Genomic DNA, 57,671 nt, shown 5'->3' with positions numbered 1-57,671 from the left:
ATCCCTTAGATAGGAGTAATATTTTTCGACTTTCTCTATATTTCTTTTAACAAAAGAAATGTCTTTTGTATTTTTATAGATCTCAAGAAGAGAAATTCCAATCACAGGAGGTTGAATTTCGGCAGAAAAGAAGATGGTTTCTTTCCTGTTTACTTCTTCTAGCCACCATCTTTTTAAATGGTCTTTAAATCTTAATTTCCAGAAAATAATATGAGGCAAGAAACCATCTTCTTTTTGAACAGAGAGTAAGGTTTCAAATTCTTTCTTTGCCAATTCTGGTTCTAACTTTGAAGTGACTATTGTATGAAAACAGGAGTCCCAAAACCATTGGTGGAAGTGGATTTTGTCTGGAGAGATGTAAAAGTACTCTCTATTTAGATTCTTGCTGTAACCTTTATTTATGTTATTTTTGAGAAGAAAAAGGGCTTTTCCCTTTAATTTTTCCATTTTTATAAAAATAAGATAAAATTTTTTAAATACAAGTTCAAAATACCCCTTGCAAATTTTTGAGAAAAGCACATCTTCTTTATTGAAAATGGAAAAAAGGATTCATCCACTTCTTGATGAAAGGCTTCAGGAGAAAGCAAAGGCATACGAAAAAGAGAGGAGAAAAATCTCTTTATGGGGGAGTATAATTTCTTCTTTCTTTAATTTGTTTTTTTATTTCTCAGGTTTATCTGGGAAAATTGCTCATTCAAAGGTATTTTCTTCTGTTTTCATCTTATTTGTTATTTACCTTCTTATTTATGGAATAACTCAAGATTTAATAACATTTCCTCTTTCCTATATTTCAGGATTTATTATTGAAAAGAAATTTGGTTTTTTGAAACAGAGTAAAAAGGAATGGTTAAAGGATCACCTGAAAAGTTTTTTGATTTCTCTAATTTTTAGTATTCTTATCTTTGGTGCACTTCTTATTATCTTTGAAAAGTTTGAGTCACTTTGGTGGTTAGTGGCTTCCAGCTTTATGCTCCTTTTTTCTATTGCTGTTTCGATCGTCTTTCCTATTTGGATTATGCCTATTTTCCATAAATATGAGCTTATAGAAGATGAAGAATTAAAAAAATCTCTAAAAGAAATTCTTGAAAAAGGTGGGTTAAAATTTAGAGGTTTTTTTAAAGAAGATACGAGTAGAAAAACGACAAAAGAGAATGCAATGCTCGCAGGATTAGGGAAGACAAAGAGGGTTATTTTAACAGACAATTTAATTAATAATATGAAGATAGATGAAATAAAAGCGGTTCTTGCCCATGAGGTGGGTCATTATAAAAGAGCCCATATTCCAAAGATAATCTTTACAGGTCTTTTCTTTAATCTATTCTCTTTTTATATTTTACATTTAACTTTTAGTTATTTTTTTCCTACTTTCTTAAAAGGCTTTAGAGATAATATTGCATTACTTCCTATGTTTTTGTTGTTTCTTAGTCTTATAGATCTTGTTTTCTTAAAAATCCTTCAAAATTTTCTTTTGCGTCTTTTTGAGATCCAAGCAGATAAGGAAGCTCTTAATCTTACTGAGGATCCAGAAGCATTTAAAAGAGCAATGGCCGGACTTGCTAACAGGAATCTTTCCAACGCGTACCCAGGTTTTTTGGTTAAGTTAATTTATTACACTCATCCTCCAATAGGAGAAAGATTGGAAATGGCTGAGGAATTCCAAAAAGGGAGGTAAAATGAAGATAATGAAGATAGTTTTAATTTTGTTTGGCTCTATTGTTTTATTGGCTGGTGTGGTTTTTGGGATTTATTTATTATGCAATATTCAAGATGTTGCCAAACCTTTTGAGTTAGGAAGCCAAGAAGCAGAAACAAAGATTCTTATTGCTTCTCAAGGAAGTGAATATAAGAATCTCTTGGTGGATACTCTTACTACAAGGCTTAGAAATAAGAATTTTTATGTTAAAGTGATAGATATTTCTTCTTTAAAAGAGATACATCAAGAGGAATGGGATTTTGAGATTTTGATTCATACGACAGAGGCTTGGAGAGTTCCTGAACCAGTTAGAGAATTTCTTGGTAGAGTGAAAAATCCTAATGAGGTAATTCTTGTGATTACATCTGGAGTTGGTTCATGGAAGCCGGAAGGATTTAATGTAGAAATGATCACTTCTGCCTCGAAAACTTTTGATATTCCAGAAATTTCAAATAAAATTATGGATCGGATTAATTCTCTTTTGAACAAATAAGTTTTATCTTGACTTTTTGTATTTTTCTTTATACTATTTAAAAAGGAGGAAGAAGATGTTTGGACCAATTGGATGGCCTGAAATAATTCTCATTTTACTCATAGCGCTTCTTTTATTTGGAGCAAAGAGACTACCAGAAATAGGTAAGTCTATGGGCAAAGCAATAAGAGAATTTAAAAAATCTTTAAGAGAAACTTCTAATGAACTGGACGAAGAGGAAGGGAACGAAGCTTCCGAAGAAAAAGATAAGTAGGTTTTCGCTTAATGATATGTGATTCTCATTGCCATCTCCAGGATAAGAGATTTAGAGGTGAAATAGAAAAACTCATCCAGGAGGCAAAAAAAGTAGGAGTAGAGAAAATAATCATTCCTGGTTGGGATTTACTTTCAAGTAAAGAGGCAGTTGAACTTGCTTGGAAATTTGAAAATGTTTATGCAGCTTGTGGAGTGCATCCTCACGATGCAAAATTTTATGACGATGTTGTTGAAGAAGAAATAAGGAAACTTGTAAAAAACAAGAAAGTTGTTGCAATTGGAGAGATTGGGCTTGATTATTACAGGAACATTTCACCAAAAGAGATTCAAATAGATGTTTTTAAAAGGCAACTTAAAATTGCAGAGGAGAATAACCTTCCTGTAATTATTCATACAAGAGATTCAATTGAAGATGTGATTAAAATAGTTAAAGAATTTTCTTGTAAAGGAGTATTTCATGCTTTTAACGGTTCAGAGGATGTAGCTGAGAGGGTTATTGAGATGAGTTTTTATCTCGGTGTGGGAGGTGTTATTACATATCCGAATGCTAAAATTGCTAAGGTCTTGAAAGAAATTTCTCTTGATAATGTTCTGGTAGAAACAGATGCTCCTTATCTTACTCCGCATCCAAAAAGAGGGAAAAGAAATGAACCTGCTTACACAATTTATGTGGTAAAAAAAATCACAGAGATAAAGAATAAAAGTTTTGAGGAAGTTTCAAATAGAATATATGATAATACAGTAAATTTGTTTGGAATAAATAATTCCACTAAAGGGGGCTCTAATGGAAAAGATTAAAGTTCCTATTTCTAAGGCAAATAGATTAATAAATTCGGGGAATTTAATACTTGTTACATCCAGTTATAAAGGTAAATCCAATATTATTACAGTTGCTTGGCATATGCCAGTTTCTATTAAACCACCTATAATTGGTGTTTCTATTGGAACGTCTAGGTATTCTGCAGAATTAATAAAAAAAGGAAAAGAATTTATAGTAAATATTCCCACTTGGAATCTATTAGATAAAGTCTTATATTGTGGAACCCATTCTGGTAGAGATGTTGACAAATTTGAGAAGGCGAAGCTTACACAACAGAAACCTTTAAGATTATCAAATACACCGAAAATTGGAGAATGTATTGGTGCTATTGAGTGCACCTTAATAGATTATAAGGAGCTTGGAGATCATATTGTATTTTTTGGCGAAGTTCTATATGTAGAAGCTGTGAAGGTTCTATTCAAGAATGAGATATGGGATCCTTTGAAAGCGGAACTTATTTATCATCTTGGTGGTGATGTTTTTATGTGTTCTACTGGGAGGGTTGACAAGGGAGAAATAAAAAATTAAAATTTAAATCAAATGAAAGGTGAATTAAGCGAAAGAGAGGGATTAACTTTAATAGTTCACGAGATAAAGAATTCTCTTTCTGGACTTAAAATGGGGCTTGGGATGCTTTCCGAATCAAAGGATAAAGAGGTTAAAGAAATTAGCGAGGCACTTTTAGAAGAATTAGAATATCTTCGAGATATTACATTAGATTTTCTTAGCTTAAGTGGACAATTTGACCTAAAACTTGAAGAGGTTGATATTGAGAAGTTAGCAAGAGAAAGCGCAAGAATAGTAATAGGAAATAATAATCATGTTTTTTTTAATTTTAGTGAGGATTTTCCTCAGGTTCTTTGTGATAAGAATCTTATTAAATCTGTTTTGATAAATCTTATAAATAATGCCTATGAAGAAGTAGGAGAAGAAGGAAAAATTGAAGTAGGAGGAAGGAAGAAGGAAGGGAATATGGTTGAGTTTTGGGTAAAAGATAATGGGAAGGGAATTAAAGGAGATGTAAACTCAATTTTTAAGAAGTTTAAATCAAGGAAAAAGGGAGGAATTGGGATAGGTTTGTATTTGGTGAGAAAGATAGTTTATGAGCATTTTGGAAAGATTAACGTGGAAAGTATTTATGGAAAAGGGACGAAGTTCATTATAGAAATGCCCAGAGATTTTCACTTTGTTGATAGACGTTCAGGTAAAGAGAGGCGTCAAATTAAAGGTAGAAGGAAGGAGGATGGATGATTTTAGTTGTGGAGGATAATAAAGCATTACGAATGATTTTGAAAAAGGCACTCCAGAGGGCTGGTTATGAGGTCAGAGTTGCTGAGAATGGAGAGGAGGGATTAAAAGTGTTGAATGAAGAGACTCCCGAATTGATAATTTCAGATGTGGTGATGCCTGAGATGGATGGATTTGAGTTTATAAAAAAAGTGAGAGAAAAATTTCCAATTATCCCGTTTATCTTCTTAACAGTAAAGTCAGAGATTGATGAATATTCAAAGGGATATGAACTTGGAGCAACAGATTATATAACCAAGCCTTTTAATGGTGCTCTTTTGGTAAAGAAAGTAAAAAAGAGACTTGAGGCGAGTAGATTGATGAAGGAGATTGTTGATAGGAAAAGGAGTGAGGTTGAAATTGATAAAATTTTTATTGTGGAGTTCATTAATACCTTAAAAGAACAGAAAGTTGATTGCAGACTTTTAATTAGTTCGCCTTTTGGTGATGGTATTGTTGAGATTAAAGGAGGAAAGATAAAAAAGAGTAAGATTGCTGATTTGGAGGGAGAAAAAGCACTTTCTAAAATAGCTTCCTTAAATAAAGGTGAAATAAAAATTGAGTTTTAATTAACAATTTTGTTGAAGAGGAGTCTATTTTCCAATATGATTAGAATAGATAAAGTAAAAAAACGTTCAATTGCAGATAAAATAGGATTGAAAAAAGGGATGCATCTAATTTCTATAGATGATAAAGAAATAAATGACCCTCTTGATTTAAAATTTTTTGAAATTGGGGAATCAATAAGAATTAAAATCTTAGACAAAAAGGAAACTCATATTTATGATATTAAAAAGGGGGAGGAGGAACCCATAGGTATTGAATCTAAGGAATTTGAGATAAGGTTATGTGAAAATAATTGTATTTTTTGTTTTGTTGACCAAAATCCCCCTCTTGCAAGAGAATCTTTGCTCATAAAAGACGATGATTATAGGATGTCTTTCCTTTATGGTAATTACCTCTCTCTTACAAATTTCAAAGAAGAGGATTTCAAAAGAATAATAGAAATGAAGCTTAGCCCTCTTTATATCTCAGTTCATACAACCAATCCAAGAAAAAGGATTGAAATGATGAGAAATAAAAAAGCAGGGGAGATAATGGCACAGCTAAAAAGGCTTTGTGATGGTGGAATAAAACTTCATACTCAGATTGTTCTTCTCCCTGGGGTAAATGATGGAGAAATCTTGAATGAAACCTTAGAGGATCTTTTATCTTTAGATTTGTTAGAATCTATAGGTATTGTTCCTGTAGGGTTGACAAGCTTTCGCAGTAATCTTCCGGAGATTAAAAATCCTACTCCGAAATGGATGGAGGGAGTTATAAGATTAGTGGAGCCTTATCAAGAAGAATTAGTAAGGAAAAAGAAAAAAAGGATTATATATTTAGCAGATGAGTTTTATATAAAAACGAATAATCCTATACCTCCTCTTTCCTTTTATGATGATTTTCCTCAATTGGAAAATGGAATCGGGTTAACAAGAAAATTTTTGGATGGTTTAGAGTTATTAGATGTTCCTCTTTTTGATGGGGAAGTTTTACTTGTTACAGGGATTCTTGCTTATGAGAGTGTTCAAAAACTTGAGTTTAGATTTAAGGAAGCTGGGGTGAAGGCAGAGGTAGTTTCTTTTAAAAATAGATATTTTGGAGAGACTGTGGAGGTAGCTCCTTTACTTGGAGGATGGGACCTCCTTGGACTTCTTTATAACTATCAAGCTGAATTTGTAATTTTACCACCAGATATAGTGAATGATGAAGGATTATTTATAGATGGGTGTTCTCTTTCAATTTTAGAGAATAATCTCAAAAAGAAAATAATTGTAGCTCCTTATGATGTTGTGCAACTTGGAAATTTGAGATGAATACTATCGCTATTATTGGAAAACCAAATGTTGGCAAGTCTACCCTTTTTAATCGTCTTTTAAATGAGAAACGTTCAATAGTGGATGAACAGCCTGGTGTTACTAGAGATAGAGTTTATGGAGTGGTAGAAAAAGAGGGGAAACCTTTAATTTTAATTGATACAGGAGGTCTTCAGTTTTCTTCTGATCCTCTTGAGGCTCAAGTGAGAGAGCAAGTGAATTTTGCTTTGGAAGAGGCAGATATCATTCTTTTATTAGTGGATGCAAAAGAAGGAATTTCATTCCTTGATAGAGAAATTGCAGGTTATGTGAGAAAATTTCCTGGTAAGAAGGCTCTTGTTGTTAACAAAATAGATAAAGGGGAAGGGCTTAATGTGATTCCCGAATTTGGAGAGTTGGTTCTTGATGAAACTTTTAGGATTTCTGCTTTAAATGGTAAAGGAGTTGATGAGCTTTTAAGATGGGTTCTTTTGAATTGTGAGGAAGGAGAGGTAATTCGGGGGACAACAATAGGTATTATAGGAAAACCGAACACGGGAAAGTCAACTTATGTAAACGCGATAATGGGATACCAGAAGGTGATTACAGCTGAAGAGCCAGGAACAACGAGAGATAGTATAAATTCTTACTTGGAATATAAAGGTAGACCCATAGTTCTTGTAGATACCGCTGGATTAAAGAAAAAGTCAAAGTTGAAAGGGATAGAATATTATTCTTTTCTTAGAGCTATTAGGGCAATAGAAGAATCTGATGTTGTCCTTATTCTGATAGATTCTACTTCTAAAGTTTCAAAACAGGATAAAAATATAATAAAGTGGGCTATTGAGAGAGAGAGACCCATTGTGATCCTTCTTTCCAAATTTGATCTTGTCCCAATGGAGAAAAGAAAAGAAGTTATTCTTTATTATGAAAAGGAGCTTTCAGTATTTAATTGGATTCCAAAAGTTTGTATTTCTTCTATAACAATGGAAGGAGTGGATAAGTCTTTATCATTGGCCCTTTCTATTACTGATAAGCTAAAAAAGAAACATCCGGAACTAAAGAGGGTTATCGAAGAAGCCATTAGTTATTATCCTCCACCAAATATTTTTAAGAAAATTAAGTTATATTCTGTGAAAGAGAAGGGTGGGAATATTGTTTTGGAAACGAATTATAAGGGTGATTTTGATGATCAATACAAAAAGTATCTTATAAATAGAATAAGAAAAGAAATTGACTTTGAAGGAATACCAATTTCAATAAAACTTAAAAGGAGGTAATATGTGGAAAATTTTTGCTTTTTTTTCTTCTTATTTTCTTGGAAGTATTCCTTTTGGTTATATTGTGGGAAGGGTTAAGGGGTATGATTTAAGGAAAGTTGGTAGTGGAAACATAGGTTCTACCAATGTTTTTAGAGTTGTAGGAAAAAAAGAAGGGATTTTTGTTTTTGTTCTTGATTTTTTAAAAGGTTTTATACCTGTGGTTTATTTTTCAAATATTTCTATTTTTTTAGGTCTTCTTGCCCTTCTCGGTTCAATTCTTGGCCATATGACCACACCTTTTCTTCGTTTTAAAGGAGGAAAAGGAGTTGCTACAGGATTTGGCGGTGTTGTTGCTCTTATGCCTATTCCTGCTCTTTTGGCTTTTGGAGTTTGGATTTTGCTTCTTGTTTTCTCAAGGAGAGTTTCTGTTGGTTCTCTTGGTTCTGCATTTTGCTTTCCATTTTTTTATTTCTTTTTTGCAAGCCCTTTCCATCTTTCTCTTTTTTTTGTCTCTATTTTTATTACCATCTTGGTTTTTTTTACACACAGGGAGAACATTTTAAGGCTTATTAAAGGTAAAGAGAAGCCAATTTTTTAAAAACAAAATTTTCTTAATTAATCTCTTTTTTCGACAAAAAGAGTGAGAATAAAACAGAGTAGAGCAAAAACCAGAAATAAAAAAGAGCCATTTGTAAGATTGCTTATTCCAAAGATGGATTTGATTTCTTCGTCTTTGAGAGTTTCAATTTTGGATTCAGAAGGATGGGTGTTTACCGCTATTAATCCTTTTGTCATGAAACCATCGCTCAACTTATAAATTCCACATATTTTTGTTTCTTTAAAAATGTAAATGTTCTCACTTTTTTGAAGCATTCTATATCTTTTCCCGTCAGGAGTTACAATTTCCAGGGGGAAGGAGCTTTTTATTAAAATTGGTTCATCCAAAAAGATATTTTTATAAAAAACTTCATCAGAAAGTGAACCAATTAGGTTAAAAAGAAAAGGAATAAATACTGGATGTAACGATAGGTCATTTTCCTCTAAAGAAAAAGGAAGAATTAAATGATTTTTTAACTTGGTTATGAAGGGATCTCCGTTTTTGAAATAAAATAAAGGTTCCCCAGCTTTAATGAAACAATTATATTTAATTGGAATTTCATCTAAAAATTTTATTTTTGGAATTTCTCCAAAAGGAGTTTCTGCGATAGTTGAGATTCTCCAGGGAATTTTATTAGAGATTACAGTGTTTTTTTCTCCACTTAAGGAAATAATTCCAGGAGTTGGATTAAGAAGTAAAGAAGATAAATCTTCTTCTGAATAAGAAGAAGCAATAAAAAAGTCTTCTTTTATTTCCGAAGTTTTTTTTATCCATTTCGTTTCAAAATAGGGGAAAGAAAGAGCTGCTATTAGTCTTTCAGGATAGTTAAGAGAAACAATAGAAATTTTCTTTTTACTTTGTGTTCTTAGAGCAAGATAATACTTATTGTCAAATTTCAGTCCTTCTTCGTCTTCTATTTCAAGAACTAATTCGTGGAGACCTCTTTTTGTGGAGAAAGTTAATAGGAATTCGTTTTCTCCCCTTTTTAAAAATTTATGTTCTTCTTTTATTAACTTTCCATCCAATTTTAATAAAACTTTTGTTTTCCTTTCATCTTTATATTCGTTAAGTATTTTAAAGAATATAGGGGTTTCTTCCTCTTCAAAACTTGCCCCAGTCTTGGCTTCTATTATTCCAAGATTTCCTTCTGGTAAAGGAATCTTTTTTATTTTTATTCCTGGATATTTAGTTCTTTCTTGTAATATTTTTGTAAATCCATTTCTCTGAGCATCAGTTATTAAAACACCAAATGGGTATTTTTTAAAGTATTCTTGAAAAAGAGGAATCCCTAAATTTGTAGGAATAATTATTGAATTTTTCTTCGGTGAAGTGAACCTTTCCATAGAAGGTGATTTATCTATGAGAAATATTTCTCCTGGACCAAAAATAGAAAAAGGTATCTTAACTCCTCCTGCAGATAAGATAATAAATACGAGGATAATTATCCGTAGAAAAAGTAAAAGAAGATTTTTTAATTGAATCCACCTAATAAGTTTTACCTCACTTTTTATAATAAAGAGTAAAGTTGGAAAATCTATTCTCTTTAATTTTTTTCTCCCTAAAAGGTGAATTATTATTGGGATTGCTATTATAGGGAGTAGAATAAGAAAATTAGGGAAAATCATAGTAATCTCTTCCTTTTCTTGAGATATGTAACAAGAGCATAATCATAAGGAGTGTCAGTTGTAATCTGAGAATAATCAATTTTTTTGGGCGCAAAGCCTGATTTGTAAGCTTCAAGGAATTTTTTAAATCTGTCTTTATACATCAAGTTTATGCTTTTGGGATCAGTGGATAAAGTTTTAAGATCCTCCATATCCCTAAAGATGGCTTCTTTTCTAAATGGGAACTCCAATTCTTTTCTGTCAAGAATATGGAAAATAATAATTTCGTGTTTTTTCGCTCTCATTATATTGATAGTTTTTGTTACGTTTGAAGGAGTTTCTAAAAGGTCAGAAAATATAATGAAGAGAGCTCTTTTTTTTACCAAAGATAAAAGCTCAAAAATTACATCACAAAGAGAAGTTTTCCCAGAAGGTTCGTTTCTACTTAAAGAAGAGAGTAAATGTGTAAGATGATTCATCTGGCTTCTTGGAGGAATAAAAGATTCTATTTTTGCACTAAATAAGACAAGACCAACGGAGTCGTTTTGTCGAAGCAAAAGATAAGCAAGAGAAGCGGCAAGAGTTCTTGTATATTGAAATTTGGAAATCTCTTCCCCGAAATTCATTGAGTTGCTCTTATCTACTAAGAGAAAGGCAGATAGGTTTGTTTCTGCTTCATATTTCTTCAGAAAAAATCTTTCTGTTCTTCCATATAATTTCCAATCAATTTTGTTTATAGGATCTCCCTTGTAATAGGGTCTATGTTCTTTAAATTCTAAGGAAAAACCGTGGTATGGGCTTTCATGTAAACCAGAAAGAAATCCTTTTACAATTATTTTTGCTCTTAAGTCAAGAGCTTTTATTTTTTCTAAGATTTCAGGTCTTAAAAGTTCCAAAGATTTTTAAGAATTATTCGGTAAGGACAAAGACTCTGACTTTTTCTCCTTCCTTTATAGTAAGAGGTTTTCCTTCCGAATCAAAACCTATTATTCCGTATCCTAGAGGAAGAGAATCGGTTTGAACCGGAGGGAAATAGAAGCCAATTCCTATGCCACCAGGTTTACCTCTTTGTTCTGCATGAAAGCTATTTGTATCTACTTCTTCTATTTGAGATATGGAAATATAAGTAAATTTATTAAAATCAGATAAACTCAAATTTTGATTCGTATAGGGATTTGTTGGGATCCCAAATGTTTTCATATTTTCATAAATATCTTCTATTCTTGAAGGTATAACCCCGCTATGGAAAGCTCTATATCTTTCAATGGCTGCCTTTACTACGAACATATTTGACTGTAGTTTCCTCTTTTTTGTTGTTATTTTTGCGTTTTGATACTGCGGTTCAATTAAGATATATAGTAAAACAAAAAAAGAGACAATAATTAAAATATCCAGAATTCTTAGTATAGTTCTATTCATTTAATCCAGCCTCCTTTTCCCTTAAGAATAATTAATAAATTAATTATGTCAAGAGGGATAAGATAATTTAAGTTATCCTCCATATTCTAAACGAGTCGCAAGAATTTCTGGCAGTCCAGCTTCTCTAATTTTTCTTTGAGCTTCTTTTATGTTATATTCGACTCTAATCCTTTTGATATTTCTTTCTTTTGAATTGTAAATTATAAAGGAAGCTCTTGGATCTCTGTCTCTTGGTTGCCCTACACTTCCAGGATTTATAATATATTTATTGTTTGGTGATAAGTATAAATCTGGAGAATTCAGCATTTTTACTTTTATCCCATCATCCTCGAAAATTATTGGAACATGAGTATGTCCTACAAAAAGAGTGTTTTTTTCCATAATTTGAAAGTCTTTATATGTATCAACTGGATCAAAAAGATATCTCCATGCTTCTGGACGGTGGAGGGAAGAATGCACAAAAATTGTATCATCTTCTTCATATTTAAATGGAAGATTTCCAAGAAAAATTAATTCTTCTTCGTTTAAAACTTCCCTACTCCATAGAACTGCTTCCTTTGCATAGGGATTAAAATCTTCTATTAGAGTTTTCCCACAAACTGCAAAATCATGATTGCCAGCGAGGATAATTTGGGAAATCTTTTTTACAACTTTTATGCATTCTCTCGGATTTGCTCCATAACCCACGATGTCTCCAAGGCAAATTACCTTTTCAACTCTATGAGATTCAAGGTATTTTTGGACAGAGAGAAGAGCTTCTAAGTTTCCGTGGATATCAGAAATTATGCCATATATCATTTTTATAAAAGATTTTTCTTTCTTGCTATAGAATCCAAAATTCCATTTACAAATATTCCGGATTTCTCTGTTGAGTATTCTTTCGCAATTTCAATTGCTTCATTTATAACGACCTTGGGTGGAACATCAGGTAAATAGAGAAGTTCCAAAACTGCAATTCCAAGAATTGTTCTATCAATTGCACATAGACGATCCCATTCCCAGTTTTCAAGCACAGATTTTATTAATGTATCTGCTTCATCTAAATGTTCCTCTGCAAGTTTTAGTAATGTCTTTGCAAAATTTACAGCTTCTTCACTGTATTTTTCGTTGTTTAAGCTGAGAACTTTCTCGAGATTATCAGATGAGAATTTAAGATCTATTCTTGCAGGATAAAGAGCTTGGACAGCAAGGATTCTTCCAAGTCTTCTACTTCCCGGTTTCATTTTTTAATGTTTTTATAAAGATCTATCATTTCAAGAGTTGAAAGAGCTGCATCCCATCCTTTATTTCCACTTTTTAGCCCAGCTCTACTTAAAGCTTGTTCTTCAGTATCGGCAGTTATAACACCATACCCAATAGGCTTTTGTATTTCCAGAGCCAATTTTGCAATCCCTTTTGTTGTTTCATTTGCCAAGAAATCAAAGTGTGGGGTTTCTCCTCTAATTAAAGCTCCAAGAACAATAAAACCATCATATTTTTCTATCTTTGTAAGTTTAGAAAGAAACATTGGGAGCTCAAAAGAACCTGGGACCCAGTAAATGTCAATATCTTCTTCTTTAACCTCATGTCTAATAAGGCAATCAAGAGCTCCTTCTTTTAAAAGATTTGTCACTCTTGAATTGAACCTTGAGATCACAATTGCTATTTTTACTCCTTTTCCTTTTATTAATCCTTTATACTCCATTTCTCCTCCTTTATACATTCTTAAGAGTGTGACCAAGTTTTTGTTTCTTTGTTTTTAGATATTTAATGTTTTCTTCGGTTGGTTCGACTTCTAACGGGATTCTTTCTACCACTTTAAGCCCATATCCTTCAAGACCTACTATTTTTCTTGGGTTGTTTGTCAAGAGTCTAATAGATGAAAGCCCAAGATCTTTAAGAATTTGAGCTCCTATCCCATAATCCCGGAGGTCTGTTTTAAATCCTAACTCTATGTTTGCTTCTACTGTGTCGTAGCCTTCATCTTGAAGTTTATAAGCTTTTAATTTATTAAGTAATCCGATGCCTCTTCCTTCCTGTCTCATATACAAAAAAACACCTCTTTCTTCTTTTCCGATTATTTTGAGGGCATTTACTAGTTGTCCTCCACAGTCACAACGTAAAGAACGCAAAGTATCACCAGTTAAACATTCTGAGTGAACACGAACAACAACATTCTTTTTCCCTGCAACATCACCTTTTACGAGGGCTAGATGAACCTTGTCATCTATTTTGGTTGTATAGGGTATTAATTTAAATCTTCCATAAAGAGTTGGGAAATCAACTTCTAACTCTCTTATAACAAGTTTTTCTCTCTTTTGTCTATACTCTATAACACTCTTTACCGTTGTTATTTTAAGATCGTGTTTTTTTGCAATTTCTAAAAGCCTTGGAAGTCTTGCCATTTCTCCATTTTCGTCCATTATTTCACATATTACAGCGGAAGGATAAAATCCCGCAATTTTTGCAATATCAGCTCCTGCTTCAGTATGTCCTGCTCTTCTTAAAGAGCCTCCTTCCCTCGCCATTATTGGAAAGACATGCCCTGGTCTTGATAGATCCGAAGGTTTTGTTTTAGGATCTATTAGTTTCTTAATTGTAAGGGCTCTATCAAAGGCACTTATTCCAGTGGTTGTTCCTTCTTTAGCATCCACGGATATTGCAAAAGCAGTTCCATGACGAGCTGTTATATTAGTTGTCATTAAAGGAAGTTCAAGTTCTAATAATCTTTTCTCAGGTAAAGAAACACAAATTAGCCCCCTTCCTTCTTTTGCCATAAAGTTTATTATCTCTGGCGTTACTTTTTCGGAAGCTACAACAAAATCTCCTTCATTTTCTCTATCTTCGTCGTCAACAAGAATTATGGGCTTACCTTTTTTTACATCGTCAAGTATTTCTTCTATTGAACTTAACTTTTTCATTTTTTCTCCATTATTTTACTTAAATAACGCGCTATTGGGTCAATTTCAATATTGAGATAATCTCCAATTCTTTTATACTGGAAGTTTGTTTTTTGTAAAGTATGGGGGATAATAACAACTTCAAAAGTTTCTTTTTCAACTTTTGAAACCGTAAGGGATACTCCATCAAGTGCAATACTTCCCTTTTCTGCTATAAAAGGGGAGAGTTCTTTGGGATATTCAATTGTGAAGATATAGGATGAAGGTTTTTTCCTTATATTAATAATTTTTCCAACACCATCAATATGTCCATAAACAAGATGTCCATGGAATAAATCTTCCATTTTCATAGAAGGTTCTATGTTTACCCATTCTCCCGAAGAAAGTCTTGAGATATTACTTCGGGAGATCGTTTCTTCTGTAGCCTGAAAGATTGATGTTTTCCCTATTATTTTTGAAATACTAAGGCAAACTCCGTTAATTGCGACACTATCTCCAATTGCAGCTGGAAATGGTAATTTTAAATAAAGAGATATAAATCCGTTTTCTTTTTCTATTCTATCAAGCTTTATTAGATTTTTGATTAGACCCGTAAACATTATTCTGACTCCAAAAGAATATCTCTTCCAATTTTTTTTGTATTTAAATCCAAGAAGATTCTCTTTTTTACGCTTTTGACGAAAGGGATTCCTTCCCCTATAAGAGAAGGAGAGTAGAAAAGAAGGTATTTGTCCACCACTCCAGAATTAATGAAGTGAGTGAAGGTTTCGCTTCCTCCTTCCACCATAATAGAAGTTATTTTTTCTTCTCCAGCTTTCTTAAGAATTTCTCTTATATCTATTACTCCCCTTTTTTCTTTAAAGACCCATACTTTAGCTTCAGGATATTTTTGTTTTGCTTCTTTAATTGTTGTGACAATTATTACTTTTCCTCCAATTTTAAAAATTTTTGCATTTTTGGGGCATTTTAGATATGGATCTATTATTATTTTTAAGGGTTGTTTTTTTGCTTTTGTAAACCTAACTGTTAGTTCGGGATTGTCTATTAGGACAGTGTTAACACCAATTAATAATGCATCTACTTTTTTTCTATAGTAATGCACCTCTTTCAGAGAATCTTTAGAGGTTATTTTGAAAATTCCTTTTTCAGGATTCCCAATCTTTCCATCAAGAGAAAGAGCAGCTTTAAGAATAACATAGGGTATTCCTGTTTTTATATATTTCAAATAAAAAGGGTTTAATTTTTTCGCTTCTTCTTCAAGAAGTCCCGTTGTGATTTGGATCCCCTTTCTCTTCAAGAACTTAAAGCCTTTTCCATTTACAATAGGGTTTGGATCTTTTATGGGAGCCACAACTCTTTTTATTCCGCTTTTTTCAATTAATTCAACACAAGGAGGGGTATTTCCGTAATGAGAGCAAGGTTCAAGAGAAACATAAAGAGTTGCGCCTTTTGCTTTATCCCCTGCTTTTTTTATTGCTTCTACTTCTGCATGAGGGGTTCCTGGACCACGATGATAACCTTCTCCAACAAGAATTCCTTCTTTTACAACGCAAGCTCCTACAAGAGGGTTTGGTGAGACCAATCCTTCCCCCTTTTTTGCAATTTCAAAAGTTTTTCTTAAAAAATACTCATCCAATTTATTCATATAAAAAACCCCCTCTTCGGGGGCTTAACCAATCTCTTCTCCCATCCGGACTTTAACCGTCGGCTTCGGAATTTCACCGAATCGGGATTTTCTCCTCGCGGGCTTTTACCGCCGGTCGGGAATTTCACCCAACCCCGAAGAGATAGATTTATAATTAATTTATTTTAAAAGTTTGTCAAGGAGATTTTTACAAGAATTGGCAGAGTTCTTGACAAAATGGACAAATTTAATACTTTTCTTTGGAATAGGAGATGAATATGGTGAAGGTAGGTTTTGTTGGTTGGAGGGGAATGGTAGGCTCAGTTTTATTAGAGAGAATGAAGGCTGAAGGGGATTTTAAAGGTTTTGAGCCTTTATTTTTTTCAACCTCTCAGGTTGGAGCAAAAGGCCCTTCAATTGGAATAGATGTTCCAGAACTTCAAGATGCTTTTAATACTGAGCTTCTATCTAAGATGGATGTTATTGTTAGTTGTCAGGGTAGTGATTATACCGGAAGGGTTTATCCAGAATTAAGAAAAAATGGTTGGAAAGGCTTTTGGATAGATTCTTCCTCTAAGCTAAGAATGGAGGAGGATTCTGTTATTGTTCTTGATCCTGTTAATAAAGAAGTAATAGAAGAGTCCATTGCTACCGGGATTCGTTCCTATATTGGAGGGAATTGCACTGTAAGTTTAATGCTTATGGCTCTTTGCGGTCTTTTTAAGAATAACTGTGTAGAATGGATTTCTTCTATGACTTATCAAGCAGCTTCTGGGGCTGGAGCTAAGAATATGATAGAACTTGTAAAGCAGATGGTTACTCTTAGTGAGTCTGTGAAGGAATTATTGGATAAACCACAAGTTGCAGCCCTTGAGTTGGACTTCATTATAACCCAAAAGTTGAGAGACGGCACTCTTCCTTTAGAGGAATTCAAGGTTCCGCTTGCTACAAGTCTAATCCCATGGATAGATTCTCCAATGGCAAATGGGCAGACAAGGGAAGAGTGGAAGGGAATGGCTGAGACAAACAAAATATTGAAAACTAAAGAGCCTATTCCCGTAGATGGAATTTGTGTTAGGATTGGAGCTATGAGATGTCATTCTCAAGGATTCACTATTAAGTTAAAGAAAGATATTCCTCTATCTGAGATAGAGGATATGATTAGAGAAGCACACCAGTGGGTTAAACTTGTCCCAAATACTTATGAGGATACAATTAAAGAATTAACTCCCGCAGCTGTTTCAGGGAAGTTAACCGTTCCTGTTGGACGTCTTAGGAAAATGAATATAGGACCTAAATATTTAGCAGGATTTACAGTAGGGGATCAACTTCTTTGGGGAGCAGCAGAACCAATAAGGAGAATGCTTAATATAACTTTAGAATATCTTAGTTGAAGGAAACAGGGAATGGTTTTCTCTCAGAGTATACATAAATTCTAATGAAGGGATTATTTTACCAAATTCTTTTAAATTTTATTATGCACTCTCTTATCACTCATTTTATGCTTTCCCCAAGTTTAATTTTACACATTCCAAGACAAGTGTTTTACATTTTAAGATGTAATTCACAACGTCCTCTTTCTATCTAAAGATAACCCCATCTTCTTTTCCAAGAGGTTATCAAGATCTAAAATAAAACTAGTGGAGAATTTCAAGATTTTTCAATCAGTATATCCGATGGAGTTTTTACTTTCTTGTTTTAGGCTCTTTCTATTGTATTGAAAAGAACAGATAATTATTGATTTTATGAAAAATGTCCTTTCGAATTAAAAACTTCTATATCAAAGAATTCTATTTCTATTATAGCATGAAGAGTTTCTACATCTCATTCCGAGATCATTCTCCTATCCTATCTCTGCTTAAGAACTCACATAAAAGCCTTCCAAATATACAGGAATGAACTAAACTTATATTTTGTGAGTAAGGAGTAAAATATAACCCATTTGATTATACATCTTGTACTATGCTTTATTTCGGTAATCCCAGGGCTTTCATAAAAGAAAAATAAAATGAAAATCTTGTCTAGATGATTGGTATCTTATATCTATCTGAGTAAAAGAGTTCCATTTCTGTTTTATAAAAGCTATTTCTTTTCTGGTATATTTTCGTCTAAATTCTCTTTTCTCTGGAGAAGAATTCTCCCTCCGGTTTTATGATATACTGGAATACCAAAATCTCTCGTTAATGTTTTGGTGGATATTTTACCTAATGCGTTTCTTCACTATTAAAACCTCTATACATCCCGAAGTTTTGTAAACTTTCTTTGAAGCTCTCGGACGATTATAAATCTTCTGTGTGCCATGTCTCTTAAGCTATTTGCAAAAAGTGGATCTTTCTGTTTTGAATATCCGAGTTGCCTTGGCTATGGATTCTTTTTAGCATATCTTACCATATCAAATCGTTTTTTGAGTTATCAAAGGGTTGCATATTTTTATAACCTCGTAATTTTGTAAATCTCATCTCTTTTTGTGAGAGACCTCTCTGAAGCGTAAATCATCTGCTTTGGGGTTAACTATTATGCTATTCTATCCCCTTGACTAATTAAATATTTTCCTTAAGATTATATTAAAAGGAGGAGAGAATGAAAAAGTTTATTGTAACTCTTTTATTTATTATTTTATTAAGTTGCCAGAGGATGGAAGAGTTTCATTATTCTGATAAAAGAGGAGGTATGCTAATAATAGCATTATTTGAAGAGCCATCAAGTTTAAATCCAATCTATCCTTCTATTTCAGGGCTTTCACCTGTAACTGAACAAATATTTGCTCCTTTAATTTCCGAAAGACCAGATGGTAAAGTTAGACCCGCTCTTGCCGAATCTTGGGTTTATTCTGAAGATTTAAAGTCCATTACCTATACCATTGCGAAAGGGGCAACTTGGCATGATGGAAAACCAATAACAGCGGAAGATGTAGTTTTTACAGTTAATCAAATATTAAAAAAAGAAAATAAATCCCCACTTGCTCAAAAACTGAATTATGTAGAGAGTGTTGAGGCGCTTTCTCCAAGAGAGGTTCGTTTCAATTTGAATAGAGTTTTTGCAGGGGAACTTCAGGTTACGAATATTCGCCCTATCCCAAAACATATTTTGGAAAAGGAAGAAAATCTGATTAATGCTGATTTTAATTTAAACCCAATTGGTTCAGGACCTTTTAAACTGAAAGAATGGAATAAGGGGAAATGGATTGAGCTTGTCGCAAATGAGGGATATTTTAAAGGGATTCCTCCTTTAAATAGGATAGTTTTTTATACCCCATCTTCTATAGAGGAACTTATGAGTGAGCTTGGTAGAGGGAGTGTTGATCTTGCATATGATTTACCTCCAGGAGATTATGATACTCTTACTTCTTATGTGAAAGTTCTTTCTCCAGGGAGATCGTATACATATATAGGATGGAATCTCAAACGTTTCCCAAATAAGGAACTGAGGAAAGCTCTTAGTATGGCTATAGATAGGAAAAGGATAATTTCTGAGGTTTTAAAGAACTATGGTCAAGTTGTGGATGGACCTATCACTCCAGAACATTGGGCTTATAATCCAGAGTTAAGGACATTGAATGAGGATAAGGAAACTGCAAGAAAAATAATAGAAGGTCTTGGTTATTCGAAATCTAAAAAGGAGGCATATTATAAAGGACTTAGTGTAAATATTTTGGTTGAGCAAGAAAATGAGATCAGAAAAAGAGTTGGAGAGATAGTGGCTTCTAATCTTAGAGGTATTGGGGTTCAAGCAAATGTTGTGCCTGTTTCTGGAGTAGAGTTGATTAAGAGATTATTTGAAGGAGATTTTGATGCTTATATCCTTGGATGGAATGTTGAGAAGGAATTTAATCCATTCCCAATTTGGAGCTCTGATGGAGTTTATAATTTTGTTGGGTATAAAAACAGGAAAGTAGATAGCCTAATTGGGGAAGCTCTTTTGTCTCTTGATAGAGAAAAAGCAAAGGAAGCTTTATATGAGTTCCAAAGAATAATTAGGGATGATCTTCCATATACTTTTCTATATACTCCCCGTAAAATAACCCTTCTTAAAAAAGGAATCCAAGGTATAACAGAGGAGGACAGAAGACCAATTTTATCTTATGTTGATGAATTATGGTTTGAGAGGATTCCTGAAGTGAGTGTAGATCTTGCTTCTTTAGGGGAAAGTTATAAGAAAGAAGAAGAGGTATCTAGGCCAGAACTTGTGAGGCCACCAAGAGCTAACCCGGTAGCAGAAGAAGTTCTTCAAGCTTCTGCACCCACTCAAGTTCCTGAGAGGAGACCCACTTTAACAACTCCTACTAAAGTGGAGCCCGAAAAACCAGCTGATACTGCTTTAGAGGAAGAAGAAGAAGCTCCAAAGTTCATCCCTTACGAAGTTCCTCCAAAGCCTCTTAATCTTGATAAGGTTTCCTTTCCGTATCCTGAGGCTGCGAGAAGGTTAGGAATTACTGGCACTGTCTACTTAAATTTGTGGATAACCGAGGAGGGGAATGTTACGAAAGTGGTTCTTGCAAAATCTGCCCATCCCATTTTGGATAAAGTTGCGATAGAGAACGCTAAGAATTTAAAGTTTTCTCCAGCAATGCAGGGTAATAGACCTGTAGCAATTTGGTATTCTTTCCCTGTGCGATTTGTAGAGTAAAATAGCTTCCTTATGGAGAAGGTTATAAGATTTGGAATTTCTATGGGAGAGGATCTCCTTAAAAGGTTTGATAATTTGATAAAAAAAGAGGGTTATAAAAATCGCTCAGAAGCTATTAGAGATTTAATTAGGGAAAGATTAGTGAAAAAAGAGTGGGAAGAGGAAGGAGAAGTTTGTGGTGGTATTTTGGTCGTTTATAATCATCATAAAGGTGGCCTTCCAGAGAAAATAACAGATATACAGCACGATTTCCATAAGGTTATTGTTTCTACCCAGCATATTCATATGGATTATGATAATTGTATGGAAATAATTAGTGTTAGGGGAAAAGTAAAGGAAATTTATAAGTTTTATAATAAGTTAAGATCTACTACAGGAGTAAAACAGTGCGACATTATAAAAGCAAGTATAGGAAAGAAATTTTAAAATTTTTCCCCTTGACAAGATAATTTTTTTTGTTATAATTTACCACAAAACTAAGGATAAGGATTAGTATTTAATAAGGATAAGGAGGATTTATAACTTTAAATTATAGAGGTGCAATAAGAATTGAGTACTTATAAAAGAGAAATTCAAAAAAGAAGGAATTATTATCTTGAATCTTTTCTTCGAAGGTTTTTGTTCTTATCCCATTTTTTAAATCTTAAGGAAAGGAGGTCCTGATGAAAAGGATGGGAAAGGAGAATTTTTTGTCACCCAGGAGGATTATAATTGTAGCACTTCTTGTTTTTTCTTTCTTCTTCTATAGCCCGAATGTTGAGGCGGGTATTACAGGAAAAATTGCTGGAACTGTTGTAGATGCGCAAACTGGTGAACCTCTAATTGGTGCAAATGTGATTATTGAAGGAACCGCTATGGGAGCAGCTACAGATGAGAATGGGTTTTTCTTTATTTTGAATGTTCCCCCCGATATTTACAATGTTCAAGCGAGGTTAATAGGTTATGAGAGTATGACTCTTAGAGGTGTAGAGGTTGTTTCAGATCTTACTACTCGTCTTAAATTTGAACTAAAGCGAACTGTGGTTCCTGGAGAAGGAGTTACGGTAAAGGCGAAAATAGACCTTATAAAATTAGACCTCGCCTCTTCAGCTATTTCTGCAAAAAGGGAAAATATAGAAGCGGTTCCTTTTGTTAATGATATTGGAGATTATATTAATAAGCAGGCTGGGGTTCGAGATTTATTAGTGCGAGGCGGAACTTTGGATCAGGTTAGTTTTACAAGAGATGGTTTGAATTTAGTAGATGGTAGGACGAATTCTCCTGCTTTAAGACCACCTTTAAGTATGGTAAAGGAAGTGAGTGTGGTAAAAGGTGGTTTTGCTCCAGAGTATGGGAATCTTCGCGCTGGTTTAATAAATATTGTAACAAGAGAACCTTCTGTTAGTTATGAAGGGACAGCTACATTTAGGTATAGCCCTCCCCATATGAAGCATCTTGGCCCTTCACTATTTGATACAACAAATTATTGGGTTGGAGCTTATGTTTTAACAGAGGCACCTGCAATGAGAATAATGGTAAAAGGGAAAGATACTGTGGTAGATTATGTAGACAGTCTTTGTTGGTTAGGGAAGAGAGGTCTTTTAAAGAAGTCCAACAACGCTTTGAAAGCAGGTGACACTGTTGCATCTGAATATTATAAAGCTTTAATGGAAAAGTATAAAGAATTTACAAATGGATGGCTTGTTTTAGCTAAGAATAATCCTGATAGTGCAAGGAAGTTGAGGGAGTCTTTTATTTGGTCTCATAGACTCCAGGGTGCGGAAGAATTAGTTCCTCCTGATTATGATGGTCCTCCAAGGGTAGGGAAATACGGAGATAAACCAGACTGGAGTGTGGATGCTGGGTTTGGAGGTCCTGTTCCTGTAGTTGGTAAATTTTTGGGGGATTTGAGTTTTTATGGAGCCTATAGGCTAAATAAAGAGGCTTTTCCTCTTCCTTCAAGCAGGGAGTATTTTACAGAGCATAATGGTTGTCTTAAGTTGGTTTCTCGTCTTACAAAATCAATGAAAGTATCCCTTGATTTAATGTATGGAGAAAGGAACTCTTTATCTCATAATTCAAATGGAGAGTTTGGTGGAGAAGGAACTCCACCTTATTTGGATTTAAGTAGAGGAACTCTTGGAGATCAAGTTATTGAATTCGTTCAAGGTAGAGGTTATAAGGAAGGTCCTGCTGGAAATAGACCTAGTGGAGTTGGGGGAATTTATCTAACAAGTGCAGATGATGCTTTTAGAAGTCTTTTAGTAACCAATATGGCGGCTTATTATCCTGCTTTTATACCTCCTTACAATGTTTATTATGATATGCAAGGGATTTCTTTTGACCATGTGTTAAGTGAAAAGACTTTTTATTCTTTGAGGATTACTCGGTTGGGTAATAGAAGAGAGTGTAGCGCATATGAGTCATTTGAGCCAAGAGATACTGTTACAAAGTATACTTTACCAAGCGGAATAAAAGTCACAGAGATTCCATATGGGTATTTCATAGGTTCCACCCTTGTTCAACCGGATGGAATTGATATGGGTGCATCTTGTGCTGGAGCTGTTGATTCTTCGCATTCTGTGACCTGGACCTTTAAGGCTGATCTCACGACCCAGATTAATTCAAATAATGAAATAAAGGTTGGTTTTGAGTATGAATATGACGATATGCACACTTATTACGAGAAAAACAGATGGGAAGCTGATCATGAGAACTGGGTAACGAAGTGGGATGCTAGCCCGATTAGAGGAGGCGCATACATTCAAGATAAGATTGAATTTGAAGGTTTTATCGCAACAGTGGGTGTTAGGGCCGATTGGAATGATCCAAATTGCGAGTGGTTTAGTAACTTGCGTAATTATGAGCCTTTATTCACGAGTGATTATAAGAAGGGTTTGATGGATAAAACAGTTTCTGCAGAGATGCATCCTGCAAAAGGGCATTTTTACTTATCACCTCGTGTGAGTGTTTCCCATCCAATAGCAGAAAATGTTAAGTTGTATTTTAGTTATGGAGATTTTTATTCTCTACCATCTTCTCAAGATATGTACCAGATCTCTTGGGGGCCTGATAGATTGAGTGTTTTGTATGTTGGAGATCCTGAGCTTGAATGGCCATTAACAAGGGCTTATGAGCTTGGAACAGACTGGGGTATTGGGAATTTATTTATGATTCACCTTGCAGGTTATTATAAAGACATTAGGAATCAACTTGAAGGAGTTTGGTATCTTGGAGAAGGTAGGACAAATCCTGCTTATAGGGTTCCTGAAAATCTGAATTTTGAGGACATTCGTGGGATAGACTTTAGGATTAGTAGAGAATTTGGAGATTGGGTTAGAGGTTGGTTGAACTATGATTATAGGGTTAGAAGTTATGGTAGAGTTGGTAGAAAGGCTCATTACTATGAGCCAGTTGATAATGCACAACTTGGAGCTTGGGACACATTAGAGGTTATAACTCGTCCTCAGCCAATCCTGAATGCGAATATTCAATTCCTTACACCTAAGAATTTGGGAGTAATTTTAGGAGGAATTTCTTTAAGCTTTAGCTATACCTGGGAAGCGGGAGCTTGGGAAACTTTTGATCCACTCCACGAAGCATGGGATCCAAAGTGCAAGATTTTAAATTTGCAATGGAAGCCTTATCAGAATGTTCAAGCAAGACTTACGAAAGATTTGAGTTTTGCCGGTGTAAATCTCTCTCTATTTGGAGAGGTTGATAATTTATTTAATTGGAAGTATCTGGATGCAGGGTCAGGTTGTTTTGTTAATATGAAAGATAGAGATGATTATTTTAAATCCTTGAAATTGCCTCTTTATGGAGAAGAAGGTTATGAGGTCTTTGGAGAAAAAGGGAATGATCGACCAGGAGACTTTAGCAGTGATGAGAAACCTTATATTAATGACCCAAATCTACCACATCTTGCCTTCCACAATCCTCGCTATTTCGTTTTTGGTGTGAGGGTTGATTTTTAATGCTAAACAAAGAGCTAAGGAGGAAGAAATGAGAGAGAAATTCTATTGTTTTGCTTTGGTTTTTATTCTAACTACTTCACTAATTCCACTTCCTATTTTAGGTATCTCTGAGAAGTGGATCCAAGAATCTGAGATTCATCCAAGAATTAGTGCTGCTGCGGATCAAAGTGAAGCGGTTTTTGGGAATTTCCAGTCAACATGGTACTTCGATGGAGCAAAAGATCCAAGGAGTGGTCAACCTGATGATGGATGGGTGCGAAGCTGGCTAAGAAATTCTGGTTCGGTTTGGGGGTGTAGAAATTGGAAAGATCCTGAGACTGGGACTATATATCCTGTTAAGTTAGGGGGAGCAAATTATGGTAAATCAGAGCCGACTAAAATTCAATTTCCCGTCCCGGATTTGGAGGGTGGTTTATCTATTTGTAGATATTACAGATATCGTCCTCCAAAGATTATTGTAAATGGGATCCCTATTCAGAGAGCCTTTGGAATTGGTGATTTTTATGCTCCTAATAAAGTTTGGGGGACTGCTGATGTTATGGTAGAGACTCATTCAAGAACCTGGCTTGGCCTTGATATTTATCAGAGAGTTCTTGTTTGGGTTTCTAAAAACCACAATCAATATGTTATATATGATTGGACTGTTGTAAACACAGGTAATGTTGACTTAGATCCAGAGATTGAACGAGAAGGGGAAGCTTTGGATAGTTTATACTTTATGAGAGAGCTTGAAATGACTGTAAATTCTGAAGATGAGAGAAAGTCTGAGTGGTATACTTGGAGTGGAGTTTATCCTCCAGAATCTCCAAATTGGACTTGGTGGGATTCTGTGCGGTGTCTTATTTCTTATGCGGCTCTTGAATATGATAGATATGGTTATTCTACTTGGGGTGATGCTTATGGATCTTTTATGGAATATGATTATTTAGATGATTGTGCTTCGGGTTGCGAAGTTACACTATTTGCTCCAAAAACAGATGCAAATCATAAACCAATAAAACCAATAGGTCCAGGACCAAATGCTAGTAGTGGAAAACCAGAAAATTACCCTGAGAATGATGATGTAACACAGCCAAGAGCTCATGGATTCCATGGTCCTGATGATCTTAAATATAAACATCATTCTATTGAAAGACCCCCAGATGAGTGGGAAGTCGTTTATAATGCAATGATTTATGGAGAGAAAGGAGATCCTACATATGATCCATATGTAGAATATATGGAAGGGACCTATCCAAGTACTTACCATCCAAAGCCCACTGATAAAAGAGGGGTATGGAGATGGAATGATTTAGAGCCGGATGCTCAAGTTTTCTGGCATATTGTTGGTTGGTCAAGTATGGGACCTTTCCATTTGGAATATGGAGATTCTCTCCGCATTGTCTGGGCTAATTGTGGAGGTCGTCTTTCTGAGGAGACTGCTTGGAGAGTTGGAAAAGCTTGGAAAGATAGTTCTATTACGTTTGTTACTAAGAGTGGAGATACTATTGATATAAATGATATAAGTTATACATTTCCTCATGTTCCTAATCCAAAAGATACGATTCATATCCCTCCTGTTTATAGGCATTTTCCTGTCTGGCAAGATCCTGGGCATCAATGCGATCGTGCCAATTTAATTAAGGATATGTGGGTATATACAACAGTGGATTCAGCAATAAGACACGCCATAAATGCTCAATGGAACTTTGACCACGATTATTTAGCTCCGGTTCCACCTCCACCTCCTTCAATTGAAGTGACCTCAATGCCTAATTATATTTATATTAAATGGTGGTATGAGGAAGAAGCTGATAAACCCTCTGATCTTGCTGGTTTTAAAGTTTATCGTTCTCGTGGAAGAGCAGGTCCTCTTCTCACAAATGAAGGTGTGGCTGGTAAGTGGGAGTTAGTTTTCCAATGCGGCGGTTCAAATCCTGGTGGCGGTGTTGATTGGACTTCAGATATTGTTTATGAGTATAAAGATCAAAATGTTATTAGGGGAGAAAATTACTATTACTATGTTGCTGCATTTGATGATGGGACTCATCCAGAAACTCCTTATCCTGGAGATGTTAAAGGATCTCCTGAACCTCTTGAAAGTGGAAGATGGCAGAACTATACTTTTGGTGTAATTGGAGCTGCTTCATTACAAAGAGAAGCTGCATCTGACTTATCCAATGTTAGGGTGGTTCCAAATCCATTTAATGCAGCCACAGTTCTTGGTAGATATGGAGAGGGAAGTGATAAGATTAATTTCTTTGGATTAACAGAGGACTGCACAATTAGGATTTATACCTTTACGGGAGACCTAATAAAGACAATCAATCATAAGGGTTCTGGAGATGAGGCTTGGGTTAATCCAACTAAAGAAATATATCAAGTTACCGAAGAAGGACAGCATTTAGCGAGTGATATCTATATTGCCAATATTGTTGATAATAAGACTGGCGAGACCGTAAACGTTAAGTTTGTCATAATAAGGTAGAGGAGGAAAAAATGAGAAAGTTTTTAATTCTGATCCTCTTGGCTTCTCTGGGTTTATCTGCGGGAGAGATGAAGAAATTAGGGCAAGCAGGGTTTAAATTTATGGATGTTCAGCTCAGTGCAAGATCAGCTGGTATGGGAGGAGCTTCTACGTTGGTTGGAGATGATGCAAATGCCATTTTTCAAAATCCTGCTGGAATTGCGAAGCTTGAGAAAAAGATTGATTTTATGTTTTCTAAGGTTAGCTGGATCGCTGAGAGTGAGTTAAATGCTGTTGGATTTGTTGCGAATCTGGGGAATTTTGGTTGTGTAGGTTTCAGTTTCTTTACTCCTGACTATGGGAAAGTGATTGGAACAATTGTTTCTACAGATTCCTTAGGATATAAAGAAATAGGAGAATTAGAGCTTGGAGCTTATGCAACTGGGATTTCATACGCAAGAAGGTTGACGGAAAAGTTTATGATTGGTGGAAACCTTAGATACGCTTATAATCATTTAGGGGCAAGTCCTTTTGAAGGAACTGAAGGTGATACTGTGTGGAAAGACAACGAAGCCAGTACGCTTGTTTATGATATTGGAACTATTTTTTATCCTGGATTTAAAAGTTTTGGTTTTGGAATGAGCATTCTGAATTTTTCTCCTGCTGTTAAATATGAATTTAAAGATTTGAGAACTACTGGATTCTGGTTGCCTTTAAAGTTCAATTTGGGAGTTGTAATGGATGTCCTTGATTTTCTTGGAGAGCATCCAGATTATTCTTTATTGGTAGAGTTTGACCTTATTCATGCTCGTGATCATGGAAGGCGTTTTCATCTTGGAGGAGAACTTAGTGTAACGAGAATTTTTAAGTTAAGAGCAGGTTATAAGTTTGGATATGATGAAGAAAGTTGGTCGGGTGGAATTGGAATTAATACGGGTAACATTAAGTTAGATTTTGCTTATAGTGAGTTTGGACAGTTTAACGAGGATTTTGTAAATAGGGTAACATTAGGATTTTCATTCTGAAAAATAGGGAAGTTAAAAAGAGAAGGCGATAAGAAAGACTTATCGTCTTCTCTTTTTATTTAGATAAATGGATATAGTGATTTTACTTTTTCAGACAATTTTCATTTCTCTTTCTGGGGTAATGGCTCCCGGACCTTTGACAGCTGTGACTATTGGAGAAGGGAGTAAAAATTCGAACGCAGGAGCTTTAATTTCTTTTGGACATGGGATTGTTGAGTTTCCCTTAATTTTTTTTATTTTCTTTGGTTTTAAATCTTTTATAGAAACTTCTTTATTTAGAGAGGTTGTGGGGATTATTGGAGGAATGTTTTTGTTTTGGATGGGTTGGGATATGGTGAGGAGTATAAAGAATATGAGAGTAGAAGGGATTCAAAGGAAAAGGAAGCCTGTAATTTCAGGAATTCTTTTGAGTCTTGGAAATCCATATTTTATAATATGGTGGGCAACAGTTGGAGCTACTTTAATAATGCGTTTTTCAAATTTTGGATTTATATGGTTCATTGTTTTTGTAATTTTGCATTGGCTTTGTGATTTTTTATGGTTGTATTTCATTTCTTTTATCTCTTATAGAGGAGGTTCATTTTTTGGAAAGAAATTCCAAAAAGGAGTTTTTTTATTTTGTGGAATTGCCCTTTTCTTTTTAGGAGGAAGATTTATTTTTGATGCCTTAATTAAAATTTAAATATCAAGATTCTCTACAAAATGGGCATTCTTTAATATAAATTCTTTTCTTGGCCCAATAGCATTCCCCATTAGAACATCAAACATTCTATCTGCTTCTATTGCGTCTTCTATTGTTACCTTCCTTAAGATTCTTGTTTCTGGACACATTGTGGTTTCCCAAAGTTGACTTGGAGTCATTTCTCCTAACCCTTTAAATCTCTGGACCCTTACCTTATCCTCTCCCAATTTTTTAATAAGTTCTTCTTTTTCTTTCTCTGTGTAAGCCCATTTTTTCTCTTTCCCATCTGTTATTTGATAGAGTGGAGGATTTGCAATGTAAAGGTTGCCTCGCTCAATTATTTCTCTTGCATATCTGAAGAAATAAGTTAGCAATAGAGTTCTTATGTGTGCTCCATCTACATCTGCATCAGTCATTATGATTACTTTTTTATATCTAAGTTTATTATAATCAAAATCGTCCTTCCCAATTCCCACTCCGAGAGATGAAATTAAGGTAGTGATTGTTGTATTTGATAAGACTTTGTTTATTCTTGTTTTTTCTACATTTAATAATTTACCCCTTAAAGGTAAAACAGCTTGAAAAGTTCTATCTCTACCTTGTTTTGCAGAACCTCCTGCTGAGTCGCCTTCCACAATGAAAATTTCAGCTTTTTCTGGATCTTGTGTTGAACAATCCGCAAGCTTACCAGGAAGACTTGTTAACTCTAAGGCATTTTTTCTTCTGACAATATCTCTTGCTTTTTGAGCAGCTATTCTTGATCTGGCTGCATTTATTGATTTTTCTATTATCTTTTTTGCTTCTGTTGGGTGTCTTTCGAGGTATTCGGAAAATCCTTCTCCTACAATAGAAGCCACAAGTCCCTCTACTTCTCTATCTCCTAATCTTGTTTTCGTTTGTCCTTCAAATTGAGGCTGCGGAAGTTTTACTGAAACAACTGCTGTTAGACCTTCTCTTATGTCTTCTCCTGTGAGTTTTAATTCGTCTTTTTCGGAAATAATATTTCGAGACTTAATATATTGATTGATGCTTCTTGTTAAGGCGCTTTTGAAACCAGATAGATGTGTTCCTCCTTCAATTGTTCTAATGTTATTTGCGTATGTAAATATGTTTTCTGTATAAGAGTCATTGAATTGAAAAGCAACTTCGAGAACAAAGGAATCAACAGCTTTATATATATATATTGGATGACGGTGAATAGGGTTTCTACTTTTATCAAGATATTCTATAAATTCTTTTATCCCTCCTGTGTATTGGAAAATTTCTTTTTTTCCGGTTGGTCTAAACTCAAGTTCTATTTTTAACCCTTTGTTTAAGAAAGCTAATTCACGAAGTCTTTCTGAGAGATATTCTTTACTGAACTCAATATTGTCAAAAATTTCAGGGTCGGGATAAAAGGTAATTTTTGTCCCTGTTGTTTTTCTCTTCTCTCCTCTTTTTAATTCTGTTACAGCTTTTCCCCTTTCATAACGTTGTCTCCACACATAACCATCTCTTACGACTTCTACCTCCATCCATTCGCTAAGAGCGTTAACTACAGAAACACCTATTCCATGGAGTCCTCCTGAAACTTTATATATATTTGTGTCAAACTTTCCTCCTGCATGGAGAGTTGTGAGAACGACTTCTAATGCTGATTTCCCTTCTTCTTCATGGAAATCAACAGGTATTCCTCTTCCATTATCGGCTACAGTTACAGAATTATCCTCTCCAACTACAACTGTAATTTTATTACAAAACCCCGCCATCGCTTCATCGATTGAATTGTCTACAAGTTCAAAAACGAGGTGATGTAGCCCTCTTTTGTCTGTATCGCCAATATACATAGCGGGTCTTTTTCTGACACCTTCTAAGTCTTTTAGAACTTTTATGCTCGCAGCAGTATATTCCATATATCCATTATTCTCCATTATTCCTCCTTAAGAGTTAAACGAATTTCCTTTATTAGATTCTTTCCAATTTTTTCATTTATAATATTTATTAACTCTTCTTTAAAAAAAGAAAGTTCATTTAACCAAGCTGAGGAATCCACAAATAGATATAATTTTTTGCCTTCTATCCAAGCTGGATAGACGTGTTGGGCTATTAAAGGAGGACAAATTTTATCCCAATCTTTTAAAACTTCTATTATATATAGTTTTTCTCCAAGAGGTTTAGATTGAATATATTTTTTCAGCACATCTCCTAACAATAGGGGTTCCATCTTTTTCCTCTATTTTATATAAATTATAATTTCCTTCTTTTTTAAAAGTGTTTTCTGTGGTTGTAATAAAAACTTGGTTGAATTCACTTAAAATTTCCCATAAGGAATCAGCATTTTTTCTGTCTAATCCGTCTAACATTTCATCTATAACCAAGATAGGTTCTTGTTTCCTAGTTTCCTTTAGGATATAAGAAATAGCAAATTTTAGAGAGCTTATAAGTAATTTTTTCATTCCAAAGGAAAGGACTCCTTTTGCATCTTTATTATTAATTTTGATTTCAATATCATCTCTATGAGGCCCAAATAAGGTGTAACCCATCTCTATTTCTTTTTTTATATTTTTTTTGAGTTGATTTTCAATATCGCTATAATCTCCTCCTGGGATGTATTTAATTTTTACTTTCTCTCCACAAAGGTATTCAAAGAATTTCTCTGTATAATCAGAAAGTTTTTCCAAAAAAATTTTTCTTTCCTCAATTATTGGATAAATAAATTTTATTAACTGTTTATTCCATATTTCAAGAGTTTTCATTTCTTTCCCATTTTTTGCTTCTAAGAGGAGAGAATTCCTTTGTTTCTTTACTCTTCTATACTCATATAAGTAATTAAGATAATTTCTATTATATAAAGATATGCTTAAATCTATTAAATGGCGTCTTTTGGATGGTTCTTCATCTATTATGACTAAATCCTTATTTGTTAAGGCAACTACAGGTATTTTACCAAAGGATTCTTTTAAACTCTTTTGAGGTAGGTCATTTATAAAAATCTCCCTTTTCTTAGAATAGCTAATTTTTATCTCGGTATCTCCATAGATACCGGATACAACAAAATAGGGTTTTCCAAAACAAAGAAGATTTTCTATATTTGAAGTTCTAAAAGAACTAAACACAGAGAGGAAATAAACCATCTCTATTAGATTGGTCTTTCCTACTCCGTTATTTCCTACAATTAAAATCCTTCCTGGCGGAAGAACTAACTCTATCTCTCTAAAATTCCGAAAGTTCTTACAACGTAAAATTTCAAGGAACATTTTATAAAATATATAAAGAAATTCTAAATAGTCAAGAGATTTAAGTCTATGATTTCTAATTGTTTATAAAAGGTTAATGAAAATTTTAGGGTTAAAATGATTCTTTTTGAAGCAAGATTTATTTTGGTTTCTTTTTTAAAAACCCCTTGACAGTTTTAAAAAAAAGAGTATTATTATAATAAATGAAGAAAATTATAAAATTCTTATTTGTAATCGTAATATATGTGTTTTCTCTGAGTTTAAATGCTCAAAATTGTAGTTGGAGAAGTTATATAGATATTCCTGTTTCTATTTATTCTAATGGAGTTTTTGTTAATTTAAATGGGAATTATGCTATTAGGGAAGTAGAAGAGAAATTCGATATAAATGGTTCAATAGAATATGGATATGCCGGATTTGCTTTGGGATTAAAGATTCTTTCAGAAAAAACATTTTGCCTTGATTTGGCCTATCAGATTAATAAACAAAGAGGTTTTTTACCTAGCTTTTCAATAGGTGTTGAGAATATTACGACTGAGAAATATGTATCTCCCTTAAAAGAAGAGAGTTCTTTTGATTATTCTTATACTCCACGTCCTCCTGAAGTTGCTTCAGCGTATCTGGTTGGAACCACTGAGGTTGGAGGAGGGTTTGAATTTTCTTTAGGTTTAGGAAGAGGTAGGTTTGTGGGTTATGGACCCAGGAGTAAGTATATAAACTTTGATGTTTTTTCTGAAGAGAAGCATGAGAAGTTTGTTGTAGGACTTTTTGGTGGAGTGAGATATAAGACGCCTTTTGGTCTTTCCTTAATTGCCGAAGTTAATGGTAGAGATGCTAATGCAGGATTACAGTTTGAGAGGAAATTATTTAAAGGCACTTTGAGTTTAAATAAAATAGAACATTTTCTAGTGGAAGAGGAAAATTCAAATAATAGTCCAAGATTAAATTTAACTTTATCTTTTAATCCTGGAGGGCAAGGAGAGGTTTTGGGTCCAAGGATAGGGATTCTCAAGATTACTCTTAAAGATGAGAGTAGTGGAAGTTTAATTGGAGGAAAAGTTGTGGTTTCAAAAGGGGGAGAAGAAAAGACTTTTAATGTTTCAGCGAGTCAGAAGGCTACCCTTGAATTAGAGCCTGGGGTTTATACGGTTTCTGTTTTCTCTCCGGGTTATAAAACAAAAACAGCGCAAGTTCCAGTTAAGTCTGGGAAAGAACTTAATTTCGAGATTTCTTTATCTAAAGTTGTAAGTCCTGCTGTTGAAAAATCAATGAATTTGACCAAAGAGGCTTCTTTGGATTATAAAAATGGAAAACTTAAAGAAGCTAAAGAAAAACTTGAACAAGCAATTGTTTTATATCCGAATAATGAGAAGGCAAAAGAAGGTTTATCTCTTGTAAATAAAGCAATTGCAGATAAGATTGCATCCTTAGAAGTTAGTGCTAAGTCTTTAGAGAATTCTGGAAATATAAGGGATGCAATTGCCCTGTGGGAAGAAATTCTTTCCCTAAAAGGTGAGGAGGAATCTTATCAGATCAGAGCTCATATTAATTCTCTAAGAAGTAGGTTAGAGAAAAAAGCAACCCCTGTGACTTCTCCTTCTAAACCTTCTACACCTCCACCACCTCCGAAAGCAACTGCTCCTTCCGGCCCTTCTCTTTCTAAGCAAGAAATTGCAGATCTTTATGCTAAAGGTCTGAGTGCATATTTTGATGGAAATTATAAAGAAGCTATAAAATATTTTGAACAGGTTCTACGCGCAGATCCAAATCACGCGCAGGCTAAACGGTATCTCGCAGAAGCGAAAAAACATTAATGCTTTATAAAGAAGCAGGGGTTGACATCCACAAAGCAGAAAATGCTTTCTTAAAGGTTAAGCCATTTATTAAAAAGACGTTAACAGATAAGGTTTTAATTTCTCCTGGTCATTTTGGCGCAACATATAGAATACCAGATGGGTATAAAAAACCTGTGCTTGTTTCTTCAATTGATGGTGTAGGGACAAAGGTTCTTATTGCGATTGAATATGGTTATTATGAAGGTTTAGGTTATGATATCGTAAATCATTGTGTAAATGATATTCTTGTTCTGGGAGCAAAACCCTTATATATTTTGGATTATTTCGCTACAGGAAAACTCAAAGAGGAAATTTTTTTTGAAGTGATAAAAGGGATAGCTTCTGCTTGTAAAGAGAATGATTGTTCTCTTATTGGAGGAGAAACCGCCGAGATGCCAGGTATGTATGGAGAAAATATATTTGACCTTGCGGCTCAGATTACTGGTATTGTTGAGGAAGATGAGATAATAGATGGGAGTAAGATCAAAGAGGGAGATAAGGTTTTTGGCCTTCCTTCATCTGGTTTTCATACTAATGGTTATTCTCTTATAAGAAAAGTATTGAAGAAAGCAGGAATTTCTTTGCGAGATTATATAAAAGAATTAGGAGGTATTCTTGGAGATTTATTGCTTATTCCTCATAAGTCTTATTATAAAGAAATTTCTCCATTACTTAAGAAGATAAAAGGACTTTCTCATATTACTGGAGGAGGATTCTATGGTAATATTCCAAGAATTTTGCCTAAAAATCTTAGCTGCTATATAGATTTATCTGATTTTGAAATTCCTCCAATTTTCAGATTTATTCAGGAAAAAGGAAATATTCCGAATAAAGAAATGTTTAATGTTTTCAATATGGGTATTGGAATGATAGTGATTTCTGAGGAAGATATTGGTCTTGGAATAGAGATTGGGGAAATTAGGAGAGGTAAGAATCCTGTAGAGATTTATGGCATTTGAGTTTTTAAGTAATAAAAAAATTAGTAATATATTTACTTTTTTAATTTCTTTATTTATTGCAACAATTAGCTGGTATTTTGCAAAAACTAATGAAATAATTTCAATTGAAAAAAAACTAAAATTACAAATGAAAGTGAAGCAATATTTAATTGTAAAAAATTCTTCAGTGGACTCTGTAGAAATAAAGATTAGAGCAAAGAAAAGACAATTTGATCTTATCAGGACAAAGAAGATTTCTCCTATATTGATTTTACCTTTTGACAAACCAGGTATATTCAAAATTAAGTTAGAAGAAAGAAATATGACTTTTCCATCCTGGTTAGGAATTGAGGATTTTATTGTTAAAGCCCCAGATTCTATAAAAATTGAGATAGATTCTTTAATTGAGAAAAAAGTTAATTTAACTCCTGTAAGAGAAATGGTTTTTTTACCACAAAAGGTTACTATAATTGGTCCTAAGAGTTTAATTTCTAATATAGAATATCTTTCTCCAGATTCTATCCCTAAAGGTTTTATTACTACAATCACTATAGAAAATCCTCTAATTAAGGTTTATCCGAATAAGATAAAAAAGGTTAAGAAGTGATAATTTTAGGAATAGAAACTTCTTGTGATGAGACTGGTGTTGCTCTTTTAGAAGACGAGAGAGTTCTTTGTAATAAGGTTTATTCTCAAGAGATTCACGGTAAATTTGGAGGGGTGGTCCCTGAGATAGCTTCACGAGAACACGTTAAAAGGCTATTACCAATGACTAAGGAAGTCTTAGAGAAAAATGGGGTTACTATAAAAGATATTGATGGGATTGCAGTTACTTATGGCCCTGGTTTAGTATGCTCTCTTTTGGTTGGAGTAAATTTTGCGAAAGCTTTATCCTACTCGGCTAAAATTACTCTTGTTGGAGTTAATCATCTTGAAGCTCACATTTATTCTTCTTTTATTTATGAGAAGGAATGGCCCTATCCGTTTCTTTCTCTTTTGGTTTCAGGAGGTCATACTTTACTAGTAAAAGTTAATGGTTTTAGGAATTACGAAATTCTTGGTTCTACTCTTGATGATGCTTGTGGTGAAAGTTTTGACAAAGTTTCTAAGTTGATAGGGCTTGGTTATCCTGGTGGGCCTGCAATTGAAAAGTGGGCTAAGGAAGGGAAAGATGATGCATTTATTTTTCCTTTGCCAGATCCCCCTGGTTTGGACTTTTCTTATTCGGGTCTAAAAACGAGTGTTTTATATACCTATCTTGGTCTTCCTCAAGAGGAAAAAATTTATAGGATTCCTGATATTGCTGCTTCTTTTCAGAAAGTGGCTATTGAATCTTTAATAATTAAGATAAAAAGAGCTGTTAAGCTCACAGGTATTAAAAAACTTGCAATCTCAGGAGGGGTTTCGGCCAACAAATTGTTAAGAGAGAGATTAGGAGAATTAAATGTAGAATGGATTGCTCCTAAGAAAGAGTTTACAATAGATAACGGCGCTATGGTAGGATTTCTTGGATATAAACTTTTAAAAAGAGGAATAACTTCAAAATTAGATTTGAAAGTAAGTCCAAATCTGTTCCTTTAAATTAAAAATGTCTAAATCCCCTTGGGGGTGTTAGTTTTCCGTCTATATAAACTCCTTTTCCTTTTGAAACAAAACCAATTAAACTTACAAAATTTTCTTTTATTATAGAGGGAGAGGTAAATAACAATTCAAACTCTTCTCCTGAAGTTAGAACCATTTCTTTAAAGTCAAGAGAATGTTCTTTGGCAAATTTTTTACATTCGGAAGGCACAGGTATCTTTTCAAAATATATATTTAATTGGACCTTACTTTCTTCTGCAATATGATTAGAATCTATAAGGAATCCATCTGAAAGGTCAATCATAGAAGTGATTTTGTATTTCTTTTTAAGTTTAATTGACTCTTTACATCTAATTTCTGGTCTTAGGTGATATTTTGTAAGAGGAGATTTTATTCCTTTTTGTAGAGCGAAAAGGCCCATTCCAGATCCTCCAATATTTCCTGTAAGATAAATTTTGTCTCCTTCTTTTGCTCCACTCCGAGAAACGGGATTTTTTGTTGTTCCTCCTACTGTTATAGATAAAAACAAAAATGGAGATCTAACAGTGTCTCCTCCTAATAGATGGATAGAATATTCTCTCTCCCAAAATTCAATTCCACGAAGGATTTCCATAAACTCTTCAAATCTTTGATTTTTCTTAATTCCAATATTTAATAGAAACCATTTGGGAACCCCCCCACTGGCAGCTATATCAGAAAGAGCGGAAGCCAATGCTTTGTAACCTATATCGTAATAAGAAAAATATGAGGGAGTGAAATGCACTCCCTCAACAAACGAATCTACACTAATAATCTCAGTTTTACTTATTTGAACTACATCATCTCCAATCCACTTTCTCCTTTTCCGAAGAGTTTGGATTATTTCTTTTTCTAAGTCTTTACCTTTTATGGTTTTTCCCTTACTTCACAGCCTCTTTTAAACTTTTTCCAGGGCGAAACACAGGAACTTTCCTAGCAGGAACTTTAATAATTTGGTCGGGTTTCTGAGGGTTCCTTGCAACTCTTGCTTCTCTCTTTTTTACATAAAAAGTTCCGAAATCCACAATTGCAATACGTTTTCCTTGTTTGAGTCCTTTTACAATATTGTTTATGAGACTTTCTAACATTGCCTTAGCTTCTGTTTTCTTACAACCTACATCTTTTGCAATAGCATCAATTAATTCTTTCTTGTTCATTTAATAGCCTCCTTTTAATAATTTTAATAAAAGATTTTAGGTTTTTTTTCTTATCTGTCAAGGGTTTTTATTCTTCGGTAGAGAATTTATATAATATTATCTCTCTTCTCGTCTGGTTAGGATTTAGAATACAGGAAGGGAAATTAGGTTTATTGGGAGAATCTGGGTAGTATTGAGGTTCAATGCAGAATCCGTAATGCTTGTTATATATTTTCCCTCCTTTTCCCTTAAGCCCATTGAGAAAGTTTCCTGTGTAGAACTGAAACCCTGGCTTTGTAGTATAGATTTCCATTACTCTACCACTTTCAGGTTCTATAACTTTACATACAAGGGAAAGAGAATCTTCACTCTTTGTTATAACGAAGTTGTGGTCATACCCTCCATGAAATTTTTCCTCTAACTGGTCTATTCTTGATCCTATTAATTCAGGTTTGGTAAAATCTAATGGGGTTCCAACAACACTTTTAATTTCTCCTGTTGGAATTAAGCCTTCATCTACAGGAGTGAATTCTTTCGCGTTTAACAATAACTTGTGTCCTAAAATGTCACCTTTTCCCTCTCCTTTAAGATTGAAATAAGCGTGATTTGTTAAATTTACAGGTGTAGGTTTATCGGTTTCCGTTTCGAAGACTATTTTTAGTTCGTTTTTTTCCTTATCAATAATGTACTTTACTACACTTTTTAAATTTCCAGGGTAGCCTTCTTCTCCATCTTTACTCAAATATGTGAATTTTACTCCGATTCCTTCTTCTTTTTTTAACTCTTCTCCATCCCATACTTTCTTCCCAAACCCTTCTATTCCTCCATGAAGATGGTTTTCCCCGTCGTTTTTTGCAAGAATATATTCTTTTCCCTCAAGGGTGAATTTGCCTTTTCCAATTCGATTTGCGTAACGTCCAGCTGTTACCCCCATATAAGTTGGGTCATTTATGTAATCTATAAGACTATCGAAACCTAAAATAATGTCTTCAAATTTTCCTTTTTTATCAGGAACTTTAATAGAAACTAAAGTAGCTCCAAATTCCATTACCTTTACTTCCATTCCTTTGGTATTTCTTAGTGTATATAATGTAATAGAATCCCCTTTTGGTGTAGTTCCAAAATTTTCTTTTTGGACTCCTGGTGATAATGTTCCTTCAGTGCAACTTAAACAAAAGATAAAAGAAGTAAATGGAATTAATCTTTTGCATAGAGTAAAATTCATTTTTCCTCCTTTCTTATTTAAACAAAAATATTTTATGCAATTTCCTCAAAAAGTCAACTCTTTTTTATTCCATCTTTATAATTTTCACTTTTTTATCTTGAGAGAAAATTTTTAGGATTTCTTCTTTTGCTGAGAAATAAATTATTTGCCATCCTTTTAAACAAATATTTCTAAGCATATTTACTAAAACTAAGAGTCGGTCAGAGCTTGCTTTTATAAATGGATCATCAAGAATGAAAAAACCTTTCTTGTCTGAAAGTAATTTTTCTCCAAGGGCAAGTCTTATTGCAAAATAAAGTTGATCGTAAGCTCCTCCAGAAAGTTGCCAGGGAGAAAGCCTTGTTCCGTCTTTTTTTGTAACTTTTATTTCTTCCGTTTCTATTTCAAACTCTACGTTTATATAAACTCCCTTTGTCATCTCAGAAAAAAGAAAAGAAACAGAACTTTCTTCTCCAAAAAGCTCCTCAATTTTGTTTTTTTCTTCCTCTTCTATTTCCCTTAAAATATTAAGGGCTATTTTAGCGTCTTCTTTTATATCCTCTTTTTCTTTTACAAAGTTTTTTATTTTTATATAAATATTTTCCAGATCCCTTAATCCATTACAAAGGAAGGTTTCTTCAGGTAGGATTTCATTTGCTTTCCTTTCTATTTCTTCAAACCTTTTGCTTAAATTAAGAAAATTTTGCTCGTATTTGCTTTTTTCTTCTTTTAGATTGGAAATTTCTCTATTTAATTTTTCGTATTCTTTTTCTTCAAAATTGATATCAAGAGCTTTGTCTTTAAATGGTTCTAGCTCTTTAAGTTTTTCTTTCGGTTCTATTCCTAATAGGCTTTCTAAAACCTTTTTCCCCTCTCTTATTCGCATTTGAAGTTCTTTTTTCTTTTCGAGCTTTTCTTTAAAATCTTCTATTTTATTGAGTAAAATTTTAGATTTTATCTTTTCGATTATTTCTTTCCCTTTTTCTATTTCTCTTTCAAGTTTCGAAATTTTATTTAGGATTTCTCTTCTCTTATTTTTTAAAGTTTCTATTTCGATTTCCATCTCTTTAATCTCTTCTTTTCTTTTTTCGAAATCGGAAGTAAATCTTGCAATCTCTTCTAAAATTTCTTCAAATTCTTCACCCTTTATTCCATTTTCTGCTAAAGAAAGTTTTAACTTTAAAAAGTTTTTTTCCCATAAGAGCTTAACTCGTTTAATTTTGATTTGTAAAAATAGAAGGATAAGAGAAAGCATTGTGAAAAATAAAGTAAATAATTTAAATATAAATAGATCTTTTTTTAAAAACCCTAAAAAAGAGATAAATAACATAACCATAGAAAAAACAAATAAAGGAACATTTGTAATTAAAGAAGAGGCTTTTGAAGAAACTTCTATAAATTTTTCTTTTAAATTTGTTAGCTCATAATTTGCTTTATCTATATTTGTTTTTTTCTTTTCTATTATTTTAAACTCTCCTCTTATCTCATTTAGTTCGTTTCCTTTAACTTCTATTTTTTCTTCGGTTTTGCTTAATTCTTCTTTTGACTCTTTTATTTCTCTTTCCATTCTTTTAAGTTCTTTTTCTACTTCTCTCCAGATATTGTAATCCTCTTCTGTAAATATCTCTAAATCTTTAAGTTTTTCTTCGCTTTCTTTTATTATACGAGATGCAGAAGAGGCTTTTTCATATGTTAATCTTTTCCTTGCTTCTTCAAACTTTTCTTTTAATATTTCTTTTTCTATAAGTGTATCTGAAATTTCTATTAGCTTTTTTTCAAGCTCTTCAAGACCTTCTTCTTTAAGTTGATTTTTAAGCTCTTTTATTTCTTCTAAGAGCTCCAAAGATTTTTTTATTTTTGATTTTAAAAACCCATCTTCTTTTTTGTTAGAGAATTCACAACTCGGTGTCAATTGGGTAATTTCCAAGATTTTTTCCTTAAGGAGTTTTATTCTTTTTGTCTTAAGACCTGTTAAACGATTTGTAATTTCTGAATAGAGAGAGGGTTCCGAATCAATTGATAAGTCGCTGTTTCTTATAATAAAGATATTTCTCCATTCTTCTTTAGAAATGGGTAAAAGATCATCGAGATGAATCTTTTTGCTAAGTTTCCTTTCTCCTTCTTCAGTTGCTATTACAACATATCCCTCAGGTTCTTCTTCTACTCTATCAATATTCTTAAAATATCTTGAGTTTCTACCAAGCAGTAGTTTTATTAGAGCTTCAAGAGTGAGGGTTTTCCCTGTTTCATTTACTCCGTAAATTAAGTTAAAAAGATCAAGGGTTATTTTCCCTTTATCGGAAAGAGGACCATAATTAATTATCCTGAATTCTTTTATTCTCATTTTTCGCTTTCAAGAATACTTCTTATAAATAAAGTTTTAATTTCTCTTTTTCTTTTCGTTGGAAATTTTTCCAATTTTTCTACGAAAATTTTAAAGAGATCATCTTCGGTTAAGTGCTTTATTCCTCTTGTTTTATTTTCAATTTCCAAATTCTCAAACCTGTATTCAATTTCTTTTATTTCTCTTTGGAACTCTTCTTCTTTTTCTTCTATATAACCTGTAATGGTTAACAAAACTTTTGCCTCTTTTGGAATTTCTTTTAATATTTTTTCTATTTCTTCTTTTATCTTAATTTTATCTTCTGGATTTATGGAGAGGTTTATTTTTTGGTAGTAAAATGTATTTATAAAATGTTGCTTTGGCGGCTTACCCAATTCAAAGAGATTTACCGATCTTTTCCCTATTTCTTTTCTTGTGATTGAGATAGGGGAACCAGGATATACAAAAAAGCCGTCCGGAGAAAGCGAGTATACCTGAAAATTAGTGTGGAAGTGTCCCGCAAGAACGTATTTTAAGTTAATATTTTCAAAGGCCGAGAGCCAAACACCCATATAATTGGTTTCTTCTTCTCCAAAATCAGAGCCAGAGAATGAGTGGTTAAGAAGTTCTCCATGGAAAAGAAGAATGTTTACCTTATTATCTTTGGTTGCAAGTTCTTTTATTTTTCTCAGATTATTTCGTATCTCTTCTGCGCCAATTTTTTCAAAGGGGTATCCAAAGAATCTTACATTTTCATATTCAAGAGGTTCATTTAATTTTCTTATTATTTTTATTTTTTCTCCGAGGAAAAAATCTGAATTAAACACTTTCTCATCGTGATTCCCTGGAATGATTATAAAGTCGTATTCTACATTATTCAAAAGAGGTCGAAGTTCAGGATATAGTTTATTGAAGCTTACTTTCTCATCAAAAAGATCCCCTGAGATAACAAAAAATTTTACTTTTTCTTTGTTTGCAAGATCAATTAAATGCACAAAAGCTTTCCAAGAATTATCTTCGTATTCTCTTAGGTGGATATCAGATGTATGTAGAATTTTTACCATAGCTTTTCAAGTTTAATTCCCTTATAATAATGATTTAAGATACTTTTGTAATTGTATCCTTCTTTTGCCATTTCCATTGCTCCATATTGACACATTCCAACTCCGTGTCCATAACCTTTTCCAGAGACAATTATTTGATTACCTTTAACCTTTATTTGAAACATAAGGGATTTTAAAGAACCACGATAATCGCTAAAAAGTCTTCTTATCGCATCTTTTTCTAAATAAAATTTTCCAATATCTGTATTTATTTCTATAGTTCTTACTCTATTTGTTTTTGTTCTCTTTGTTATTTTAATCCACTCAATTTTACCTGGGGCTTCTCCGAAAAGTTCCTTAATCTGTTTTTTCACATTTTCAAAGAACTCTTTCTTATCATAAATTCTCTCCCACCTATAGTGAGGAGATTTTCCACAGAAAGGTTCTCCAGATCCTTTAGAATCTTTAACGGATCTAAGATAAGGAATTTTTTCTCCAATCCAGACATTTTCGTTGTCTTCGGTAACTCCTCCACAAGTGGAAGAATATTTTGCGTCTATTACCTTTCCTTTGTATGTTGCAACTATTCCTCTTGTGGACTCAATGGCCCTTTCTATTAGATGATTGGGTTCACCCAATCCTTCGTAAACTTGGTGCCATATGGTAGGGCTAATATCAAAAGGTTCTCCGGATTTTATATTCGCCATAGCATAAGACCTTGCAGCTACTGCTTGAGCTTTCAATGCTTCTATTTGATCCTCTTGAAGTTTGCCAATTTCATAAGGCACAACCCCTTTTAAATATTCTTCTATCTTTACCTCATTTACTATTAAAATATCATAGCTTTTCAATATTTTTATTATTCCTGGATAAAGTTTTCCATCAATTTTAATGGGTTTATTCATTGGGTGAACTGTAATAGGGAGAGTTGGATCTTCTATGGTTCCTTCGGACGTTATAATTCTTAAATAAGGATTAAAATAAATAGAAATCTTACCTGAAATGAGCGTATTTTTCTCTGCTATAGAAAGCTTTATTTTTGAATCGGAAGAAAGTTCTAATTTTTCAGGATTTTTTTGAAGTAGTATTCTTACAGTAGGTTCTTCTTTTAATTTCCTGACAAAAAAAGGGGTACAGGAAATTGCAAATGTTAAAATGATAAAGAAAAAATTAGCTTTTGATTTCATTTATTATTTTTTCTATCTCTTTATAATGTGTTCCTTTCCAGAATACTCTATTACACTTAGGACATTTTTTAAAATCGTGGTGAACTTCAAAAATGTAGGGAGGGACTTCTTCTTTAATGGTTTCTTTTTTTACTTTTTTTATTAATTCATTGCAAACAGGACAACGGGAAAAAGGGGATTCTATTTTTAAGAATTTTATTACTTGTTTTAGCTGGTCAAAAAGATTTTCTGATTCTATTAATATTGCGTCCTCATATTTTTCTTTTAAGGCTTTGGATCTGGTTAAAATAATACGATTTTCATTTTTACTTTGATGTATTATTGTTTTGCCATTCGTGTTTCTATAATATGAAGTATCAAAACCTAAAAGCCTAAGCCATTTTGCGAGCCGTCCCAACATAAAATCACAGATGAATTTTGGAGATTCTCTAATATAGCCCTCCTGTTTCTCTAAGAAATCTTCCAATAATCGTAAATCCAAATATTATGGCCCATAAAATGCTCAAAAAAATGATTATTATTGTAAAAACCCCATTTAGAACAAAAAAAGTCTTGAGAGAGGAAAACATATCTCCGAGAGATTCAAAACCACCCTCGGTAACAGCTTTACAACTCTTTGATATTCGTAAGAGAATAATCCCAATCCATATTTGAATCCAGGCTATCACTGCACCTACAATTGTCATTGCATAAACTCCACCTGAGACAATCCAAAAAATTGCAAGAAATTTTATCCAACCACTCATTTCCTTACAACTTGTGCTCAATTTTTGCTCCAATTCTTTTTTTGTTCTCATTCTTCCTCCTTTATAGAGAAAATAGAGAAATACTATATTTAAGTCAAGGGTCTTTTTCTGAATCTAAAAGAAAGCATCGTTTCCCTTCCTTTTTTCTACAAGTTTTCTCCTCGCATTTATAACAGATTTCATTTTTTAAGTGGCCACCTTCAAAATATTCTTTAATGTTTTCAAGGGTTATTTTTGCGATATTATATAGCGCTTCCTTTGTGAAGAAACCCTGGTGGGATGTTATAAGAACGTTTTGGAATGTTAGAAGTCTTGCGAGAATATCATCACTTATCGTAGAAGAAGAAAAATCTTCAAAGAAATATTCGGTTTCTTCTTCATAAACGTCAAGTCCAGCATAACCAATTTTGCCTTTTTTTAGACCTTCTATAAGAGCTTTTGTTTTTATTAATTCTCCTCTACCTGTATTAATAATCATTACACCATCTTTCATTTTTGCTATACTTTTTTCGTTTATTATATATCTTGTTTCTGGTGTCAAAGGACAGTGAAGGGTAATCACATCAGATTTTTCTAACAGTTCTGTTAATTCAACATATCTAAAACCGTTTTTTTTAGCGTATTCTTCATCGGGCTTTGGATCCATTGCAAGAATATTCATTCCGAAACCTTTTAGAATTTCTATTACCACTCTTCCGATTTTACCCGTTCCAATTACACCTACAGTTTTTCCAAACATATCAAATCCTAAAAGACCGTCGATAGAAAAATTTCCCTCTCTTGAGCGAAAGTAAGCGCGATGTATTTTTCTGTTGAGGGCAAGCATTAAAGCCACTGTGTGTTCGGCAACACTATGGGGCGAATAACTAGGAACTCTAACAATGTGGATGTTCCCAAAAGCTGCGCGGAGATCTACGTTGTTATAGCCTGCGCAACGGAGAGCGATAAGGTTTATCCCGTTTTGTTTTAGAATTTTTATAGTGGCTCTATCAATTGTGTCGTGAACAAAAGCACAAACACTATCAAAGCCTTTTGAAAGATTCGCAGTATCCTTGTTTAAGCGACTAGTGAAGTATTTTAACTGAAATCCATAATCTTTATTAACTAAGTCAAAAAACTCTTTATCATATCTCTTTGTATCAAAAAAAGCAACAGAAAATTTTTTATTCATTAAAACAATTTTTAATTATGTTTGACTTTTTTGCAACCCTTGACTAAATCAATTTTTTATTTTGTGGGAGTCTGGCAATGAAATATATAGCACTTTCCTCCAGAATTTTTAAATATTTCAATATCTCTTTATTAACCTTAATTACCCATTCTTTAAACATTGAATTTATTTCTGGTGTTATAATTCCGGATATCTACTTACTTTGCTTCATATTTTAATTTTTATCTTAATTACTGAGCTTAGCGATTACTAAGTATTCCAAACGCATCGAGAGCTCTTTTGTCTTTTAATTGATAATAAATAAAGGGACCTTTTTTCTTTCTGTTTTTATAAATTTGTGTATAACGTAAAGAGGTTCAAATGATGGAAAAAAGAGGCTGAGAAACTCTTTTTTATTTCTGGGATTGACAGAAAAGCTCTTTAGATTATTTTATATAAAATGATTAATTTTTATAAGTTAGTTTTTTCCTCTATAATTATAGGCACTCTTTTTCTAAAAGCGGAACCTTCTGGTGGACCATATGGACCAATAAGACAAACTTATGAATTGCCAGAGGTAAAAGGAAAGATTTATTATGTTGCTCCTTATGGAAGATCTGGCTCTATGGGAGAATCTATTGAAGACCCTACGACCTTAGAAGCAGCTATTGAGAGAGTGAAAACTGGAGATGCAATAATAATGCGAGGAGGAATTTACCGGACTGGAAATTTAATGTTGAATCAGGGGATAATTATCCAACCCTATAAAGATGAACAGCCTATATTAAAAGGAACCTATATAGCAAATGATTGGGAAAATTTGGGGAACGGGCTTTGGAAAACTAAGTGGAAATATTTATTTCCTTCTGAGCCTGCAGATTGGTGGCAAAGGCAATTCCACGGAAAAGAAACACCACTTCATCGTTTCAATAATGATGTAGTTTTTGTGGACGGAAAGTTCTTACAATCAGTTGGATGGGAAGGAGAAGTTAACGAAAATACTTTCTTTATTGATTACGTAAAGGAAGAGATATATATAGGGGTGGATCCTAAAAAACATTTAATAGAGATCACTGCTTTCCCTATAGGTATTATGAGAACAACTGGAGAATGTCATGGGAAAAGTTCGGATAAAAGGGGTCCAATAATAAGGGGAATAACTTTTACTCAATATGCCAGTAGGGCAATAGAAATTGAAGGCGTAGAGCCAGAGAGCCCTTCTCATGAGTCAAAATATGGAAAAGAAGTAATAGGAACTATTTTAGAAAATTGTGAAATTTCTAACTGTGGAGAGTTAGGTGCGAAACTTAGAGGAGATAGTCTTGTGGTTCGTCATTGCAAAGTTAGTAATACAAGCACGGAAGGTCTTTACATCGTTGCCTCTTCAGATGTTCTTTTAGAAAGAAATATATTTACTCAAAATAATATTGAGAGAATCACAGGATATTATCCTGCAGCGGTTAAAATTTTCAATCAATGCCACAGAGTTATCTGTAGGGATAATCTTGTTATAGATCTTCCATATTCTAATGGGATTTGGTATGATGTTGGAAATGTTGATGGTGTTTTTGTTAACAATTGGGTTCAAAATGTAGGGATTTTACAAAAAGAATTACCAAGAAGATATTGGCCAACCAATAATGGATTTTTCTTTGAAATTTCAAAAGGGGTGATTTGTGCCGGAAATGTATTTGTTAATTGCGAACAAGGAATTTTTATCCTCAATAGTTCAGGTGCTCAAATCTATCAAAACACATTTATAAATAGCACTGTTAATATTGGAAGAACAGGAAGAACCCCTGCTACTGATCGGCTTTTTGGTTGGCATTCAGCTACAGGTCCAGATGTAGAAAAAAGGGAAGGCCATATTTTTGTTAACAATCTTCTTGTGGGAGATGAGAATTTTAATAGGCCTCTATTTATAAGTTGGCAAGAACCATCTTTATGTAGAAAACTAAAAAAACCACAATTGAAAAAAATGGATTATAATGTTTATATAAGAAAAGAAGAAAAATCTGAACCTTTGATTCTGTGGGGGCCAATTGAAAATAATGAAGAATGTCAAATTCCTTTGAGGACCCCAAAGGATTTGAGTAAAATTTATAAAGATTTTTCTACCCATAGTCTTTATTTTCTTAATTACAGAGACCCTATATTTAGAAGCTGGGAACTTGGTAATTATCAATTATTAAAAAATTTCCCAAATGCAGGGACAATTTTACCAGAAGAAGTAAAGAAATTTCTTGGAGATAACGTTGGGGAGAGTCCTTTTGTTGGGGCTTACCCTCCAGGTCAATAAGGGAGTTTTCTTGAAATTTGTTTTTGTTTATACAACCTTACCCAATAAATTAATTGCAAAGAAGATAGGTAGAATATTAGTGGAAGAAAAATTGGTTGCCTGTGTTAACTTTTTCCCAATTGAGTCTATTTATAGATGGAAGGAAAAATTAGTAGAAGAAAAGGAATTTATTCTTATTATGAAGACAAGAAAATCTCTATATAAGAAATTAGAAAAGAGGCTAAAAGAGATTCATCCATATGAAATTCCTGCGATTGTTTCTTATGAGATTAAAAATGGCTTTATTCCTTATCTATCCTGGATTGAAAAGGAAACCATAAGAGATAAATAAAAAATATTCTTTATTTCACGAGAATCAGTTTTTGTTTTGCTATTAGATTTTCTTGGATAAGATAAACTAAGTAAATCCCTTGTGGCACTTCCTGTGGAATCCATTCTATCTTATAGCTCCCAATTTCCATATTCCCGGAAAGTAAAGTCTTTATTTCTTCTCCAGCTAAATTATAAATCTTTAAGCTTACAAAACCTCTTTTAGGAAGATCAAAAAAGATTGTAGTCTTTCCACTAAATGGATTTGGGCTATTATACAATTTTAGAGTGCTAATATTTTCTATAGGTTCTTCAATTCCTTGCCCAAGAAGAGCTGACTGAATTGCATAATAAGCTGGTTTTGCAGAATAGTTAGAATCAGCTCCGTTGAAGAGAGAGGGGTACCATTCAATATGCCATCCAAAATCATCTTGTATATTCCAAGTATTCCAGCCAACTTTGCCTGTAAAACGTTTTTCAAGTAGAATATCTAAAATAGCGCGATAGGTAACAGCTTGTTTTTCAAAATTCTCTGGGGTCGCACCAGTTTTAATCCAAACACTTGCTTCTGTAATATGAAACTCAAGACCTTTGCTATGCGCCCAATCAATTAAATTTCTTAAGGCGGTTAAATTATTACTATTTTTTTCCCATCCTACATCAACATGGGCTTGCCAACCTATTCCATCTACACGGAGCCCTAAATTATCTATAAGATGGCTTATTGTTTTTTTTATTAAAGTCCAAGAAGAGTTCGTTGGATCTTCGTGGTGATTGTAAATAAGCTTAATATCAGGAGCGTATTCATTTGCAATCTGAAAGGCTTTTGTTATGTATTTAGGTATAATTAATTTACCTTCTGGTAATTGGAAAGTATCTAAACCAATCTTATACCAAGGGCATTCCCAATCGGGAATTCCAGGCTTATCCTTATGCCAAGAACCTTCTACAGCAGTTTCATTTACAACGTCCATATATTTAATTTGGGTTGAATCATTATATTTCTGGCAAATAGCTCTTAGAAATTGAGTCATATTTGTATCAAGTTCGGTAGGGGTTCTACTATCGTCTCGTGCCCAAGGAGAACATTGAGGACCAATAGGGCAATGCATTCTAAGTATTTCAATTTCACGACCATAGTAACTCTTGCACTTTTTCATATAAGTAAACCAAGCATCAGCTTGTGACCAATTCCAAGTTGAATTATCAGGATGAATCCATTCTTGTTTAAAATCATTTTCAGGAGTTACATAGTTAAATTCATAACATAAAATTCTTCCCACTTCTCCGCCCAAAGCTTGTTGGCTTCCTGTGGTTCCACCAATAATAATACTATCGCCATATACGGGATCTCGATATTTCTCTACCACAATCTCTCTTAGCCTGGGGCCAGAGGGTATCTTATAAGCGTAGATTTCTGAGATACATATTAAAAATAATATAAATATACGTTTCATTCTAACCTCCCTAAATCCTTTAAATAAAAATAATTTTGAATTTGAATTTTGTCAAGGCTTGATTAAAATTATGTATTTTTTATTTTTCTAATATATGAAAGAAGCAATGTTTTATGAAAAAATTGAAAATAAAAAAGTTAGGTGTCATCTTTGCGGTTGGAATTCTATTCTTCCTTTTGGATGTATAATAGAGAAAGATAAAACAGGTATTTGTAGGGTAAGAAAAAATATTGATGGCACACTTTACTCCCTTATATATGATAAGATAAGTTCAATGGTAGTTCACGAAATAGAAAGAAAACCTCTTTATCACTTTGCACCTGGAACTAAGGCATTCTCAATATGCACTCAGGGTTGTAACTGGAGATGTAAATATTGTCAAAATTGGGCGTTAAGTCAAGGTGAAATATATGGAGAAGGAATTACTCCAAAAGAAATTGTGAAAAGAGCAAAAGAATCGGGTTCAAAAGGTATAAGTTACACTTTTACAGAACCTATAATATTTTATGAATTAACTTATGAAACATCCAAGATCGCTAAGAAAGAAGGGTTATACACTACATATGTGACTAATGGATTTATAAGTCCAGAGCCGATAAGGGAAATTTCTCCTTATCTTGATGCTGTTGTTGTAAATTTTAAGGGTTCTGGAAATTTAGATTTTATGAAGAGATACGTTGGAGTTCCTTCTATAGAACCTATTTACAATGCATTACTGGAATTTAAAAGAAATAATATTCATATTGAGATAACTGATTTAATTCTCCCTGAAGTTGGGGATTCTAAAGAAGATATTAGAAAACTTACAATTTGGATAAGGGATAATCTTTCACCCGAAACACCTTTACACTTCTTAAGATTTTATCCTGATTATAAAGTCTTAGATCTTCCATTTACCCCGATTGAAACACTAAATGAAGCATATAAAATAGCGAAGGATGAAGGTATGAGATATGTTTATCTTGGTAATGTTGACGATAGTAGGTTAAATACTTACTGTCCAGAATGCGGAACACTTTTAATAGAGAGAAAATGGATGAAATTAATAAGTATAAAACTTAAAGATTCAAGATGCCCTATTTGTGGAACTTCTATAAATATAAAAGGAATAGAATATGCTAATTATTAGTGGATTAGACTTAATTAATGAAAGAAGGCTTATTACATATATAAGAAAAAGGAAGTTATGGATGAAAAAGGGGAATTAATCAAAATATTGGTTGAGTTTTTAGGAGATAGGTTTTCTTCCCGGTTAAGAATAGATCTTTCTTCTATTAAAAACGAAGAGATTTTTAAATGGTTTATTGCTTCCATTCTTTTTGGAGCGAGGATTTCTGAAACTATTGTTATAAATACATATAAAGAGTTTGAAAAAGAAAGAATAGTTTCCCCTTATATGATATTGAAAACTGGTTGGGATGGACTAGTAAGGATTTTAGATAATGGTGGATATGTGAGGTATGATTTTAAAACAGCTACTAAACTTTTAGAGGTTATAAAGAACTTTAAAGAGATGTATGGAGGAGATTTTAACAAATTACAAAAAGAAGCTAAAGATCCAAAGGATTTAGAAGATAAAATAAAAGCTTTGGGGAAAGGAATTGGAGAAGTTACTGTAAGGATTTTCTTAAGAGAATTACGAGGACTTTGGGATAAAGCAGATCCTCCTCTTTCTCCTTTAGCTCTTAGGTCGGCCATAAATTTAGAGTTAATAAGTAGGGAGGATGATGTTTTCTCGGGCTTAGGAAAACTAAAACTTCTTTGGAGAGAAAATAAAATAAAAGATAAAGAATTTGTAGATTTTGAGACAGCTCTAGTTCGCCAAGGAAAAGATTTTTGCCGAAGAAGAAAATGCGGTGAGTGTATAGTGAAAAAATATTGCTCTTTAGGTTTGGAATCAAAAATTTCCTAAAAGTTAGCCTTATATTTAAAAATAATATTTAATTTTTAAAAATAGCTCATCATTTTCTTTTATTCTTCCAAAATTAGTCGTATTCTTACCGTCTATCCATCTGATTCCAAGAGTAATTTCGGCATCCTCAAGAGGATAATAGGTGGCTTCTGGTGATAGAATAAGAGCGTAGTTGTTTTTTATATCTTTTAAATCTTTTATTTCTATCCCCCCAGCTAAGGGAGTTATTTTTATTTTATCATCTAAAAGCTTCCTTTCTACTCCAAACATAAAATAATCTTCCAGATTATCCTTTCCTCTTTCGTGAATAAAGCCATGGAGATACTGAATATTAATGTAAATGCCATTTTTGAAAGTGTAATCTGTCCCAAGAACATATTTAACATAAGGATTGTCGTCTAAAACAATTGATTCTTGTATACCCATTCCTAGAGCGGACAAATCTGTCGTTAGGTTTACTTTCTCAGGGAAAAATACTGCCGCTTCAGCCCAAATTCCAAAACTACCCAAAGCTCCTGCAAAATCCATCCCTACTATCTGGATTTTCGGATAGATTAGTTCGGTCGCAATATCTATTTCCCCTGGAGTGTCTGTAGGGATAAATGTCACTTTTCTTGCTAAAGGTAAATCATCTCTACCATATACATAACTTAAAGAAAAATCATAATCAAAAAGATTTTTTGATATTTTACCTCCCATTATAGAACTTTCTTTAGGATTGTTCTTTGGCATAATAATGGTGTCGGTTGAATTTCTGAGAACAAGCCCGGAAGGTAATTGTATAATAGAAGAGAAAAGAGAAGCCCAGTTACCTCGTGGTAAAACACTAGGCGTAAAATGAGGAATATAAACACCTGTAAATGTCCAATCTCCAAGATAATAAGAAGATCTGAGTCCATTAGAACCCAAATGTCTTCCGAAATCCCAGATATCTTCAAGATCATCTGGATTAAGATTATCGGTTGGGTTTAGCTTATCTGCTACCCCCCATGCAATGCGTTGCTTTCCAATCCGAACATCAAGATTATTGAAAAGAAATCCGTAAAAGTCAATATATACTTCCCGGAGTTCTAAATTCAAAGGAGAAATTTTATCTTTACTACCCAAATCAGAACTATTTTTCAGTGTTGAAAAACCTAATGTTCGGAGCCAGATTTCGCTGTAAAAATGAGCTTTTTCTCCTGGATTAGTCTCTCCTTTTAGACTAAGCCTATATTCTTCCCAGGAAAATTCGTTATTACCTTTTAAACGAATCCTGTTATCGGTTTGGAAATAGCCATTCCATTTAGCATTATGTGATGTACTCTCTTGGCCAGGAAGAGGATAAAAAAGACAAAGGAGTAGTAATTCTATTATTAAACATATACGAAAGACCATTCTGTTTACCTCCTTTATTATCTACTTAAATAACGTTCTGTGAAAATTTCGTCGGATAGTTTTGAATCGAATTTTATCTCTTCTAAAATCATTATTGTCTTATGCCTTGCTTTTAAATCTTCCATTTCGGATTCTCTGGATATCCAATAGTTTCCTACCGTTTCAATTCTTTTATTTGTCATAACTTTATAGAGATTCTCTCCTTTATCATAATATTCAATTTTACTTGTGCAAAAGTTATCGCACCTCACCCACATAATCAACTTCGAATAATCCGTCTTGACCCCTTCTTTAGGTTTAAGTTGAAGAATGAAATGATTTTCTTCTTTTTTAAGTAGCTCTGGTATGTATTTTTCTGAATATCTTATCGCCTCCATATCTTCATAGGTAAAATCAGTCCCTGCGAATTTTGTATTTTTTATATGGGAAGCAATTCGCCTTGTTTTTTTGAAGGCTGGTAGATATAAATACATAATATCATTTGGAAGAGAAAGAACACCAATACCCTTCTGAGAAGCGGGGGATAGAAATTTCACTAATCTTTTGTGACTTCCTTTCTGAAGCATGCTTATTTCTCGTTCTTCTATCCCCTTTTCGTCAATAAGAATAATTTTTACTTTTAAGCTCTGGTCCTCTGGAGCGTTAACAACATTATCGACTTTCTCAAGTATTTGAGAGGCAGTTAGTTTTTCTTCTTGTGCTTTAATTGGTAGACTACTTATTATAATTAAAACACATAGATTTACTGAGAATATTTTTTTCATTTTTGACCTCCCTTTTTATAATTTTACCCATTTTTCTTTAGTTAAAAGAATTATTGCTGGTAAGATGGTTAAAGTAGCAGTTCCAGAACTTAGCATTGTAATTGCTATAAGAATTCCAAGGTGTTGAAGTGGGACAAGATTACTCATAACTAAAACTAAAAAGCCCATCGTTACAGTTAACACATTGATTAATATTGCCTTGCCTACTGTGTTTAGGGTGGTATTCAATGCTTCAGCTTCATTTCTATTTTTAAAAAATTCTTTGCGAAAGCGGTTTGTAAAGTGTATTGGGTAATCAATTCCAATTCCAATGGAAATACTACCTACAAGCACTGTTGCCAGGTTCAAGGGGATTCGTAAAAACCCCATAAAACCAAATAGAATTAAAAGAGTAAGTACGATTGGAATAATCCCGATAAATCCCTCCACAAATGACCGCTGCAAAAGAATCATACATATAAATACAAAAATAATAGCGATAATTAAACTCAATAACTGACTTCGAATAATAGCCCTATCCATGTGTTGATAGATAAATGGTATTCCTGTCACCTCAATAGTTATAATAGAAGAATCCGTATTTTTGCTGATATATTCTTGAATGTTCTTGTCTAATTTGTCCATTTCTCTTGGATTATCAACAGTTGACATAGTTGCTTGAATAATTGCTTCTTTCTTGTCTTGAGAAACTAATTGTTCTATCATTTCTTGACCCTCAATAAGAAACCATAAATTTTCTATTTTTTCTTTGCTATCTGGAATTTTTTTGCCTTCTCCTATTACATCATTCATTTCTTCTATAATATCCACAATTGACTGGGGATTATAAATGTATTTTTGTGATTTTATAAATTCTTGTAATTTTTTCATTTCGTTTAAAACTTTTGGTTCTTGGATGTCGCCCTTTATCAAAAAATAAACAGGAAGGTCTCCATAAAATTTGTTCCGTATCATTTCTGAAGACTTCCTCATTTCACTTCCTGATTTAAAGTATTTTGTCATATCTGAACTTCTTTTAATCGTTATAATATTAGAAGCGCTAAAGAGACAAATTAATATTCCTATAATAACGATAGGTTTCTTATTCTTTAAAATCCATCTACCGAGCATATTTGCAAACAGATTAAATTCTTCTTTGCTTTTTTTCTTATGAATACTTTTATTCACCGAAGTATTCTTGACTGGTAAAAATGACAGGAGAGAGGGCACAAAAGTAACAGAAATTATAAAAGAAAAGAGAATTCCAAAAGCCGAAAGAATGCCGAAATCCCGAATTACAGTTAAATAAGAACCAAAAATAAAAGAAATAAATCCTATCATTGTTGTTATTGCCGCTAAAAATATTGGTAATGCAACTTCATTTAAGGAAAATTTGATTTGGTTAATCCTATCATTAAATTTTTCCTCATCTTCAGAAACCCTACAGATCACATGAATACAATAAGCACTGCCAACTGCAATTAAGATTATAGGAATCACATTTGTAACCAAGGTGATTTGAATTTTAAATATGTTCATTACTCCGAGTACCCAGATAATACTAATAAGAACAGAAAGGATTGGAAGAATAACTCCTCTAAAAGAATGGTAGCTTAAAAATAAAACTATTACAATTATAAGAAGAGAAAGAATAAGCAGAAATCTTAAGTCCTTTAAAATAATTTTATTCACTTCAAGTATATTAAAAGAATAACCTGCATAATAAACTTTTTCTTCTATATTTGCTTCTTCAACAATTTTCTTTATTTCCTTAGCTATCTTTACTTCATCACTTCCATCTCTAATCCGACAAATAATTAAAGCTGCCCTCGAATCCTCTGAAACTATCCGTCCCTTGTACATATCCTTTGAAAGGGTATAGTTTTTTAAACTCTTAAGTTCCTCTTCAGTTGTAGGTAAATTATATTCATCAATAAGCTTTGCGATTTCTATCCCTTCAGGAGTCTTTTTAATATCAAGAATATTTGTCAAACTTGTCACATATGAAACACCATCAATGAGCCTGAAATTAGAGGTTAAATAGTTAATTCTTTCAATTGTTTCTTTTGTAAAAATTTCATTCGATTCCAAGGCAACCATTGCTATATGTTTTCCACTATATTTTTCACTGATATAATTCAGCGTTCTTACTATCTGATCACTTTTGGGAAGATAACTCGAAAAATCCGAATTGATTTTCAGATCTTTAATAAAATACCCAAATATAAAAGTAAGAAGAGAAACCACAAAAATAATTGGTATACGGCATTTAATTACTAGATTGGGAAACTTCCCCATCTTACAAATCCTCTTTTATAAATGTAGACCAATTTGGTCTTTTGTTCGTCTCATAGGCAAAAAATTTTTTATCTTTTAACTATTCCATAAAAAAGAATCTCCAATAAATTATCAATATATCTTTCGGCTTTTTTAACATCTTTTTCTTTAATCCAAGAGTATTCCATACCTTTTAAGATAGAAACAATAGTGCTTGCTGCCCTATCTAAATTTTCGATTTCATAAACTCCCCTTTTACAACCTTCCTTCAATATTTCTTTAATTACTTCAATTTCTTCTTTATCGTATTTTTCTCTTAACTCTTCAATATAATCATATTGTTTGAGATATTCATCTTTTAATGCACTATATAGATTTGCCAGCTGGTTTATCATACGCATTCTTGTTAAAATGTAAACGTGTAATTTTCCCTGAGGGGTGTTTTCACGACTAACCGTTCTTGTTATTTCTTCTCTAAACAAACTAGCTTCTTTCTCTATTATTGCTTTGAAAATTTCTTGCTTGCTTGTAAAGTAATGATATAAGGAACTTTTTGCCTTATTGATTGATTGTGCAATCTCGTCCATTGTTGTTTTTCTAAAACCGAATCTCGCAAATATGTCTTGAGCCGACTTTATAATAATTTCTCTAAGATCTTTTTGTGTTCTTTCCATCTTTCTTCTCCTTAATTGTATATATCGACCAAATTAGTTTTATATTCGAAATATAAAAAGTTTTATGAAAAAGTCAACCCCTCTTTATGGAATTATTTCGGCCTCTTTTCTATGTTTAAATTACTTTTTATTTTGGGGTGCTTAGGATTTTCTTTATTTCTTCTACAGATGGAACCTTACCTGAAATAACAACTTTTCCATCGATAATCACGGCAGGTGTCATTCTGACTCCAAGTCTTGCGTATTCTCTTATATCGTAAAGATGAGAAATCTCGGCAGAAAGTTTCAACTGGGCGCAGGCTTCTTTTACAGCCTTCTCGGTCGCCAAGCACCTTGGACAACCAGGTCCTGCAATTTGAATTTTCATCTATTACCTCCTTTTAAAACAATTTAAAGATGTAAGCCAATACATAGTAAATTCCAACCAGAATAAAAATAATTCCTGTAACTTTCTTTGTAATCGCTTCAAGTTTGACTGCTCTTTTATACATTCTGCCTATGTGGGAAGAACCAAGAGCAATGAAAATAGCAAAAAGTAAAACAGGTAACCCCGTTCCCATTCCATAAAATAGCGGCAAAATCACTCCTGAATTTGCCTTAAGTGCGATAGGTATAAGACTCCCAAAAAATAGAGCGGCAGAAACAGGACAGAACGCAAGAGCGAAAAGCATTCCCAAAAATAGAGAGCCGAAAATGCCTATCTCGTCGAGTTTTCTCTGCCAGGACTCAGAAACGAAAATGCTCGGTATTTTTATGTTAAACAACAAATCAAGTAAAAACATTCCCACCAGAATCAGAAGTATTCCCAGGATTTTGTTGATGTAGAGCTGGAGGAAATTCGAAACGAGGGGAATATTAACGGCTGCCCTAACAACGAGAAAACCAATAACAATATAGGTTATCGCTCTTCCCATTGTGTAGAGAATCCCAGATAGAAGAACAACAGCCTTATGCACAATTCTGTATGACACAAATGATATCGCAGCAATATTGGTTGCAAGAGGACAGGGACTTATCGAAGTCAATATCCCAAGCCATAATGCCGTAAGGAGTGGTAGAATTCCCATTATCTTGTGTCCTCTAAAAACTTCTCCACTTCATTTTTAACATATTGATAGAAATTTTCTTTACTGTGAACATAAGACCAGACCTCGGTGAGATTTTTCCATTTTTTCTCCTTATTATCTTCCCAGAGTGAAATTATGAGAGATTTTGTGTATAGCTGGTAATCCTGGATGAAATGTCTATTTTCTGGTTCCTCTACATTTATAGAACTGAACTCCAATATTCCATCCTTCAACTCCCTTGCGAAATAAGATTCGATTGCTTCTTTTGAATATCTTTCAATTGTAAGGCAGGTGGGGCATCGGTGGGTTCCATGAAAATAGTAGGCAAGCACTTTTTTCTTCTTCTCTTCTTTTTTGGGAGCCGAATTTTGCGTTTTTGTTTCATTCTTTGTTGCATTAACATCAGGAATTTCAGGGGCTTTTTCAGTAATAGTATCCACCTCCTCTCGGATTTCTTCCTTTTGCATTTTTTCCTCTTTTTTATTCATGATTTCTCCTTTGATTAGATAAGCAATGCTAAGTAGGACAAAAGCGAGAAGAAGAACAGAAATCACTTTTTTCACCTTCATTTTTTCTCCTTAAAATATAAAGTTTCCAAAGAACCATCCTACCAAAGTTCCAAGAACAACAATAAGAGGGACATAGACAAGGGCTTTTTTAACCCCGAATACTC

General features: G+C 33.4%; 55 protein-coding genes and 1 riboswitch (1 of these 56 running past the window's edge). Of the genes, 25 read left to right on the top strand and 30 right to left on the bottom strand.

Annotated elements, in window-relative coordinates:
• Positions 1–447, bottom strand: the 5' portion of a protein-coding gene (locus ABIN61_04840; protein MEO0293535.1) for a hypothetical protein. The gene continues 798 nt to the left of window position 1, outside the view; 447 of the gene's 1,245 nt are visible here — the first part of the coding sequence; the start codon lies at positions 445–447; its stop codon lies off the left edge, out of view.
• A gap of 88 nt (positions 448–535) precedes the next feature.
• Here ABIN61_04840 and ABIN61_04835 point away from each other — a divergent pair, with 88 nt between their 5' ends.
• The 10 genes from ABIN61_04835 to plsY are packed head-to-tail and all read left to right on the top strand — an operon-like array spanning position 536 to position 8,246.
• A complete protein-coding gene (locus tag ABIN61_04835; GenBank protein MEO0293534.1) occupies positions 536–1,672 on the top strand; it encodes a M48 family metallopeptidase in 1,137 nt (378 codons plus the stop codon).
• A gap of 1 nt (position 1,673) precedes the next feature.
• Positions 1,674–2,186 carry a hypothetical protein gene (locus tag ABIN61_04830; protein MEO0293533.1) on the top strand — a complete coding sequence of 171 codons (513 nt, stop codon included), beginning with the start codon at positions 1,674–1,676 and terminating at the stop codon, positions 2,184–2,186.
• A gap of 55 nt (positions 2,187–2,241) precedes the next feature.
• A complete protein-coding gene (locus ABIN61_04825; GenBank protein MEO0293532.1) occupies positions 2,242–2,439 on the top strand; it encodes a twin-arginine translocase TatA/TatE family subunit in 198 nt (65 codons plus the stop codon).
• 11 nt (positions 2,440–2,450) lie between these two features.
• Positions 2,451–3,239, top strand: a complete 789-nt coding sequence (locus ABIN61_04820; GenBank protein ID MEO0293531.1) for a TatD family hydrolase — start codon at positions 2,451–2,453, stop codon at positions 3,237–3,239.
• On the top strand, positions 3,226–3,789 hold the full coding sequence (locus ABIN61_04815) for a flavin reductase family protein (GenBank protein MEO0293530.1): 564 nt from the start codon (positions 3,226–3,228) through the stop codon (positions 3,787–3,789). Before ABIN61_04820 ends, ABIN61_04815 begins: the two co-directional genes overlap by 14 nt.
• Before the next feature lie 12 nt (positions 3,790–3,801).
• Positions 3,802–4,512 carry a HAMP domain-containing sensor histidine kinase gene (locus ABIN61_04810; GenBank protein MEO0293529.1) on the top strand — a complete coding sequence of 237 codons (711 nt, stop codon included), beginning with the start codon at positions 3,802–3,804 and terminating at the stop codon, positions 4,510–4,512.
• Complete coding sequence (locus tag ABIN61_04805) at positions 4,509–5,117, top strand: response regulator (protein MEO0293528.1); 609 nt, start codon at positions 4,509–4,511, stop codon at positions 5,115–5,117. The genes ABIN61_04810 and ABIN61_04805 overlap by 4 nt, the downstream gene beginning before the upstream one ends.
• A 36-nt stretch (positions 5,118–5,153) precedes the next feature.
• A complete protein-coding gene (locus ABIN61_04800; protein ID MEO0293527.1) occupies positions 5,154–6,407 on the top strand; it encodes a DUF512 domain-containing protein in 1,254 nt (417 codons plus the stop codon).
• Positions 6,404–7,666 carry a ribosome biogenesis GTPase Der gene (der, locus tag ABIN61_04795; protein ID MEO0293526.1) on the top strand — a complete coding sequence of 421 codons (1,263 nt, stop codon included), beginning with the start codon at positions 6,404–6,406 and terminating at the stop codon, positions 7,664–7,666. Before ABIN61_04800 ends, der begins: the two co-directional genes overlap by 4 nt.
• Before the next feature lies 1 nt (position 7,667).
• Complete coding sequence (plsY, locus tag ABIN61_04790) at positions 7,668–8,246, top strand: glycerol-3-phosphate 1-O-acyltransferase PlsY (GenBank protein MEO0293525.1); 579 nt, start codon at positions 7,668–7,670, stop codon at positions 8,244–8,246.
• A gap of 17 nt (positions 8,247–8,263) precedes the next feature.
• Here plsY and ABIN61_04785 read toward each other — a convergent pair whose 3' ends face one another.
• From ABIN61_04785 to ribD, 9 genes are all read right to left on the bottom strand, one after another.
• Entirely contained in the window at positions 8,264–9,871 is a 1,608-nt protein-coding gene (locus ABIN61_04785) for a BatA domain-containing protein (GenBank protein ID MEO0293524.1), read from the bottom strand.
• On the bottom strand, positions 9,868–10,746 hold the full coding sequence (locus tag ABIN61_04780; GenBank protein MEO0293523.1) for a DUF58 domain-containing protein: 879 nt from the start codon (positions 10,744–10,746) through the stop codon (positions 9,868–9,870). Before ABIN61_04780 ends, ABIN61_04785 begins: the two co-directional genes overlap by 4 nt.
• A gap of 13 nt (positions 10,747–10,759) precedes the next feature.
• Positions 10,760–11,269 carry a hypothetical protein gene (locus ABIN61_04775; GenBank protein ID MEO0293522.1) on the bottom strand — a complete coding sequence of 170 codons (510 nt, stop codon included), beginning with the start codon at positions 11,267–11,269 and terminating at the stop codon, positions 10,760–10,762.
• 72 nt (positions 11,270–11,341) lie between these two features.
• A complete protein-coding gene (locus tag ABIN61_04770) occupies positions 11,342–12,067 on the bottom strand; it encodes a metallophosphoesterase family protein (GenBank protein ID MEO0293521.1) in 726 nt (241 codons plus the stop codon).
• Positions 12,068–12,069: 2 nt separating this feature from the next.
• Complete coding sequence (gene nusB, locus ABIN61_04765) at positions 12,070–12,492, bottom strand: transcription antitermination factor NusB (protein ID MEO0293520.1); 423 nt, start codon at positions 12,490–12,492, stop codon at positions 12,070–12,072.
• Positions 12,489–12,953 (bottom strand): 6,7-dimethyl-8-ribityllumazine synthase, encoded by a 465-nt coding sequence (ribH, locus tag ABIN61_04760; protein ID MEO0293519.1) that lies wholly within the window; start codon positions 12,951–12,953, stop codon positions 12,489–12,491. The genes nusB and ribH overlap by 4 nt, the downstream gene beginning before the upstream one ends.
• A 10-nt stretch (positions 12,954–12,963) precedes the next feature.
• A complete protein-coding gene (locus ABIN61_04755; GenBank protein ID MEO0293518.1) occupies positions 12,964–14,169 on the bottom strand; it encodes a bifunctional 3,4-dihydroxy-2-butanone-4-phosphate synthase/GTP cyclohydrolase II in 1,206 nt (401 codons plus the stop codon).
• A complete protein-coding gene (locus tag ABIN61_04750) occupies positions 14,166–14,747 on the bottom strand; it encodes a riboflavin synthase (GenBank protein MEO0293517.1) in 582 nt (193 codons plus the stop codon). The genes ABIN61_04755 and ABIN61_04750 overlap by 4 nt, the downstream gene beginning before the upstream one ends.
• Entirely contained in the window at positions 14,747–15,793 is a 1,047-nt protein-coding gene (gene ribD / locus ABIN61_04745) for a bifunctional diaminohydroxyphosphoribosylaminopyrimidine deaminase/5-amino-6-(5-phosphoribosylamino)uracil reductase RibD (protein ID MEO0293516.1), read from the bottom strand. The genes ABIN61_04750 and ribD overlap by 1 nt, the downstream gene beginning before the upstream one ends.
• A gap of 29 nt (positions 15,794–15,822) precedes the next feature.
• Positions 15,823–15,939: riboswitch (FMN riboswitch) on the bottom strand.
• A gap of 111 nt (positions 15,940–16,050) precedes the next feature.
• Between ribD and asd the strand changes: the two genes are divergently transcribed.
• The 7 genes from asd to ABIN61_04710 all read left to right on the top strand — a co-directional run bounded on the left by asd (position 16,051) and on the right by ABIN61_04710 (position 28,507).
• Complete coding sequence (asd, locus tag ABIN61_04740; GenBank protein MEO0293515.1) at positions 16,051–17,166, top strand: aspartate-semialdehyde dehydrogenase; 1,116 nt, start codon at positions 16,051–16,053, stop codon at positions 17,164–17,166.
• A 1,186-nt stretch (positions 17,167–18,352) separates the two neighbouring features.
• Positions 18,353–20,398 (top strand): TonB family protein, encoded by a 2,046-nt coding sequence (locus ABIN61_04735; protein MEO0293514.1) that lies wholly within the window; start codon positions 18,353–18,355, stop codon positions 20,396–20,398.
• 12 nt (positions 20,399–20,410) lie between these two features.
• Positions 20,411–20,824, top strand: a complete 414-nt coding sequence (gene nikR, locus ABIN61_04730) for a nickel-responsive transcriptional regulator NikR (GenBank protein ID MEO0293513.1) — start codon at positions 20,411–20,413, stop codon at positions 20,822–20,824.
• A gap of 236 nt (positions 20,825–21,060) precedes the next feature.
• Positions 21,061–24,354 carry a TonB-dependent receptor gene (locus tag ABIN61_04725; protein ID MEO0293512.1) on the top strand — a complete coding sequence of 1,098 codons (3,294 nt, stop codon included), beginning with the start codon at positions 21,061–21,063 and terminating at the stop codon, positions 24,352–24,354.
• A gap of 28 nt (positions 24,355–24,382) precedes the next feature.
• Positions 24,383–26,821, top strand: coding sequence for a hypothetical protein (locus tag ABIN61_04720; GenBank protein ID MEO0293511.1), 2,439 nt, complete (start codon positions 24,383–24,385; stop codon positions 26,819–26,821).
• An 11-nt stretch (positions 26,822–26,832) separates the two neighbouring features.
• A complete protein-coding gene (locus tag ABIN61_04715) occupies positions 26,833–27,825 on the top strand; it encodes a PorV/PorQ family protein (GenBank protein MEO0293510.1) in 993 nt (330 codons plus the stop codon).
• 67 nt (positions 27,826–27,892) lie between these two features.
• Positions 27,893–28,507: a LysE family transporter gene (locus ABIN61_04710; GenBank protein MEO0293509.1), complete on the top strand. Its 615-nt coding sequence runs from the start codon at positions 27,893–27,895 to the stop codon at positions 28,505–28,507.
• Here the strand turns inward: ABIN61_04710 and gyrB are convergent.
• Genes gyrB through recF form a run of 3 tightly spaced genes read right to left on the bottom strand, consistent with a single transcriptional unit; the run spans position 28,504 to position 31,743 of the window.
• On the bottom strand, positions 28,504–30,417 hold the full coding sequence (gene gyrB / locus ABIN61_04705; protein MEO0293508.1) for a DNA topoisomerase (ATP-hydrolyzing) subunit B: 1,914 nt from the start codon (positions 30,415–30,417) through the stop codon (positions 28,504–28,506). The two genes, ABIN61_04710 and gyrB, sit on opposite strands and share 4 nt — an antisense overlap.
• Complete coding sequence (locus ABIN61_04700; GenBank protein ID MEO0293507.1) at positions 30,417–30,710, bottom strand: DUF721 domain-containing protein; 294 nt, start codon at positions 30,708–30,710, stop codon at positions 30,417–30,419. Before ABIN61_04700 ends, gyrB begins: the two co-directional genes overlap by 1 nt.
• Positions 30,661–31,743, bottom strand: coding sequence for a DNA replication and repair protein RecF (gene recF / locus ABIN61_04695; protein MEO0293506.1), 1,083 nt, complete (start codon positions 31,741–31,743; stop codon positions 30,661–30,663). The genes ABIN61_04700 and recF overlap by 50 nt, the downstream gene beginning before the upstream one ends.
• A gap of 182 nt (positions 31,744–31,925) precedes the next feature.
• Here recF and ABIN61_04690 point away from each other — a divergent pair, with 182 nt between their 5' ends.
• From ABIN61_04690 to tsaD, 4 genes are read left to right on the top strand one after another with little or no spacing between them, the layout of a single operon-like run.
• The gene (locus ABIN61_04690; GenBank protein MEO0293505.1) at positions 31,926–33,536 is read left to right on the top strand and encodes a tetratricopeptide repeat protein; all 1,611 of its coding nucleotides are present in this window, start codon (positions 31,926–31,928) and stop codon (positions 33,534–33,536) included.
• Positions 33,536–34,516, top strand: coding sequence for a phosphoribosylformylglycinamidine cyclo-ligase (purM, locus tag ABIN61_04685; GenBank protein MEO0293504.1), 981 nt, complete (start codon positions 33,536–33,538; stop codon positions 34,514–34,516). The genes ABIN61_04690 and purM overlap by 1 nt, the downstream gene beginning before the upstream one ends.
• Complete coding sequence (locus ABIN61_04680; protein MEO0293503.1) at positions 34,506–35,102, top strand: hypothetical protein; 597 nt, start codon at positions 34,506–34,508, stop codon at positions 35,100–35,102. The genes purM and ABIN61_04680 overlap by 11 nt, the downstream gene beginning before the upstream one ends.
• The gene (tsaD, locus tag ABIN61_04675) at positions 35,099–36,076 is read left to right on the top strand and encodes a tRNA (adenosine(37)-N6)-threonylcarbamoyltransferase complex transferase subunit TsaD (GenBank protein MEO0293502.1); all 978 of its coding nucleotides are present in this window, start codon (positions 35,099–35,101) and stop codon (positions 36,074–36,076) included. Before ABIN61_04680 ends, tsaD begins: the two co-directional genes overlap by 4 nt.
• 1 nt (position 36,077) lies before the next feature.
• On the opposite strand, the gene thiL is transcribed toward tsaD, so the two are convergent.
• The 9 genes from thiL to ABIN61_04630 all read right to left on the bottom strand — a co-directional run bounded on the left by thiL (position 36,078) and on the right by ABIN61_04630 (position 44,904).
• A complete protein-coding gene (thiL, locus tag ABIN61_04670; protein MEO0293501.1) occupies positions 36,078–36,905 on the bottom strand; it encodes a thiamine-phosphate kinase in 828 nt (275 codons plus the stop codon).
• A gap of 70 nt (positions 36,906–36,975) precedes the next feature.
• Complete coding sequence (locus tag ABIN61_04665; GenBank protein ID MEO0293500.1) at positions 36,976–37,251, bottom strand: HU family DNA-binding protein; 276 nt, start codon at positions 37,249–37,251, stop codon at positions 36,976–36,978.
• 67 nt (positions 37,252–37,318) lie between these two features.
• Positions 37,319–38,455, bottom strand: a complete 1,137-nt coding sequence (locus ABIN61_04660; protein ID MEO0293499.1) for an aldose epimerase family protein — start codon at positions 38,453–38,455, stop codon at positions 37,319–37,321.
• A gap of 64 nt (positions 38,456–38,519) precedes the next feature.
• Positions 38,520–40,778, bottom strand: a complete 2,259-nt coding sequence (locus tag ABIN61_04655) for an AAA family ATPase (protein ID MEO0293498.1) — start codon at positions 40,776–40,778, stop codon at positions 38,520–38,522.
• Positions 40,775–41,821 (bottom strand): metallophosphoesterase, encoded by a 1,047-nt coding sequence (locus tag ABIN61_04650; GenBank protein ID MEO0293497.1) that lies wholly within the window; start codon positions 41,819–41,821, stop codon positions 40,775–40,777. Before ABIN61_04650 ends, ABIN61_04655 begins: the two co-directional genes overlap by 4 nt.
• Positions 41,815–42,987 (bottom strand): SpoIID/LytB domain-containing protein, encoded by a 1,173-nt coding sequence (locus ABIN61_04645; GenBank protein ID MEO0293496.1) that lies wholly within the window; start codon positions 42,985–42,987, stop codon positions 41,815–41,817. Before ABIN61_04645 ends, ABIN61_04650 begins: the two co-directional genes overlap by 7 nt.
• The gene (locus ABIN61_04640; GenBank protein MEO0293495.1) at positions 42,971–43,453 is read right to left on the bottom strand and encodes a Mut7-C RNAse domain-containing protein; all 483 of its coding nucleotides are present in this window, start codon (positions 43,451–43,453) and stop codon (positions 42,971–42,973) included. Before ABIN61_04640 ends, ABIN61_04645 begins: the two co-directional genes overlap by 17 nt.
• On the bottom strand, positions 43,416–43,784 hold the full coding sequence (locus tag ABIN61_04635; protein MEO0293494.1) for a DUF5362 family protein: 369 nt from the start codon (positions 43,782–43,784) through the stop codon (positions 43,416–43,418). Before ABIN61_04635 ends, ABIN61_04640 begins: the two co-directional genes overlap by 38 nt.
• Before the next feature lie 43 nt (positions 43,785–43,827).
• Entirely contained in the window at positions 43,828–44,904 is a 1,077-nt protein-coding gene (locus tag ABIN61_04630) for a 2-hydroxyacid dehydrogenase (GenBank protein ID MEO0293493.1), read from the bottom strand.
• 439 nt (positions 44,905–45,343) lie between these two features.
• Here ABIN61_04630 and ABIN61_04625 point away from each other — a divergent pair, with 439 nt between their 5' ends.
• The gene (locus ABIN61_04625) at positions 45,344–47,182 is read left to right on the top strand and encodes a right-handed parallel beta-helix repeat-containing protein (protein ID MEO0293492.1); all 1,839 of its coding nucleotides are present in this window, start codon (positions 45,344–45,346) and stop codon (positions 47,180–47,182) included.
• A gap of 10 nt (positions 47,183–47,192) precedes the next feature.
• Positions 47,193–47,513 (top strand): divalent-cation tolerance protein CutA, encoded by a 321-nt coding sequence (cutA, locus tag ABIN61_04620; GenBank protein MEO0293491.1) that lies wholly within the window; start codon positions 47,193–47,195, stop codon positions 47,511–47,513.
• Between the two features lie 10 nt (positions 47,514–47,523).
• On the opposite strand, the gene ABIN61_04615 is transcribed toward cutA, so the two are convergent.
• Positions 47,524–48,948 carry an endo-1,4-beta-xylanase gene (locus tag ABIN61_04615; GenBank protein ID MEO0293490.1) on the bottom strand — a complete coding sequence of 475 codons (1,425 nt, stop codon included), beginning with the start codon at positions 48,946–48,948 and terminating at the stop codon, positions 47,524–47,526.
• Positions 48,949–49,042: 94 nt separating this feature from the next.
• Here ABIN61_04615 and amrS point away from each other — a divergent pair, with 94 nt between their 5' ends.
• Together amrS and ABIN61_04605 are read left to right on the top strand one after the other, a co-directional pair.
• Complete coding sequence (gene amrS / locus ABIN61_04610; GenBank protein MEO0293489.1) at positions 49,043–50,077, top strand: AmmeMemoRadiSam system radical SAM enzyme; 1,035 nt, start codon at positions 49,043–49,045, stop codon at positions 50,075–50,077.
• A 57-nt stretch (positions 50,078–50,134) separates the two neighbouring features.
• Entirely contained in the window at positions 50,135–50,860 is a 726-nt protein-coding gene (locus ABIN61_04605) for a hypothetical protein (protein MEO0293488.1), read from the top strand.
• Between the two features lie 15 nt (positions 50,861–50,875).
• Here ABIN61_04605 and ABIN61_04600 read toward each other — a convergent pair whose 3' ends face one another.
• The 7 genes from ABIN61_04600 to ABIN61_04570 form a co-directional block, all read right to left on the bottom strand.
• A complete protein-coding gene (locus ABIN61_04600) occupies positions 50,876–52,237 on the bottom strand; it encodes a DUF1302 family protein (GenBank protein ID MEO0293487.1) in 1,362 nt (453 codons plus the stop codon).
• Positions 52,238–52,254: 17 nt separating this feature from the next.
• Positions 52,255–53,001, bottom strand: a complete 747-nt coding sequence (locus tag ABIN61_04595) for an outer membrane lipoprotein-sorting protein (protein MEO0293486.1) — start codon at positions 52,999–53,001, stop codon at positions 52,255–52,257.
• Positions 53,002–53,016: 15 nt separating this feature from the next.
• Positions 53,017–55,278, bottom strand: coding sequence for an efflux RND transporter permease subunit (locus tag ABIN61_04590; GenBank protein ID MEO0293485.1), 2,262 nt, complete (start codon positions 55,276–55,278; stop codon positions 53,017–53,019).
• Between the two features lie 68 nt (positions 55,279–55,346).
• Entirely contained in the window at positions 55,347–55,931 is a 585-nt protein-coding gene (locus ABIN61_04585; protein ID MEO0293484.1) for a TetR/AcrR family transcriptional regulator, read from the bottom strand.
• Between the two features lie 127 nt (positions 55,932–56,058).
• Positions 56,059–56,298 carry a thioredoxin family protein gene (locus ABIN61_04580; GenBank protein ID MEO0293483.1) on the bottom strand — a complete coding sequence of 80 codons (240 nt, stop codon included), beginning with the start codon at positions 56,296–56,298 and terminating at the stop codon, positions 56,059–56,061.
• 13 nt (positions 56,299–56,311) lie between these two features.
• Positions 56,312–56,998, bottom strand: a complete 687-nt coding sequence (locus ABIN61_04575; protein MEO0293482.1) for an aromatic aminobenezylarsenical efflux permease ArsG family transporter — start codon at positions 56,996–56,998, stop codon at positions 56,312–56,314.
• Positions 56,998–57,567, bottom strand: coding sequence for a nitrophenyl compound nitroreductase subunit ArsF family protein (locus ABIN61_04570; GenBank protein ID MEO0293481.1), 570 nt, complete (start codon positions 57,565–57,567; stop codon positions 56,998–57,000). The genes ABIN61_04575 and ABIN61_04570 overlap by 1 nt, the downstream gene beginning before the upstream one ends.
• Positions 57,568–57,671 lie beyond the last annotated feature (104 nt).

It is taken from the genome of candidate division WOR-3 bacterium (genome assembly GCA_039804165.1).
Taxonomy (GTDB): domain Bacteria; phylum Hydrothermota; class UBA3072; order UBA3072; family UBA3072; genus JAFGHJ01.
The sequence above is the reverse complement of the archived record's forward strand: the minus strand, read 5'-3'. Positions and strand labels throughout refer to the sequence as shown.

What these genes read in the sequence shown, in the direction of transcription:
- ABIN61_04835 (MEO0293534.1), top strand. Translation starts at nt 536, where the DNA reads ATGGAAAAAAGGATTCATCCACTTCTTGATGAAAGGCTTCAGGAGAAA.
- ABIN61_04830 (MEO0293533.1), top strand. Translation starts at nt 1,674, where the DNA reads ATGAAGATAATGAAGATAGTTTTAATTTTGTTTGGCTCTATTGTTTTA.
- ABIN61_04825 (MEO0293532.1), top strand. Translation starts at nt 2,242, where the DNA reads ATGTTTGGACCAATTGGATGGCCTGAAATAATTCTCATTTTACTCATA.
- ABIN61_04820 (MEO0293531.1), top strand. Translation starts at nt 2,451, where the DNA reads ATGATATGTGATTCTCATTGCCATCTCCAGGATAAGAGATTTAGAGGT.
- ABIN61_04815 (MEO0293530.1), top strand. Translation starts at nt 3,226, where the DNA reads ATGGAAAAGATTAAAGTTCCTATTTCTAAGGCAAATAGATTAATAAAT.
- ABIN61_04810 (MEO0293529.1), top strand. Translation starts at nt 3,802, where the DNA reads ATGAAAGGTGAATTAAGCGAAAGAGAGGGATTAACTTTAATAGTTCAC.
- ABIN61_04805 (MEO0293528.1), top strand. Translation starts at nt 4,509, where the DNA reads ATGATTTTAGTTGTGGAGGATAATAAAGCATTACGAATGATTTTGAAA.
- ABIN61_04800 (MEO0293527.1), top strand. Translation starts at nt 5,154, where the DNA reads ATGATTAGAATAGATAAAGTAAAAAAACGTTCAATTGCAGATAAAATA.
- der (MEO0293526.1), top strand. Translation starts at nt 6,404, where the DNA reads ATGAATACTATCGCTATTATTGGAAAACCAAATGTTGGCAAGTCTACC.
- plsY (MEO0293525.1), top strand. Translation starts at nt 7,668, where the DNA reads ATGTGGAAAATTTTTGCTTTTTTTTCTTCTTATTTTCTTGGAAGTATT.
- ABIN61_04785 (MEO0293524.1), bottom strand. Translation starts at nt 9,871, where the DNA reads ATGATTTTCCCTAATTTTCTTATTCTACTCCCTATAATAGCAATCCCA.
- ABIN61_04775 (MEO0293522.1), bottom strand. Translation starts at nt 11,269, where the DNA reads ATGAATAGAACTATACTAAGAATTCTGGATATTTTAATTATTGTCTCT.
- ABIN61_04770 (MEO0293521.1), bottom strand. Translation starts at nt 12,067, where the DNA reads ATGATATATGGCATAATTTCTGATATCCACGGAAACTTAGAAGCTCTT.
- nusB (MEO0293520.1), bottom strand. Translation starts at nt 12,492, where the DNA reads ATGAAACCGGGAAGTAGAAGACTTGGAAGAATCCTTGCTGTCCAAGCT.
- ribH (MEO0293519.1), bottom strand. Translation starts at nt 12,953, where the DNA reads ATGGAGTATAAAGGATTAATAAAAGGAAAAGGAGTAAAAATAGCAATT.
- ABIN61_04755 (MEO0293518.1), bottom strand. Translation starts at nt 14,169, where the DNA reads ATGAAAAAGTTAAGTTCAATAGAAGAAATACTTGACGATGTAAAAAAA.
- ABIN61_04750 (MEO0293517.1), bottom strand. Translation starts at nt 14,747, where the DNA reads ATGTTTACGGGTCTAATCAAAAATCTAATAAAGCTTGATAGAATAGAA.
- ribD (MEO0293516.1), bottom strand. Translation starts at nt 15,793, where the DNA reads ATGAATAAATTGGATGAGTATTTTTTAAGAAAAACTTTTGAAATTGCA.
- asd (MEO0293515.1), top strand. Translation starts at nt 16,051, where the DNA reads ATGGTGAAGGTAGGTTTTGTTGGTTGGAGGGGAATGGTAGGCTCAGTT.
- ABIN61_04735 (MEO0293514.1), top strand. Translation starts at nt 18,353, where the DNA reads ATGAAAAAGTTTATTGTAACTCTTTTATTTATTATTTTATTAAGTTGC.
- nikR (MEO0293513.1), top strand. Translation starts at nt 20,411, where the DNA reads ATGGAGAAGGTTATAAGATTTGGAATTTCTATGGGAGAGGATCTCCTT.
- ABIN61_04725 (MEO0293512.1), top strand. Translation starts at nt 21,061, where the DNA reads ATGAAAAGGATGGGAAAGGAGAATTTTTTGTCACCCAGGAGGATTATA.
- ABIN61_04720 (MEO0293511.1), top strand. Translation starts at nt 24,383, where the DNA reads ATGAGAGAGAAATTCTATTGTTTTGCTTTGGTTTTTATTCTAACTACT.
- ABIN61_04715 (MEO0293510.1), top strand. Translation starts at nt 26,833, where the DNA reads ATGAGAAAGTTTTTAATTCTGATCCTCTTGGCTTCTCTGGGTTTATCT.
- ABIN61_04710 (MEO0293509.1), top strand. Translation starts at nt 27,893, where the DNA reads ATGGATATAGTGATTTTACTTTTTCAGACAATTTTCATTTCTCTTTCT.
- gyrB (MEO0293508.1), bottom strand. Translation starts at nt 30,417, where the DNA reads ATGGAGAATAATGGATATATGGAATATACTGCTGCGAGCATAAAAGTT.
- ABIN61_04700 (MEO0293507.1), bottom strand. Translation starts at nt 30,710, where the DNA reads ATGGAACCCCTATTGTTAGGAGATGTGCTGAAAAAATATATTCAATCT.
- recF (MEO0293506.1), bottom strand. Translation starts at nt 31,743, where the DNA reads ATGTTCCTTGAAATTTTACGTTGTAAGAACTTTCGGAATTTTAGAGAG.
- ABIN61_04690 (MEO0293505.1), top strand. Translation starts at nt 31,926, where the DNA reads ATGAAGAAAATTATAAAATTCTTATTTGTAATCGTAATATATGTGTTT.
- purM (MEO0293504.1), top strand. Translation starts at nt 33,536, where the DNA reads ATGCTTTATAAAGAAGCAGGGGTTGACATCCACAAAGCAGAAAATGCT.
- ABIN61_04680 (MEO0293503.1), top strand. Translation starts at nt 34,506, where the DNA reads ATGGCATTTGAGTTTTTAAGTAATAAAAAAATTAGTAATATATTTACT.
- ABIN61_04665 (MEO0293500.1), bottom strand. Translation starts at nt 37,251, where the DNA reads ATGAACAAGAAAGAATTAATTGATGCTATTGCAAAAGATGTAGGTTGT.
- ABIN61_04660 (MEO0293499.1), bottom strand. Translation starts at nt 38,455, where the DNA reads ATGAATTTTACTCTATGCAAAAGATTAATTCCATTTACTTCTTTTATC.
- ABIN61_04655 (MEO0293498.1), bottom strand. Translation starts at nt 40,778, where the DNA reads ATGAGAATAAAAGAATTCAGGATAATTAATTATGGTCCTCTTTCCGAT.
- ABIN61_04650 (MEO0293497.1), bottom strand. Translation starts at nt 41,821, where the DNA reads ATGGTAAAAATTCTACATACATCTGATATCCACCTAAGAGAATACGAA.
- ABIN61_04645 (MEO0293496.1), bottom strand. Translation starts at nt 42,987, where the DNA reads ATGAAATCAAAAGCTAATTTTTTCTTTATCATTTTAACATTTGCAATT.
- ABIN61_04635 (MEO0293494.1), bottom strand. Translation starts at nt 43,784, where the DNA reads ATGAGAACAAAAAAAGAATTGGAGCAAAAATTGAGCACAAGTTGTAAG.
- ABIN61_04630 (MEO0293493.1), bottom strand. Translation starts at nt 44,904, where the DNA reads ATGAATAAAAAATTTTCTGTTGCTTTTTTTGATACAAAGAGATATGAT.
- ABIN61_04625 (MEO0293492.1), top strand. Translation starts at nt 45,344, where the DNA reads ATGATTAATTTTTATAAGTTAGTTTTTTCCTCTATAATTATAGGCACT.
- ABIN61_04615 (MEO0293490.1), bottom strand. Translation starts at nt 48,948, where the DNA reads ATGAAACGTATATTTATATTATTTTTAATATGTATCTCAGAAATCTAC.
- amrS (MEO0293489.1), top strand. Translation starts at nt 49,043, where the DNA reads ATGAAAGAAGCAATGTTTTATGAAAAAATTGAAAATAAAAAAGTTAGG.
- ABIN61_04605 (MEO0293488.1), top strand. Translation starts at nt 50,135, where the DNA reads ATGGATGAAAAAGGGGAATTAATCAAAATATTGGTTGAGTTTTTAGGA.
- ABIN61_04600 (MEO0293487.1), bottom strand. Translation starts at nt 52,237, where the DNA reads ATGGTCTTTCGTATATGTTTAATAATAGAATTACTACTCCTTTGTCTT.
- ABIN61_04595 (MEO0293486.1), bottom strand. Translation starts at nt 53,001, where the DNA reads ATGAAAAAAATATTCTCAGTAAATCTATGTGTTTTAATTATAATAAGT.
- ABIN61_04590 (MEO0293485.1), bottom strand. Translation starts at nt 55,278, where the DNA reads ATGGGGAAGTTTCCCAATCTAGTAATTAAATGCCGTATACCAATTATT.
- ABIN61_04585 (MEO0293484.1), bottom strand. Translation starts at nt 55,931, where the DNA reads ATGGAAAGAACACAAAAAGATCTTAGAGAAATTATTATAAAGTCGGCT.
- ABIN61_04580 (MEO0293483.1), bottom strand. Translation starts at nt 56,298, where the DNA reads ATGAAAATTCAAATTGCAGGACCTGGTTGTCCAAGGTGCTTGGCGACC.
- ABIN61_04575 (MEO0293482.1), bottom strand. Translation starts at nt 56,998, where the DNA reads ATGGGAATTCTACCACTCCTTACGGCATTATGGCTTGGGATATTGACT.
- ABIN61_04570 (MEO0293481.1), bottom strand. Translation starts at nt 57,567, where the DNA reads ATGAAGGTGAAAAAAGTGATTTCTGTTCTTCTTCTCGCTTTTGTCCTA.